Here is a 56,235-nt window from a genome sequence, read left to right as displayed (position 1 = left end):
CAGCGCCATCTCGGCCGTCAGGTCCACGTTGGCGACACCGCGCACGCCGTCCGTGCCGAAGAGTCGTCCCACTTGTCCTCCTGAGAAGCGTCAGTATCGATGCGGGCACCGGACACCGTGCATGGCCCCGGGCCACGGCCCATGGGTACGCGGGTGCGTGTGAGGTGCTCGACGGTCGCGATGCATGGGCGGCTCCCGCATCCCGAGGCAAGCGCTCCCCGGCCATCCGATCAGATTAACCGCCGAGCACCTTGTGCCGTTATACGCCCGCAACAGTGAGAAAACGAACGCCCCGACGGCACTGTGGCGTGCCGCCGGGGCGTTCGGAGTACGTGCAGGGGCAGCTGCAATCAGCGCTTGCTGTACTGCGGGGCCTTGCGGGCCTTCTTCAGACCGGCCTTCTTGCGCTCGACCGCACGGTCGTCGCGGCGGAGGAAGCCGGCCTTCTTGAGGGCGCCGCGGTTGTTGTCGACGTCCGCCTCGTTCAGCGCACGGGCGACACCGAGGCGGAGCGCACCGGCCTGACCGGAGACACCGCCACCCACGATGCGGGCGACGACGTCGTAGCGGCCCTCGAGCTCGAGCACCTTGAAGGGCTCGTTGACTTCCTGCTGGTGCACCTTGTTCGGGAAGTAGTCCTCGAGGGTGCGACCGTTGATCTTCCACTTGCCGGTGCCCGGGACGATCCGGACGCGGGCGATGGCGTTCTTGCGACGGCCCAGGCCGGCGGCCGGCTGCGGGTCGCCGAAGCGGGACGCCATGGACTCCGAGGTGTACTCGCCCTCGACGGGCACCTCGGACTCGGTGGTGTAGCTGTCGATGTCGATGTCGGTCTCTTCGAGCGGCTGCTCGGCAGTGGTCTCGGCCACGATGCTCCTCAGATTCTCTTCAGTCTTAGGGGGTGGCCGGAATTACTGCGCGACCTGGGTGATCTCGAACGGCACCGGCTGCTGCGCAGCGTGCGGGTGCTGGTCGCCCGAGTAGACCTTCAGCTTCGACAGCATCTGACGGCCCAGGGTGTTCTTGGGGAGCATGCCCTTGATGGCCTTCTCGACGGCCTTCTCGGGGTTCTTCGCCAGCAGCTCGTCGTAACGGACGGAGCGCAGACCACCCGGGTAGCCCGAGTGGCGGTACGCCATCTTCTGGGTCCGCTTGTTGCCCGAGAGGTGCACCTTGTCGGCGTTGATGATGATGACGAAGTCACCGGTGTCGACGTGCGGGGCGTAGATCGGCTTGTGCTTGCCGCGCAGGATGGAGGCCGCAGTGGTGGCCAGACGACCCAGGACGACGTCCTGGGCGTCGATGACGTGCCACTGGCGCGTCACATCGCCGGGCTTGGGGCTGTACGTACGCACGGTTCGTAGCCTTCGCTTCTTCAGTGAGTGGTCCTGACATGGCCACCGAAGACGATCACGACAGCCCTGACCGCACTGCGGTGACGCAAACCGCGTGCTGGTCGCTGGTCATCGGCCCGGCGGACCGGTGTAAGGGCCCCTCACGTGAGAATGAGCAAGCCAATACACATAACGAACATGCAGAATACCCACGCTCGGCCGGACAGGTCAAAACGAGTCCGTCGGGCATGGACTACACCAACTCTACAGGGATTCGCCACCGCCCGGCCCCCTCCCGTTCGCGGAGAGCTCCCGCGCACCGCCCGCACCAACCACCCGGAGTTGCCCCTTTTGCCCGCCGGTGCGGTGGCCGCGGCGGCAACGGCGGGGGCGTCGGCCGGGGTTGGGGCGGACCGGCGCGCCCCGCTCCCCGTCTAAGATGCGCCCCATGAGTTATGGGCAGGGGGGACCTCCTTCGCAGTGGGATCCCTGGAAACCACAGTCCCAGCAGCCCTGGAGCAGCGGGGGCGGCAGCGGCCAGGCACCGGACTGGGCCGCGCTCGCCGACGCGTCCGAGACACGTCACAAGCGACGGCGGCTGCTGTTCATCGGCGGTGGCGCGATCGCGACCGTCGCGATAGGAACGGCCGTGGCGGTGGCCGTCGTCTCGGCCAACGGAGGCAACCAGGCCTCCGACCCGTCGTCCTCCCAGCTGCCGGCGACCGCCGGCCTGCCGAGCGCCACCGGCACGGTCCCCTCGTTCGCCCCGACGAGCGCGCCGCCGCCGCTGGACCCGAAGGACTTCGTCTCCAGCGTGCAGAAGGACCGGGCGCCGCTGGGCCCCGACGTCCTCTTCCCGGGCACGCAGCTCACCATGGGCGACACGGTGTACAAGAAGGGCCCGACGGCCGACACCCGCGACTGCGCCTCGGCCGCGAAGGCCACGCTGCCCAAGGTCCTCACCGACAACGAGTGCAGCCGCCTGCTGCGGGTCACCTACACCAAGGACGACATCGCGGTGACGGTGGGCGTGGCCGTCTTCGACACCGAGGCGCAGGCGGCCAAGGCCAAGCAGCAGGCCGACGCCAAGAGCATCGTCAAGTCCCTCGCGGGCGGCGGCGTCAAGGGGTTCTGCGACGGCGCGGTCTGCCGCTCGACCACCAACTCCTACGGCCGTTACGCCTACTTCACACTGTCCGGCTTCACCGACGCCAAGAACGTGACCGAGCAGGACAAGGCCGTCTTCTCCACCGGCAACGATCTCGCCGAGTTCACCTTCCGCCAGATCCGCCGCCGCGGCGAGGCCCAGGCCTCGGCCGCCGCGAACGAGTGACGACGACCGAGCGAGCTCCTTCGGCGACTGCGGCTGCGAGCAGGGTCCGGAACCGCTGCCCCGGGCCCTGCTTGGTTCTTCCGTGCCTCGTTGCCTCAGCGCCTCACAGCCGCTTCGCGCTGCGCAGTGTCTTCGCGTAGTAGCCGTTGCCGTCCAGCCGGGAAACACCGCCGACGTCGCCGATGGTCGGGCCGTTGATCTCCTCGCGGCTGGAGACGAAGATCAGGTGGCCCTCGGTGTCGTAGCCGAGCACCATGCCCACGTGGTCCAGCCGGTCCTCGGTCCGCGCGTCGAGCTTGAAGAAGACGAGGTCGCCGGGCTGCAGCTGGTCGATGTTGGCGGGCCGGTCCTCCGCGGCCACCCCGGTCAGCGGGAGCACGTCGGCGCCCAGCCCGGAGCGGGCCATGCCGTTGGCGGTGCGCGGCAGTCCGTCGCCGGAGGAGGCGTCGGAGGACATCAGCGGGTAGCGGGCACGGTAGCCGAGCACCATGCGGATGAAACCGGAGCAGTCCAGTGCCCTGGCCCGCATGGTCTCCGGTGCCCCGATGACACCGTCCCGGAACGGGTACTGGACACCGAGGAAGTCGTAGAAGTCGGACTGCTCCAGGCGCAGGTCGCCGCCTTCCCCGCCGCTGGTGTTGAGTGGCCCGAAGTCGGCGTCACCGGCGTAGAGCGTGCCCTGCTCGTCCTTCCTGTCCGGGGCGCCGGCCACGTACTGGAAGGCGAACGCGAAGAGGTCGTCCTCCTCGCTGTCCTTGTTCTCGGCGTACCAGTCCTTGAACCACTGCTCCTTCTCCGCGCCCTTCTCCCACTTCTCGGGCATGAGCCGGACCCAGTCCCGGGTGGACACCTTGGAGGTGGTCGCCGCCGGCTCCTGGAAGGTGCGGGCCTTTCCGGTCAGCGTCGCGGTGAGCGACCCGTCGGTGAGGACCGCCGCGATCTGCCCGTCGCCGCCGCGCAGCACCGAGCGTGCCGGGTTCTCCAGCCGGGACCAGGTCGCCTTGCTGTCGTCCGCCCCGCCCCCGGACCCGCCGGTGCCGTCCAGGACACCGACGTTGCGGACCTCGGTGACCCCGGGCGCCTCCTGTTTGCGCAGCTCCACGGTGAGGTAACCGGAGGTCGCGACGAGCGTGAGCACCACCAGTCCGGGGACGATGTGGCGCGTCTTCCTCTTCCCTTTCCCTGCCATCGGAATGCTCCTCTGTTGTTGTCAGACGGTGGGCATGACGCCGAGCAGCAGTCCGGCGGCGATGACGATGTAGGCCATGAGCGACACGGTGCCTGTGGCCAGCAGGGTGGGGCCCTTGGGCTGACGCACCATCTGGTAGGCGATCAGACCGGGCACGATGAACCCGAGGGTCTGGTTGCCGTACAGCAGCGGGAACTCGAGCGAGAGCACGATCATCACGGTGCCCTGGAGCAGCACGCCCAGCAGCACGACCGCGGCGAAAAGCCGCTTGCCGTACAGGATCACCAGTCGCTGCATCACCTTGGTGCCCGCGTAGGTCAGGGCCGTCACCCCCACCACCATCGCCGCGCGCTGCAGGTCCTCGATGAGGGTGAGCGCCAGCCAGCCCGGGGTGATCATGCCGCCGGGCGACAGGTTGGTGGTGAGGTAGCACAGCAGTGAGAAGAACAGACCTATCGCGATGCCCAGAGCGGCCATCTCGGGGGTCAGTGCGGCGGTGATCAACAGGGTCTCCGGGCAGGTGTGCGGAAGGAAGAAGGGCGGTCGGTCCGCGAGGGCTCAGCGACGCGGAGGCGGTCCGCCGCCGTCCTCGCCGGTCGGGTACCAGGGCCCGCCGTCGGGCTCGTCGTAGTACGGCGGGCGCTGCTGTTCGGGCCCGTGCTCCTGGTACTGCCCGTACTGCGGAGCGCGTTGTCCCTGCTGTGGCGTGTGCGGTGCGCGCCGCTGCCCGTACTGCTCGGGCTCCGCGTACCGGTCAGGCTGCTCATACCGCTCGTGCCGCGCGTGCTGCTGGTACTGGCCTCGCTGCTCGTGCCGGTCCTGTTGTGCGTGGGGGGCGTACTGATCCCGTTGCCCCTGCTGCTGACCCTGCTGCTGGAGTGCCGCCTGCTGGGCGAGGAGGTGGCGGCGGATGACGGGGATCTCCTGGGTCTGGGAGGCCTGGTAGCGCTCCTCGTACGCCGTCGGATAGGCGGCGAACGGGTCCAGACGGGGCACCTGCTGCGCCGGAACGGCGGCGGCCGGGCCCTGAACCTCCTGCCCCGGGCCGGCCGGCTGGTCCGCGTCGGGTGTCTCGTCCGCGGGGAGTTCGGCCAGGTACTCCAGCAGTTCCTCGCCCTGACCGTGGATGTTGCCGATGGCTACGAGCGAGGAGCCGTCGGACATGCGGCCGAGCAGTTCCGGCATGAACTCGTGGGCGTCCCGACGGTCGCCGCCCAGGTCCACTGCGCGGTCCCGCCACTCGGCGGGAATGGCGTCGATGGCGCTCTTGGCGGGGTGCCCGATGACGAAGACGTTGTCCGGCTGGAGGTCGGGGATGATCTCACCCATCTGCCCGTTGCGTTCCACCCGGTCCGGGCGGCAGTTGATCACGACGTTCAGCGGGCGGCGGATGGCGCCGAGGTCGAGCAGCTGGTTGATGTTCATCAGCGTCGACTCGGGGTCGTTGGCCGCGAAGACGTTGGCGAAGGCCAGCCGCTTGTTCTCCTCGGTCACGTACTTCTCCACGGAGAGCACACCCGGGTCCGGCGGGGCGTCGTACATTCCCTGCAGGGCGACCTCGCGTTCCACGCCGAGCAGCTCGGCCACGACCAGGGCGATCGCGACGTTCTCCTTGAACGTGAACCAGCTGAAGCCCCGCAGCTCCTCGTCGGTGACCATCTCGGGGTCCGCGTAGACCAGCTTGCAGTTCCGGGCGTCGGCCTCCTCCTGAAGGATGTCGAAACGGTCCTTCTCGGCGGTGACGCAGATGCCGTCCTGGGGCATCGAGCGGCACAGCGAACGGGCCACGTCGTCGAGCGTGGGACCCATCTCGGCGAGGTGGTCCTCACGGACGTTGCACAGCACCCCGATCGTCGAGCGGATCAGCTTGCTCTGGTTGACCTCCTGCAGGGCCGGCATGACCGCCATGCACTCGATGACGAGCGCGTCGGGCCGGTACGCGGCGGCCCGGCGGACGATACCGATCTGCTCCACCACGTTGGCGATGCCGAACTTGCGGTAGACCGGCTCCTCGGTCGCGTCCGGGTGGATGAACCGGGCTGCCGTGCCGGTCGTCTTGGCCACGGTGGTCAGGTCACCGCCGCGCAGGGCACCGGCGCACAGCCGGGTGATGGAGGACTTGCCGCGGATGCCGTTGACGAGCACCCGGGACGGTATCGAGTGCAGGGCGGCGTAGTGCCGGCGCTGCTCGACGACACCCGCCACGAAGAGAAGCAGGCAGCAGATCAGCAGCGCGAAGTAGAGGTAGAGCACGGCGGGTCACCTTCCTCCGGCGCCGAGCCGGGGCTCACCGGGTCGGGGTTCGGCGGGTCGGGAGTCGGCGGGTCGGCGGGGCTGCTGTTGCCGGCGGGTCTGGAGCTGCTGACGGATCAGTTCGAGGCTGCGGACGACCGCTCCCACCTCGTCGTGGTACGTGGGGTAGAGCACCGCCTTGAGGTCGCCGTCGGCCAGCTTCTCGGCGCTGGTGGCGAGGGCGCGCAGGGGCCGGGCGACCACCAGGTGCACCCACCCCAGGCAGACCACGATCGCGGCGAGTCCGAGCAGCCCCGCGAGTACGCTGCGGTCCTCCCGCTCGTACGCGGTGATCTGGAAGCGGTCGGCGTTCTGCCAGCTGACCACGGTCCAGCCGATGTCGGCGGCGACACCACCACCGCTGAAGGGGGCCGCGGCCGCGACGGTGATGTTGCCGCCGTCGCGGATGAGGAGCCCGTTCTCGACGGGTCCGGCGCCGACCTGCACACTGCCCGCCCGGACCAGGTCGGTCAGGGCCTCGCGGGGCAGCTTCTCGAAGGCGAGGAAGCCGTCACTGGCGGCGAGGGTCCGGCCCTTCGCGTCCGCCACGCGGACCTCACCGAGGCCGGGACGCTTCAGCAGGGAGTTGAGGAACTCGATCCGCACCTCGCCGACGAGCGTGCCGCCCTCCTCCGGCAGCGGCGCGCCGGCCTGGAGCACCGGCTTCCTGCCGCCTTCCCCGGACACCCTGACCAGCGGCAGATCCTTCTCGCCGCTCCAGTCGTGCGGGTCGCCCCCGGCGCGGGCGAGGACCTCGCCGCCGGCGTCGACGACGTACAGCGCCGCGTACCGGGTGTGCCGGCGCAGGGCGTCCTCGAGCACGTTCTCGGTGGCGGCCCGGTCGGCCACGTCGACGAGACGGGAGGTGGAGACCAGGTCCGCCTGGGCCTCGTTCAGCGCCCGGCGGACACGGTCGGACACCAGGTCGGTGCGGTCGCGCTGGTCGTTGACCATGGTGGCGGGCACGCTGACCGAGTCGTCGGTGCGGTTCAGGAGCAGACCGACCGGCACGCACCACAGGAGCAGCAGTACCGCGGTCACCGCGAGTTGCGCCCGGATGCCGAACCGGGCCCTGCCGCCGCGCCTGGTGCCCTTTCCGCCGTCGGAGTCACCTGGACCGCCCGAACCGCCGAGCTGTCCCCGCAGCCGCTCCAGGGCGGAGCCGATGCGCGCGGCCTCGCCGCCTCGGAAGGTACCGACGGGACGGGTCAGATCACCGCGGGCGAGCCGGCGGGACTCCAGGAACAGCCGCAGCAGGGGCCGCTGCACCCGGGCCCACAGCACCGCCGCGGCCAGCAGGCCGAGCACCACCAGGGCACCGGCCGCGATCAGTCCGTACAGCTCGCGGCCGGTGGCACCGCTCTGCTCGGCGACCACGGGCAGCATGGCCACGACCGTGAGTCCGAGGCCCGCCGCGACACTGTCCTTCTCCTCGGGATCGGAGGAGGCCAGGGAGGCGTAGCCGCCGGTGGTGACACGGCCGTTGTACTCCCCACCGGTCACGGACCCGCTGATGCCGGGGTAGCCGCGGGAACCGGGCTCCTTGGCGGTGACGGGGTGGTCCTCGGTCCGCTCGACCGCCCGGCCGGCCAGGTCGCTCATCTGCTTCTGGAGGAACTCGAGTTCCTTGCGCTCCTGGTCCGAGTTGAGCGCCTCGGACTGCTCGAAGCCTGCCGTGGCGAGCACTTCGCCGCCCCGCGCGACCACGGCCATGGTGCGGAACGGGCCCAGCGTGATGGGCGGCACGGACAGGCTGTTGGAGGCGATCAGCAGCTGCTGGGGCCGGTCCCTCCAGTCGAGGAGGGCCATCGTCATCAGCCGGACGTCACCGGTCTCCAGCCGCACCATGCGCGGAATGAGTGCGTGTTCCCCGGTGAGAACGTCCTTGTCCAGCCAGCCGAGCGGAATGCGTTCGCCACGTGCGGCGAGTACGTCCCCGCTCTCCAGGTCCACCACGGTGGTGCCGGTCCACTTCTGGTACGTCCTGCCGAGGTCGGAGAGGACGTCCTCCGGCTCGGCCGGCTTCCCGGCGTTCAGCGCGGTGGCGGTGCGCCGCAGGTCCGTGACCCGTTCGTCGATCGAGGCGCGCAGGGCGATCGCCCCGTCCTCCGCGTAGTGCTGCTGGGAGGAAAGCACGGCTTTCGGTACGACCGGGTCGCTGCCGGGGCCGAGCACCTGGGCGGTCAGCCCGGCCAGGGCGAGGATCAGTACGCACAGCACCGCGATCGGCGGGCGGATGCCGCCGAGCAGCGGCATGTCCGCCCGTCTGCGGCTGCGTCGCCGCTTCTGTGCCGAGGGCGGCGCGACATGACTCGATGTCACCGGTGGTCTTCCTTGGTCTTTGCGCGGGTGCCGGGCGTACGCCGGCGCACCACTACCGCGACCGTGCGACGTCGTCACTCAATAGACTGATAAACGCCGACAAGGTTGTATCCCCGGCGCGGACTTCGGATGTGGGGCCGGTCACTTCTCCAGCGAGAGCTGCTCCATGCCGTCGCCGCCGGGGGCACCCCGGTTGTAGAGGAAGCCCCGGGTCCGGTCGAGCGCCAGCCGATAGCGGGCGAGCCGCTCCTCGGACAGGTCGCCGGGCTCGTCGAGCATCTGCTGGGCGTCCACCAGCCGCAGATCCCGTACGGCACCGTCGGGTATCTCCTCGCCGGGCTCCACCTCCGGCGGAATGTCCACCAACGTGGTGCGGTAGCGCGCGGTGACGTCCCAGCCCTCGGTCGTCTCCTGGAACTCGAACCAGCCGATGACCCCCTCCTCGGTCAGTCCCGTCGGGGAGGAGTGCCGGGCCAGCTGGTTGCCGAGGCTGTAGGCGACCCAGGTGCCGTTCACCTTCTGGATCGGCTGGACGACGTGGGCATGATGCCCGATCACGAGGTCGACGCCGGTCTCCTCGGTGAGCCGCTGCGTCAGCTGCAGCTGAGGCACGCTGGGCTCGTTGTAGTGCTCCAGCCCCCAGTGGACGGAGAGGATCACCACCTCCGCACCCTCTTCCCGGGCACGGGCCTCGGCCTTCTTGATCTCCTCGGTGTTGAGTCGGTTCAACGCCCACCTCTGCTTCTCGGACGTCGGGTTCAGGAACGACTCCCAGGAGAAGGAGAGATGCGCGACCTTGACACCCTTGACTTCGCGAAGGGTGACCGACTGCGCCTCCTCGGCCGACCGCGCCGATCCGGCGTGCCCGAGGCCCAGGTCGTCCATGACGTCCAACGTGCGCCGCACGCCGTCCAGCCCGTGGTCGTACGTGTGGTTGGAGGCAGTCGAGCAGGTGTCGTACCCCACGTCCTTCAGCGACGTCAGGACCTGCGGCGGGACCAGGAATTCGGGATATCCCTCGAAGGGGCCCTCGGGCTCACCCACGGGGGTCTCCATGTGGCAGATCGCCAGGTCCGCCTTGCTGATGACGGGCTTCACCCCGGCGAGCGTCGGCCCGAAGTCCAGCCCGGCCTCTCCCTCACCGGTCGTCTTCGCATCCTTGGCGGCCTGCTCGACGATCTCGGGGTGGATGAGCACGTCGCCCGCGGCCGCGACGGTGAAGGAACGTCCTCCCGGCTTGACCTGCGGCTCCACGGAACCGTCGGCCGTACCGCACGAGGCCAGGAGGCCGGTCAGCGCGACCAGGGTGGCCGCCACCCGGACCTTGGGGAGAGACTTACGCAGTGTCACTCAGTCATATTTACATGGTCCGTACATCCCTCACGCCGATTACCATCACGAGACAGTCACGTTTCGCTCCAATTATCGCCCTGCTGCTACTTGTTCTTGCATTGACGGGCTGCCAGGCGGACTCCGGGGAGGAATCGGAGGAAACAGTTCCGGCAGCGCGGGAACTGGTGGACCTCCGCAGCCGTGTCCTCACCTACACGGAGACCTTCGAGCGCGACGGTCCCTACACGCCCCCCGACGCCGATGAGCGCGACCGGCTCGCCCGCGGCATCGGACGGCTCCTCGACCACGACGCGCACAAGGCCGACGAACTCCTCTCCCCCCTCGGCCTGCGTGTCACCCGGCTCACCGACACCTCGACCGGCCGGCGCTACGACGAGGTCGCGGCCTCGGGGAAGGGTGCGAGCGCGCACTGGGGGCGGCTGTATCTGAACGCCGACTCCGCCGTCCGCTGGAACGCGCAGGTGCCGCACCCCGTCGCCGACCGGGAGACCGAGGCGCTCGGCGTACGGCTGCTGGAGGACAACCCGGGCGGTGCGCTCGTCCTGGCCGGCGCCCACCGCCGGGCGGGCGACGGCGAGGACGACGACGGCAACGCCGTCGCCGATGTGGCCCACCGCGAGGACAGCGCGTTCCACACGATCGTCGTGGAGCTGCAGAAGCGCGGAATACCCGGAGTCCAGCTGCACGGCTTCGCCGAGTCCTCGGCGAAGCGCTACGACGCGATCCTCTCCAGCGGTGCCGCGCAGAGCGCGCCCGGCGAGGCGGCCGCCCTGGCCGACCGACTGGAGACGGACGGGCTGCGGGTCTGCCGTGGCTGGTCGGCCCGCTGCCCCCTGGAGGGCACCACCAACGTCCAGGGCAAGGCCGCACAGCAGCACCACGCGACCTTCCTGCACCTGGAACTCACCCCGGACGGCCGCGGCGAGGGGCCCGACTCCCAGGAGGTCGTGGACGCCCTGTCGGGACTGCTCACGACCTGGGCGGAGGAAGGAGCCGGAAACTGAGCGGGAAACGAACGGAGAGCCGGGCCCGACCCGGGTTCAGCAGCACCGGGCCGGCGGTGCCGGCAGCGAGCGCTTGTTGCGGGCCTCCTTGGAGCGGGCGGCCAGGAGGCCGTCGGACGGATAGCCGACCTCCTCCAGGGTCAGCCCGTGCGGGCGCACGACGTGCACCGCGGAGTCCCGTACACCCGCCGCCAGCACCTTGCCCGGCCAGTCGGGCGCGCGGTGGCCGTCGCCGACGAACAGCAGCGCCCCGATCAGCGAGCGCACCATGTTGTGGCAGAAGGCGTCGGCCCGGACCGTCGCCGTGATCACCCCGTCCGCGTCGCGCACCAGGCTCAGCTCCTGGAGCGTACGGATCGTCGTCGCACCCTCCCGCCGCTTGCAGTACGCGGCGAAGTCGTGCTCCCCCAGAAGTCCCTCCGCCGCCTCGTTCATGGCGTCGACGTCGAGGGGCCAGTCGTGCCAGAGCACATGGCCCCGCAGCAACGGGTCCACCCCGCCGGGGTGGTCGGTGACGCGGTACGCGTAGCGCCTCCAGATCGCGGAGAAACGGGCGTTGAACCCCGCGGGGGCCTCGGAGAGGGACCAGATCCGCACATCGCGCGCCAGCCGTCCCGCGAGCCGCTTGAGCAGCTTCTCCTGGTGCTGCTCCCACAGTTCGGCCGGGAGGTCGACATGGGCCACCTGGCCGCGGGCGTGCACCCCGGCGTCGGTCCGCCCCGCCACGGTCAGCTCGTACGTCGTCTCCCCGGACCGCGTGACGGTCCGCAGGGCGTCCTCGATCTCCCCCTGGACGGTCCGCCGGCCCCCGGCCTGCTTGGCCCAGCCGGAGAACCCGGCCCCGTCGTAGGAGAGGTCGAGACGGATACGGACGTGTCCGGGCTGCGCTTCGTCACTCACGTACAGATCCTCTCAGGCGTACGGCATCAGGCAGCAGGCACACGAAAAGCGGGCCCGCCCCCACAAGGGCGGACCCGCTCAGCGTGAAGCAGTGCTGCCTCAGGCGTTCTTGGCGTCCTCGGCCGGGGCCTCGGCTGCCTCGTCCTTGGCCAGGTCGGCCTTGGCGTCCTCGGGCTTGGCGTCCTCGGGCTTGGCCTCGGCGGCCTCGTCCTTCTTGAGGCCGTCTTCCTTGACCGCGCGCTTGGTCGCGGCCTCGGCCTCACCGGTGGCCTCCTGGGCGACCGTCAGGGCCTCGACCAGCTCGATGACGGCCATGGGCGCGTTGTCGCCACGGCGGTTACCGATCTTGGTGATGCGGGTGTAGCCACCCGGCCGGTTCTCGTACCGCGGGCCGATCTCGGTGAAGAGCGTGTGCACGATGCTCTTGTCCGTGATGACCTGGAGCACCTGGCGGCGGTTGTGAAGGTCGCCCTTCTTCGCCTTGGTGACCAGACGCTCGGCGTACGGACGCAGCTTGCGCGCCTTCGCCTCGGTGGTGGTGATCCGGCCGTGCTCGAAGAGCGACTTCGCGAGGTTCGCGAGGAGCAGCTTCTCGTGCGCGGCGCTGCCGCCCATACGGGCACCCTTGGTGGGCTTCGGCATGGTGTCTCTCCTAGGTGTCTGCCCCGGCCGTATCAGGTACCGAGGTCAGTATCCGAGCAGGCGGTCGCCTGTCGGAGATCCGGGCAGCCCCCGGAGGGGGCGCGCCCGGAGGCGGCGCGGGACGGCGCCGATGTGCGACTCCGTCGCGGGGGCGTGATCGGGCACAGCGCACCCGCACCCGCACCCGGACCGTCGGTCCCGAGCTCTCAGTACTGCTCGGTCTCGACGAACCCGGCGTCCGCGTCGTCGTCCGCCCCGAAGGCGTCCGCGGCAGCGGTCGGGTCGAATCCGGGCGGGCTGTCCTTCAGAGCCAGGCTCATGCCGGCCAGCTTCGCCTTGACCTCGTCGATCGACTTCGCACCGAAGTTGCGGATGTCGAGGAGGTCGGCCTCGGAGCGGGCGACGAGCTCACCCACGGAGTGGATGCCCTCACGCTTGAGGCAGTTGTACGAGCGGACGGTGAGCTCGAGCTCCTCGATCGGCAGGGCCAGATCGGCGGCGAGAGCGGCGTCCGTCGGGGACGGGCCCATGTCGATGCCCTCGGCGTCGATGTTGAGCTCGCGGGCCAGACCGAACAGCTCGACCAGGGTCTTGCCGGCCGACGCCATGGCGTCACGCGGACGCATGGCCTGCTTGGTCTCGACGTCGACGATCAGCTTGTCGAAGTCGGTGCGCTGCTCGACACGGGTCGCCTCGACCTTGTACGTGACCTTCAGCACGGGGCTGTAGATGGAGTCGACCGGGATACGGCCGATCTCCTGGCCCACCTGCTTGTTCTGCACGGCGGAGACGTAGCCGCGGCCGCGCTCGACGGTCAGCTCCATCTCCAGCTTGCCCTTGCCGTTGAGCGTGGCGAGCACGAGGTCGGGGTTGTGCACCTCGACACCGGCCGGGGGCGCGATGTCGGCGGCGGTGACCTGACCCGGGCCCTGCTTGCGCAGGTACATCACCACGGGCTCGTCGTGCTCGGAGGAGACGACCAGCTGCTTGATGTTGAGGATCAGGTCGGTGACGTCCTCCTTGACGCCCGGCACGGTGGTGAACTCGTGCAGGACGCCGTCGATGCGGATGCTGGTGACAGCAGCGCCGGGGATCGACGACAGGAGGGTACGGCGGAGGGAGTTGCCGAGGGTGTAGCCGAAGCCCGGCTCCAGCGGCTCGATCACGAACCGGGACCGGAACTCGTCGACGACCTCTTCGGTCAACGAGGGACGCTGAGCGATCAGCATGTGTGGATCCTTCTCTCGTGGACGCCCGCTATTTGACGTCCGACGGAAACCGCACCCGGTGAGGAGTGCGGGCACTGCAAGGATACGGGCGGTACGGCCCGTATACGGAGCGTACCGCCCGAAAAATCACTGCCTGCGTGGCACCGGGTCGAGGACTCGGACGCGACGCCGTCGGCGCCGGATCAGACGCGGCGACGCTTCGGCGGGCGGCAGCCGTTGTGCGGGGTCGGGGTGACGTCCTGGATGGAGCCGACCTCGAGGCCGGTCGCCTGGAGCGAACGGATGGCGGTCTCGCGACCGGAACCCGGACCCTTGACGAACACGTCGACCTTGCGCATGCCGTGCTCCTGGGCGCGGCGGGCAGCCGACTCGGCGGCCATCTGCGCGGCGAACGGCGTGGACTTCCGGGAGCCCTTGAAGCCGACGTGGCCGGCGGAGGCCCAGGAGATCACGTTGCCGGACGGGTCCGTGATGGAGACGATCGTGTTGTTGAACGTGCTCTTGATGTGCGCGTGGCCGTGAGCGACGTTCTTCTTTTCCTTGCGGCGCACCTTCTTGGCAGCGCCCTGACGTCCCTTGGGGGGCATCTACTAACTCCTACGGGAGGTGGTCGGTCCTTCAGCGAAGACCGTGGACAGGTGTCCGCTGCGGACTACTTCTTGCCCGGCTTCTTCTTGCCGGCGATGGCGCGACGCGGGCCCTTGCGGGTACGCGCGTTGGTGCTGGTGCGCTGACCGCGGACGGGCAGACCGCGACGGTGACGCAGACCCTGGTAGGTACCGATCTCGACCTTGCGGCGGATGTCGGCCTGGATCTCGCGACGGAGGTCACCCTCGGTCTTGATGTTGTTGTCGACGAACTCACGGATCGCGACGAGCTGCTCCTCGGAGAGGTCGCGAACGCGGGTGTTCGGGTCGACGCCGACAGCGGCCAGCGTCTGCTGCGAGAGGGTTCGGCCGATGCCGAACACGTAGGTGAGGGCGATCTCCACGCGCTTTTCGCGCGGGATGTCAACACCGGAAACGCGTGCCATTCAATGGCTCCAGTTTGTTGTCGGAGGTCTTCCGCAGAACCGCCTCCCAGCCGCCGGCCTCGCCCGCTTCGGCGATTTGGTACGGACTGGGTCCCCAGCCTCCGAGCCGGGGGTGTCGAGCCGTGAGGCTCGGGTCCTGCGTATGAACGTGTGTTGCTCGCGTCGCGCGAAGTTCTGCGGAAAGTCGCAGAGGGTGGATCGTGCGGGTCAGCCCTGGCGCTGCTTGTGGCGCGGGTTGTCGCAGATAACCATGACCCGGCCGTGACGGCGGATCACCCTGCACTTGTCGCAGATCTTCTTGACGCTCGGCTTGACCTTCATGGGATGTGAAGTTCTCCGGGCTCAGTGCCCCCGCACCCGCATCGCGGGAAAAGGGGCAAGATCTACTTGCTCACTTGTACCGGTAGACGATCCGGCCACGCGTCAGGTCGTACGGAGAGAGCTCCACCACGACCCGGTCGTCAGGGAGGATACGGATGTAGTGCATACGCATCTTGCCGCTGATGTGCGCCAGGACCTGGTGGCCGTTCTGGAGCTCGACCTTGAACATGGCGTTCGGAAGAGACTCGACGACAGTGCCCTCGATCTCGATGGCACCTTGCTTCTTGGCCACGCTTCGCCCTTCGAATCGACTACCTTGATCGGCTCAGCCGCGCACCCCACACACGGAACCGCGTCCATGGACGCGGATGCAGGCATGCGGGTGCACGAGAGCCGACGAGTCAGTCTACGTCAGGGCTCCTGGAAAAACGAATCGGGAAAGTCTGCCCCACCCGCGAGATCCTTAACCCGTGATCTTGTGCAGGCGCCGTCCGTCGTGGACACGGTCCGGTCGACCCACGCCCCCACTCCGCCACGCCCCTCTCGCGGGCTCGGCGCCCGGCGCGCCTCACAGGCTTCGAGCGGCTGCGCCGGCCCCCGACCGGCGGACGCGGTGAAAACCCTCGTCAGACGAGCGGGTCCGGAGCCACCGCGACCCCGTACTCCGCGAGCTTCGCCTTCCCACCGTCCGGAGCCGTCAGCACCAGCGGACCCGCCTCCGTCAGCGCCACCGAGTGCTCCCAGTGCGAGGACCAGGTCCCGTCCGTCGTGATCACGGTCCAGTCGTCCTCCAGCACCCGCGTCTTCGCGGTGCCCAGCGCGACCATCGGCTCGATGGCGAGGCAGAAGCCCGGGACCAGCTTGGGCCCCTTGCCCCGGCGGCGGTCGACGTAGTTCAGCAGGTGCGGGTCCATGTGCATCTCGGTGCCGATGCCGTGGCCGCCGTAGTCCTCGATGATCCCGTAACGTCCGCCGCCCGGCTTCGGCTGCCGGCGGATGTAGGTCTCGATGGCGCGGGAGACGTCGACCAGCCGGTTGCCGAGCTTCATGGCCGCGATGCCGGCCCACATCGACTCCTCGGTCACCCGGGACAGCTCGACCAGCTCCGGCGCGTGCCCCGACCCGACGAAGGCCGTGTAGGCCGCGTCGCCGTGCCAGCCGTCGATGACGGCGCCGCAGTCGATGGAGATGATGTCGCCGTCCTTGAGGACGACGTCGTCGGAGGGGATGCCGTGGACGACGACCTCGTTGGCGGAGGTGCAGATCGTCGCGGGGAAGCCGCCGTAGCCCAGGAAGTTCGACTTCGCGTCGTGCTCCGCGAGCACCTTGCGGGCGACCTGGTCCAGGTCCTTCGTCGTGGCTCCGGGCACGGCCGCTTCGCGGGTGGCCGCGTGAATGGCAGCGACCACCAGCCCCGCCTCACGCATCTTGGCGATCTGCTCGGGGGTCTTGATCTGCACCATGAGGACGACGGCCTTTCTGGACCGGAAGGAGTACGGACACCGTCAACGATACGGGGGACGGCGTCCGCGCCCGCCCCCCGTGTTCACTCCCAGCCGCGCACACGTCGGCCGCGGCCCCCGCAGGGAACCGCGGCCGGACGGGCACGGCTACTTGTCGTGCTTGAGCGCCTCCAGCGCGCGCCCGGTGACCTCGTCGACCGGACCCGTCGCCTGGATCGTCACCACGAGGCCCTGGGCCTTGTAGTAGTCGATGATCGGCTCGGTCTGCGTGTGGTAGACCTCGAGCCGGGTGCGCACCGTCTCCTCGGAGTCGTCGTCGCGCTGGTAGAGCTCGCCGCCGCAGACGTCGCAGACGCCTTCCTGCTTCGGCTTGCTGTACGTCACGTGGAAGACGTGACTGGAGTCCTTGCGGCAGATCCGCCGCCCGGCGATCCGCTTGACCACCTCGGCCTCGGGGGCCTCCAGGTCCAGCACCGCGTCGAGTGTGATGCCCTCGGTCTCCAGCAGCTCGTCCAGGGACTCGGCCTGGGAGACGTTCCTCGGGAAGCCGTCCAGCAGGAAGCCGCCTTCGGCGTCCGGCTGCTCCATGCGGTCCTTCGCCATGGCGATGGTGACCTCGTCCGGCACCAGGTTGCCCGCGTCCATGTAGGACTTCGCGAGCTTGCCCAGCTCGGTCTGCTTGCTGATGTTGGCGCGGAACAGGTCGCCGGTGGAGATGTGGGGGATGCTCAGCTTCTCGGCTAGGCGGGTGGCCTGCGTGCCTTTCCCAGCACCGGGCGGCCCGACGAGGACGATTCGCATCAGCGGAGGAACCCTTCGTAATTGCGCTGCTGGAGCTGGCTCTCGATCTGCCTCACCGTCTCGAGACCGACACCCACGATGATGAGGATGCTGGTCCCGCCGAACGGGAAGTTCTGGTTTGCCCCGAAACCGGCCAACGCCATCGTCGGCACGAGAGAGATCAGCCCCAAGTACAGCGAACCCGGCCAGGTGATCCGGTTGAGTACGTAGCTCAGGTACTCAGCGGTCGGTCGGCCAGCCCGGATGCCCGGGATGAAACCACCATACTTCTTCATGTTGTCGGCGACTTCTTCGGGGTTGAAGGTAATCGCCACATAGAAGAACGCGAAGAACACGATCAAGAAGAAGTACAGAATGATGTGCATCGTGGCGCCGGTGTCGGCGAGGTTGTTCGTCACCCACGTCGCCCAGCCCGAGGTGGAGCTGGAGAACTGGACGATCAGCGCCGGGATGTAGAGCAGCGACGAGGCGAAGATGACGGGGATGACACCCGCCTGGTTCACCTTGAGCGGAATGTAGGTCGACGTACCGCCGTAGGAACGGCGGCCGATCATGCGCTTCGCGTACTGCACGGGAATCCGGCGCTGGGCCTGCTCGACGAAGACGACCAGGCCGACCATGACCAGACCGACGATCATGACCGTGCCGAACTCGATCCAGCCGTCCGCGAGGCTGCCCTGCTCCTTGATGGCCCACAGGGCGGAGGGGAAGGTGGCGGCGATCGAGATGAACATCAGCATCGACATGCCGTTGCCGATGCCGCGGTCGGTGATCAGCTCACCGAGCCACATGACGGCGGCCGTGCCGGCGGTCATGGTGATGACCATGGTGATGGTCACGAACATCGACTGGTCGGGGACGATCTCGCTCGCCACCGGGCAGCCCTGGAAGAGCGCGCCGCTGCGGGCGGTGGCCACCAGACCGGTGCCCTGCAGGATGGCCAGCGCCACCGTCAGGTAACGGGTGTACTGCGTGATCTTGGCGGTACCGGCCTGGCCCTCCTTCTTCAGGGCCTCCAGGCGCGGGATCACCACGGTCAGCAACTGCAGAATGATGCTCGCCGTGATGTACGGCATGATTCCCAGCGCGAAGACCGTGATCTGCAGCAGCGCACCGCCGCTGAACATGTTGACCAGCCCGAACAGGCCCTGGTTCGCCTGGGCCGCATCGATACAGGTCTGCACGTTCCGGTAATCGACACCGGGAACCGGCACGTTGGTACCGATCCGGTACACCACGATGATGCCGAGAGTGAACAGCAGCTTCTTGCGCAGGTCGGGCGTCTTGAACGCCCGGGCGAACGCGGTGAGCACGGTGCCTCCTGCGACCCCCGCGCAACCGCGTCAAGGGTGGTGGTCTTGAGGTTCGACGAATAGGTAACGGACAGCTTTCACCCGAAGTGCCCGCGTGGGGCGCCCGGGGAAAGTGGGCAGTGCAGGCCACCTTACCGGCGGACCACCGCCCTAGGAACGACCAACCGGGGATACCCCATATGTGGGGTATCCCCGGTCGGGATCGCTCAAGTCATCGGCACGCCTGAGTGGTTCAGACGAGCTCGGTGACGGTACCGCCGGCGGCGGTGATCTTCTCCTTGGCGGAGCCGGAGACGGCGTCGACCGTCACCTGCAGCGCCACGGAGATCTCGCCCTGGCCGAGGACCTTGACGAGGCTGTTCTTGCGAACGGCCCCCTTGGCCACCAGACCCTCGACGGTGACCTCGCCACCCTCGGGGTAGAGCGCGGCCAGCTTGTCGAGGTTCACGACCTGGAACTCGGTCTTGAACGGGTTCTTGAAGCCCTTCAGCTTCGGGAGACGCATGTGGAGGGGCATCTGGCCACCCTCGAAGCGCTCCGGAACCTGGTAACGGGCCTTGGTGCCCTTCGTACCACGACCGGCCGTCTTACCCTTGGACGCCTCGCCACGACCCACACGGGTCTTGGCGGTCTTGGCGCCCGGGGCGGGACGGAGGTTGTGGATCTTGAGCGGGTTGTTCTCCGCCATGATCAGTCGACCTCCTCGACCGTCACGAGGTGGCGGACGGTGTGCACCATGCCGCGGAACTCGGGACGATCCTCCTTGACGACCACGTCGTTGAGCCTCTTCAGGCCCAGCGAACGCAGGGTGTCACGGTGGTTCTGCTTGCTACCGATGTAGGACTTGACCTGCGTAATCCTGAGCTGCGCCATGATTACGCACCCGCCCCGGCACGTGCACGGAGAAGAGCCGCGGGGGCGACGTCCTCGAGCGGCAGACCGCGGCGGGCCGCGACCTCCTCGGGACGCTGCAGGCCCTTGAGGGCCGCCACGGTCGCGTGCACGATGTTGATCGCGTTGTCGGAGCCGAGCGACTTCGACAGGATGTCGTGGATACCGGCGCACTCGAGCACGGCGCGCACCGGACCACCGGCGATAACACCGGTACCGGGGGACGCGGGCTTGAGCAGGACGACGCCGGCAGCCTTCTCACCCTGGATCGGGTGCGGGATGGTGCCCTGGATGCGGGGGACCTTGAAGAAGTGCTTCTTGGCCTCCTCAACGCCCTTGGCGATGGCGGCCGGCACCTCCTTGGCCTTGCCGTATCCGACACCCACGGTGCCGTCACCGTCGCCCACCACGACCAGCGCGGTGAAGCTGAAGCGACGACCACCCTTCACAACCTTGGCGACACGGTTGATCGCGACGACGCGCTCAACGTATGCGGTCTTCTCGGCGGCAGCTGCGCCGCCGTCACGGCCCTTCCGGTCCCGCCGCTCGCCGCCACCGGCACCGCCACCGCGGCGCTGGGGTCCAGCCATTGGAATTACCTCTCTCTGTTTCCGCTAGCTACGCGGCAGCGACAAGTCGCTGCCGCGACGGGCGGCTCTAGAACTTGAGCCCGGCTTCGCGAGCGGCGTCCGCCAGGGCGGCGATGCGCCCCGCGTACCGGTTACCACCGCGGTCGAATACGACAGCCTCGATACCGGCGGCCTTGGCGCGCTCCGCGACCAGGGCGCCGACCTGCTTGGCCTGCGAGGACTTGTCGCCCTCGCCACCGCGGATCGATGCGTCCAGCGTGGACGCCGAGGCCAGGGTGTGACCCAACAGGTCGTCGATCACCTGCGCCACGATGTGGCGGTTGGAACGGGTCACGACCAGGCGAGGACGCTCGGCGGTACCAGAGACATTCTTGCGGATCCGGATGTGACGACGCTTGATAGCAGCACGCTTGTAGGCGTCGCCCTTGAGGATCTTCTGCCCGTATGCCATGGCTTACTTACCCGCCTTTCCGACCTTGCGCCGGATGACTTCGCCCTCGTACTTGACGCCCTTGGCCTTGTACGGGTCGGGCTTGCGCAGCTTGCGGATGTTCGCCGCAACCTCGCCGACCTTCTGCTTGTCAATGCCCTCGACCGAGAAACGGGTCGGGGACTCCACCTTGAAGGTGATGCCCTCGGGGGCCTCGACCAGAATCGAGTGGCTGTAACCGAGAGAGAACTCCAGGTTCGAACCCTTGGCGAGCACGCGGTAACCGACACCGCTGATCTCGAGCTTCTTCACGTAACCCTGGGTCACGCCGGTGATCATGTTCGCCACCAGCGTGCGGGACAGGCCGTGGAGGGCCTTGTTCTGACGCTCGTCGTTGGGGCGGGTGACGCTCAGCACGCCGTCCTCGCCCTTGGCGATCTCGATCGGCGCCACGACGGTGTGGGTCAGCGTGCCCTTGGGGCCCTTGACCGCGACCGTGCGGCCGTCGATGGTGACGTCCACGCCGGCGGGAACCGCGATGGGGAGCTTGCCGATGCGCGACATAGCTGTTTCCTCCGTTCCCTTCTGCTACCAGACGTAGGCGAGGACTTCCCCACCCACGCCCTTCTTGCCGGCCTGCTTGTCGGTGAGGAGCCCGTGCGACGTGGAGATGATCGCCACGCCGAGGCCGCCCAGCACCTTCGGCAGGGAGGTGGACTTCGCGTACACCCGGAGACCGGGCTTGGAGATCCGCTTGATGCCCGCGATGGAGCGCTCACGGTTGGGGCCGAACTTCAGCTCCAGGACGAGGTTCTTGCCGACCTCGGCGTCCTCGACCTTCCAGCCCGTGATGAAGCCCTCCTGCTGGAGGATCTCCGCGATGTGGGACTTGATCTTGGATGCCGGCATCGTCACGGAGTCGTGGTACGCCGAGTTCGCGTTCCGCAGACGAGTCAGCATGTCTGCGATCGGATCAGTCATGGTCATGAATTGGCCTTCGGCCTCTCTCGCCGTGGTTTCCTGGTGCGCCATCCCTCTCCCCGATCCGAGACGGGACGGGTGCGGCGCGGTGGACCTACGGCGTAGTAAGCAAACATTAGCGGGCGAACCCGCGTGCGTCCGGGCACGGCAGGTGCCCAACCCCACAAGCCTAAGCCATGCGGAGCGGGCCTCCTGCCGTTCCCCTTGCTTACCGAGAGCCCTGGGAGTCCGGAACTACCGGATTACCAGGAACTCTTGGTCACGCCCGGCAGCTCGCCACGGTGAGCCATCTCACGAAGGCACACGCGGCACAGGCCGAACTTGCGGTACACGGAGTGCGGGCGACCGCAGCGCTGGCAACGGGTGTAGCCGCGCACTCCGAACTTGGGCTTGCGAGCAGCCTTCGCGATAAGAGCCTTCTTCGCCATCTCGCTCACGCCTCCTTGAACGGGAAGCCGAGGTGACGGAGAAGGGCACGGCCCTCTTCGTCGTTGGTCGCCGTGGTGACCACGGTGATGTCCATACCCCGGACACGGTCGATCTTGTCCTGATCGATCTCGTGGAACATGACCTGCTCCGTGAGACCGAAGGTGTAGTTGCCACGGCCGTCGAACTGCTTGGGGGACAGACCACGGAAGTCGCGGATGCGCGGCAGCGCGAGCGACAGGGTGCGGTCCAGGAACTCCCACATGCGGTCGCCACGGAGGGTGACGTGGGCACCGATCGGCTGGCCCTCACGCAGCTTGAACTGCGCGATGGACTTGCGGGCCTTGGTGACGGCCGGCTTCTGACCGGTGATCGTGGTGAGGTCGCGCACGGCGCCGTCCATCAACTTGGAGTCGCGGGCGGCGTCGCCCACACCCATGTTGACCACGATCTTGACGAGGCCGGGAACCTGCATGACGTTCTCGTAGGAGAACTGCTCACGCAGCTTGCCCGCGATCTCCTCGCGGTACTTCGTCTTCAGACGCGGAGTGGTGGTGGTCGTCATCAGATGTCCTCACCCGTCCGCTTGGCAACGCGGATCTTGTTGCCTTCGTCGTCGAAGCGGTAGCCGACGCGGGTGACGACCTTCTGGCCGTCCTTCTCCACGACGAGCTGAACATTGCTCACGTGGACCGGGGCTTCGGTGGTCACGATCCCGCCGGCCTGCGAACCGCGGGCGGTCGGAGCGGCCTTGGTGTGCTTCTTGACCCGGTTGACGCCCTCGACCAGGACGCGGTCCTCGCGCGGGTAAGCGGCAATGACCTTGCCCTGCTTGCCCTTGTCCTTGCCGGTGACGACCTGGACCAGGTCACCCTTCTTGATCTTCATGCTCACAGCACCTCCGGCGCGAGGGAGATGATCTTCATGAACTTCTTCTCGCGCAGCTCTCGGCCGACCGGGCCGAAGATACGGGTGCCACGAGGGTCGCCGTCGTTCTTCAGAATGACGGCGGCGTTCTCGTCGAAGCGGATGTACGAGCCGTCCGGACGGCGGCGCTCCTTGACGGTGCGAACGATGACCGCCTTGATGACGTCACCCTTCTTCACGTTGCCACCGGGGATCGCGTCCTTGACGGTGGCGACGATGACGTCACCGATGCCCGCGTAGCGGCGACCGGAGCCACCGAGCACACGGATGCAAAGGATTTCCTTCGCCCCCGTGTTGTCGGCGACGCGCAGTCGCGACTCCTGCTGGATCACGTCTATCTCCTGATTGTCTGCCGGTTCCCCGGGGGCCGGTCACCTGGACCGGGCCCCGGAGCCTGGCGGAACTGTCCTGCGAGGGGTGCCTCGCAGGAACGTACTTTTGGAATTCCCTTGCGGGAATTACCTACTTGGCCTTCTCGAGGACCTCGACGATGCGCCAGTGCTTGGTCGCGGACATCGGCCGGGTCTCCATCAGGAGGACGCGGTCGCCGACGCCGGCCGAGTTCTGCTCGTCGTGGGCCTTGAGCTTGCTCGTGCTGCGGATGACCTTGCCGTACAGCGCGTGCTTCTTGCGGTCCTCGACGGCGACGACGACGGTCTTGTCCATCTTGTCGCTGACGACGATGCCCTCGCGGGTCTTGCGGAAGCCCCGCTGGTCGTTCTCAGTCACGTTGTTCTCGCTCATCAGGCGCTCTCCACCGTTTCGATGCCCAGCTCACGCTCGCGCATCAGGGTGTAGATCCGCGCGATGTCCTTACGGACCGCCTTGAGACGGCCGTGGTTCTCGAGCTGTCCGGTCGCCGCCTGGAAGCGGAGGTTGAACAGCTCTTCCTTGGACTCGCGGAGCTTCGCCAGAAGCTCCTCGTTGTCCAGTTCGCGCAGCTCGGACGCCTTGGTACCGGCCGACATCACGCTTCACCTGCCTCGCGCTTGACGATCCGGCACTTCATCGGCAGCTTGTGGGCCGCACGGGTCAGCGCCTCACGGGCGATCTTCTCGTTGGGGTAGGACAGCTCGAACATGACCCGGCCCGGGTGCACGTTCGCGATCCACCACTCCGGAGAACCCTTACCGGAACCCATGCGGGTCTCGGCAGGCTTCTTCGTCAGCGGGCGGTCCGGGTAGATGTTGATCCAGACCTTGCCGCCACGCTTGATGTGGCGGGTCATCGCGATACGGGCCGCCTCGATCTGGCGGTTGGTCACGTACGCCGGCGTGAGGGCCTGGATGCCGTACTCGCCGAACGCGACCGTCGTACCGCCCTTGGCCTGACCACGGCGCTTCGGGTGGTGCTGCTTGCGGTGCTTGACCCTACGGGGGATCAGCATGTCGGTCAGGCCTCCGTTCCGGTGCTCTCAGCCGGAGCGGCGGCGGGAGCCTCGGCCTTGGGGGCCTCGGCAGCCGGAGCCTGCTGCGGCTTGCGACCGCGCCCGCCACGCTCGCCACCGCGGCCACCACGGCCGGCCGGGCGGTCGGCACCGCCACGGGCCGGACGGTTGCCGGCGCGGGCGGCGGCGTTCTCGGCGCGGACCTCGGCGATGTTCTTGACGTCGCCCTTGTAGATCCAGACCTTCACACCGATGCGGCCGAAGGTCGTCTTGGCCTCGAAGAAGCCGTAGTCCACGTTCGCGCGGAGCGTGTGCAGGGGCACACGGCCCTCGCGGTAGAACTCCGAGCGGGACATCTCGGCGCCGCCGAGACGGCCACCGCACTGGATCTTGATGCCCTTGGCGCCCGCCTTCATCGCCGACTGCATGCTCTTGCGCATGGCACGGCGGAAGGAGACACGGGAGGAGAGCTGCTCGGCGACGGCCTGGGCCACGAGCTGAGCGTCCGTCTCGGGGTTCTTGACCTCGAGGATGTTCAGCTGGACCTGCTTGCCCGTGAGCTTCTCGAGGTCGCCGCGGATGCGGTCGGCCTCGGCGCCGCGGCGGCCGATGACGATGCCCGGACGCGCGGTGTGGATGTCCACACGCACACGGTCACGGGTGCGCTCGATCTCCACCTTCGAGATGCCGGCGCGCTCCATGCCGGACGTCATCATCCGACGGATGGCGACGTCTTCCTTGACGTAGTCCTTGTACAGCTTGTCGGCGTACCAACGCGACTTGAAGTCGGTGGTGATGCCGAGCCGGAACCCATGCGGGTTTACCTTCTGGCCCATTACCGGGTTCCTTCCTTGCTGCTGACGACCACGGTGATGTGGCTGGTCCGCTTGCGGATCCGGTAGGCGCGGCCCTGGGCGCGCGGCCGGAACCGCTTCAGGGTCGGACCCTCGTCGACGTACGCCTCGGAGATGAAGAGGCTGTCGGCGTCGGTGTGGTCGTAGTTGTGCGCGGCGTTGGCAATGGCGCTGTCCAGCACCTTGCCGACCGGCACGCTCGCGGCCTGCGGGGCGAAACGCAGGACCGCCTGAGCCTCCGTGGCGTCCATGCCACGGATGAGGTCCACCACGCGGCGGGCCTTCATGGGCGTGACGCGGATGTACCGCGCCTGGGCCCTGGCTTCCATGGTTGTCCTTCCAGTGTCTGTCATGGTCATTCCACCCCGCCTTTAGCGGCGCTTCGACTTCCGGTCGTCCTTGACGTGACCCCGGAAGGTGCGCGTCGGCGAGAACTCGCCGAGCTTGTGGCCGACCATCGACTCGGTGACGAACACCGGAATGTGGGTCTTGCCGTTGTGCACCGCGATCGTGTGGCCGAGCATGGCCGGGACGATCATCGAGCGACGGGACCAGGTCTTGATGACGTTCTTGGTGCCAGCTTCGTTCTGGACGTCCACCTTCTTGATCAGGTGGTCGTCGACGAAGGGCCCCTTCTTGAGACTCCGCGGCATCTAAACCCGCTCCTAGCGCTTCTTGTTCGTCTTGCGGCGGCGGACGATGTACTTGTTCGACGCCTTCTTGGGCGAACGAGTACGGCCTTCCTTCTGACCCCACGGGGACACCGGGTGGCGACCACCGGAGGTACGGCCCTCACCACCACCGTGCGGGTGGTCCACCGGGTTCATGACCACACCACGCACGGTCGGGCGGACGCCCAGCCAGCGCTTGCGCCCGGCCTTGCCCCAGTTGATGTTGCTCTGCTCGGCGTTGCCGACCTCGCCGACGGTGGCGCGGCAGCGGACGTCGACCAGGCGGATCTCACCGGAGGGCATGCGGAGGTGGGCCATGGAGCCCTCCTTCGCGAGCAGCTGCACCGAGGCGCCGGCGGAGCGGGCGAACTTGGCGCCGCCGCCGGGACGCAGCTCGATGGCGTGCAGCGTGGTACCGACCGGGATGTTGCGCAGGGCGAGGTTGTTGCCCGGCTTGATGTCGGCCCCGGGACCGTTCTCCACGCGGTCGCCCTGCTGCAGGTTGCGCGGGGCGAGGATGTAGCGCTTCTCGCCGTCCGCGTAGTGCAGCAGCGCGATGCGCGCGGTGCGGTTGGGGTCGTACTCGATGTGCGCGACCTTCGCCGGCACGCCGTCCTTGTCGTGACGACGGAAGTCGATCACGCGGTAGGCGCGCTTGTGTCCGCCACCCTGGTGGCGAACGGTCACACGACCTGAGTTGTTACGGCCGCCCTTGCTGTGCAGGGGACGGACCAGCGACTTCTCCGGCGTGGACCGCGTGACCTCGACGAAGTCGGCGACGCTGGAGCCACGACGGCCCGGCGTAGTCGGCTTGTACTTGCGGATTCCCATTTCTCAGTCCTCGTCCGATTCCGGACGATCCGGACCTCCGTCAGGAGGTCGGACCGCCGAAGATGTCGATACGGTCGCCCTCGGCAAGGGTCACGATCGCGCGCTTGGTGCCCGCGCGCTGGCCGAAGCCGGTGCGGGTGCGCTTGCGCTTGCCCTGGCGGTTGATCGTGTTGACCCCGGTGACCTTGACCGAGAAGACCGCCTGCACGGCCTCCTTGATCTCCGTCTTGTTGGAGCCCGGAGCGACGATGAACGTGTACTTGTTCTCGTCGATGAGCGCGTAGCTCTTCTCCGACACGACCGGCTTGATCAGGACGTCACGGGGGTCCGTGTACGCCTTGCTCGCCGGGGTGACGACGGTGTTCTTGCCCTCGGTGGCGTGGCGGCGTGCCTTGGCGACGCGCGCGGCCTTGGCCTTCTTCGCCGCCTTGGAGGCGATGGAGGGGTGACGGACTGCCATCAGACCTCGCTCCCTTCGTTGTCGTTGGCCTTGTTCGGGCCGGCGACGAAGGACTCGAAAGCGGCCTTGGTGAAGACCACGTCGTCCGAGACGAGAACGTCGTACGTGTTCAGCTGGCCCGGCTCCAGGATGTGGACCTGGGGCAGGTTGCGGGCGGAGAGCCACGCGGCCTCGTCGGCGCGGTCGATGACCAGGAGCAGGTTCTTGCGCTCCGAGATCTTGCCGAACAGCGTCCGAGCGGCCTTCGTGGAGGGGTTCTCGCCCTCGATCACGCCGGTGATGACGTGAATGCGGTCGTGGCGGGCCCGGTCGGTGAGGGCGTGGCGCAGGGCCGCGGCCTTCATCTTCTTCGGGGTCCGCTGCGAGTAGTCGCGCGGCTGCGGGCCGTGGACGACGCCACCGCCGGCGAACTGCGGCGCACGGGTCGAGCCCTGACGGGCGCGGCCGGTGCCCTTCTGGCGGTACGGCTTCCTGCCGCCACCACGGACTTCACCGCGGCGCTTGGTCTTGTGCGTGCCCTGGCGGGCAGCGGCGTTCTGCGCGACGACGACCTGGTGGATCAGCGGGATGCTGATCTTCTCCACGCCGAAGATCTCCGCGGGGAGCTCGACGCTTCCGGTCTTCTCGCCTGCAGGCGAAAGGATGTCAACAGTGCTCATCGGTTACCTCAGGCCCCCTTGGCCGCGGTGCGGACCAGGACGAGGCCGCCGTTCGGACCGGGAACCGCGCCCTTGATGAGCAGCAGACCCTTCTCCGCGTCAACGGCGTGGACGGTCAGGTTCTGGGTGGTGACCCGCTCGTTGCCCATGCGGCCGGCCATGCGGAGGCCCTTGAACACGCGGCCCGGGGTGGCGCAGCCACCGATGGAACCGGGAGAGCGGTGCTTGCGCTGGGTGCCGTGTCCGGCGCCGAGGCCCTTGAAGTTGTGACGCTTCATGACACCGGCGAAGCCCTTGCCCTTGCTCTTGCCGGTCACGTCGACCTTGATGCCGGCCTCGAAGACCTCGGCGGTGACTTCCTGACCGAGCGTGTACTCGGCGGCGTCGGCCGTGCGGATCTCGACGAGGTGGCGGCGGGGGGTGACGTCGGCCTTGGCGAAGTGACCCTTGAGGGGCTTGTTCACCTTGCGCGGGTCGATCTCGCCGAAGGCGATCTGGACGGACTCGTAACCGTCGACATCGTTCGTGCGGACCTGGGTGACGACATTGGGCCCGGCCTTGACGACGGTGACGGGGACGACGCGGTTGTTCGCGTCCCACACCTGCGTCATGCCGAGCTTCTCGCCCAGGATGCCCTTGATCTGCTTCGTCATCTCTTCAGATCACCGGCCTCAGAGCTTGATCTCGATGTCGACACCGGCCGGGAGGTCGAGTCGCATCAGAGAGTCAACGGTCTTGGGGGTCGGGTCGAGGATGTCGATCAGACGCTTGTGCGTGCGCATCTCGAAGTGCTCGCGCGAGTCCTTGTACTTGTGCGGCGACTTGATGACGCAGTACACGTTCTTCTCAGTGGGCAGCGGCACCGGGCCCGCGACCGACGCACCAGTGCGAGTCACCGTCTCGACGATCTTCTTCGCCGAAGAGTCGATGACCTCGTGGTCGTAGGCCTTGAGCCGGATGCGGATCTTCTGTCCCGCCATGGCTGCTTCGTAGTCCTGTCTCTAGTAACGCTCCGGAACCCGGTGGTGTCCTGCTCTGTCACTCCACCCCTCCTCCGACCCACGCGGTCGGGCGTGTCGCGCTCCCGCTGACATGAATGTCCCTTGTCGGAACTTCCCTGCGTGGGAGTGCGGACCCTTCCGGAACCGCGGGCGGGGGCGAGAGGCCCACCGGGTGCCTGGCCGGCACCCCGCTGACGCTTCCCGGAAGATTCCCGTACGTCCGCCCCTACATCTCTCGATGTATCGCGTGGGGCGACGAGTACTGTGGGACTCGCTTCCGGTCCCCCCGGCGGGAGGCGCGCAGCATCGGCACTCGACCGAGCAACCCCGCTAGTCTGCCATACGGGACGCGGGACTGGCCAATCGAGCGGGAGAGAATACCCCGGGGGTGACGGGGATCAAACCCGGCGGTGCCCCCCGGCGGCGTGCGCGCTTCCGCTCGGCCCTGGCGTCACTGGTTCGCCGAGGTGCCGCACCTGCCAGGAGGTTTCCTCAGTCCGAGGCGCTCACTCGGTGAGCGTCCAAACATGCGAACTCTTCGGAGGGGCCGGCCGCGTTTCCCACTGCGAGAGGTCCTCGGTGGATCCACTGTGCGGGACTCTTCCGTCCTTGGGCAGGAAGCAAATCCCGTAGGCCCAGTAGTCCGGCTCTTCATGGCACATGAGATCCGGATAGGGGAAGATATCGACCCTTTCGTGCGTCGCATTGATGCGCGCCACGGCCTCGGCCCGGAACATACCGAAACGACCGACCAACTCGTCGGCGATTTCTCGAGAATACTGAAGCATTCCCTCGTTGAGCGCCGTAAGAAACTCTTCCGTCCTCGTCATGGACCCAGTCTCCGCAGAAGGCCGGTCCCTCACCGGTCTCCCATCTCCGTGGTGATCGACGAACCGGTCCCGCCATGCGCCGGCACGGCACTCCGTCAGCGAGTTCCGAGCAGTCGCTCCAACGCCTGACCGTACGCACGGAAGTCGGCCCTCCCCTGTTCCGGCGCATCCGAGTCGACGCGGAGGACACCCGGGCGGTGAGAGACCCGCCACATGCGGAAGACCAGGCCGGGAGCGCTCCTGCCGACCCGGTCCGCCGGGCTGGAAGCGAGACCCAGCGCCTCGACGATCCGCGCCGCGGCCGGCCTCCGTGCCTGCCGCGAGGGCCACGGTGACGAGGGCTTGGAGAAAGAAGGTGAGTTGCAGGTCCGCCGCCATACGGCACATGCGCCGCAGGGACCTCGTGGACGAAGGAGGCCGCTCCATTCTACGTGGAAGCCCTTCTGGTACGCCCCGGTGGAAACCCTGCGCGGCCAGCCCATCAGAGCGGGTCAGGAAGCCGCCGGCTGGATCCTCCTGGTGAGTCTTTGCATGGCTTCGTCAGGTGTGGGAGCCAGCAGCCAGACGCTGTCCATACCGGCGTAGACCGCGCCGTCCTCGGCCATGGCCAGGTGCTGGTTACCGCGGTCGCGCATACCAATGGGGTAGAGGTCGACGCCCGCTTGCTCGGCGAGATCGTCGATTATCTCCGCATCCCAGAATGCCAGCAGCGGGTCCAGCGAGAACTCCATCCACGGCATCGAGTCCCACGGGCCACGGTAAGGCACTCCCACAGCGCCGAACTCCGTCAGGAAGCGCCGTGCCGCATCGTGGATCTCGAACTCACCGGTCTGCAGAAGGATGCTCTCCCAGGTTTCCGTGGGAACTGACCGGCCCGGGTACCAGCCTCCCGCCCGCAGCACCTGGTCCGTCTCCGCGGACCAGCGGTCCCCGGTGTCCGTGCCGGTCTCCACTGCGTCGAGCCGCCGCCAGAAAGCGTGCTCCGTTGCCGGTGCGTCGGGTGTCCAGAGGGCGGACCGGGTTTCCTGCATCTCCACCAAGCGGTCCAATGCCTGGCCGGTGGTCGTGGCCAGTAGTTCCGCACGGTCCCTCAAGAGGTGGAGCGCTCCGTCCTCACTGATACCCAGCAAGCTGGTGCCCTCGTCCGCCGTGCCCACGGGGTACAGGGGCGCCCCCGCTTCCCGGCTCGCCCTCGCGAACCGCTCGTCCTGCCATTCGGCCCTGAGGGGGTCGAAGCGAACGGCCGACGAGGTGGTGATCGAATCGGCGGGCCAGCCGTACGTCACCAGACCACCGAATTCGGAGAGGAAGCGACGCGCGGCCTCATGGGCCACGAAAGACCCGCGCTCACGCAGAATCGACTCCCACGTGTCCGTCGGCACCGAACGGCCGGGCTGCCAACCCGCGCGCCTCAACACTTCTTCGGTCCTCAGAGACCAACCACGTGCCTGGTCATCACTCACTCACAACACCGCCCGAACACCTAGTTGTTCAAGAACATGGCTACAGGACGGGCAAGCCGGCTTGGGCTTGCCGTGGGCTGGGTTGCCCACCGCGCGTACTTCCACAGCCGCCATTACCCCACCTCGAGGTTCGACCCCCGCCTTTATCGCTTCCGACAGCGCCTCGGCCTCGCCGCACTTTGAGTGTGCCCCGCCGACCTCTGCCTTGATGTGGTCCGGAACCCGATCATAGGCAGCCTGCACATCAGGGTGGAGCTGGTGGCTGCCCCCACCCTTGATGCTGGCGCCCTCGAAGGGCATGTTGTGCCCCGGAACCGACAGCCCGGCCGCACTCGTCGGCCTGGTCTTCTTGCTCGCTCCTGGGCGCTGCTGTTCTACGTCGGCTCGCCGCCCCGCGGCATTGCGGGCCGCCTCTTCGCAGGAAGGTGCCAGCCCGAAGGGATCAACGGCCGTGAAGGGATTGCCCACGTACGTGCGCGGGTTCGGTCCCGGGGAGAGGCCCAGCGGGTCCAGGGACGCGTACCGGCCTGTCTCCGGGTCGTAGTGGCGCTGGTAGTTGTAGTGGAGCGCGGTCTCGGGATCGTGGTACTGCCCCGGGAAGCGCAGCGGACAGTACGCGTCGTCCGGACCGAGGGCGTGGAGCGGCGCCCCCCACACCGTGGAGCGTGCCTGCCATACCACTTCCCCCGGCTCCGCGACCATCTCGGAGGGCGTGCCGACCAGGTCCGTGACGATGGAATAGAACCTGTCATCGATCCACTCCTGGGACAGGTCCAGCGACGGCACCCGCTCGATCTGCGTGACAGGACTGAAGCGATCCCGCTCCCAGTCCCACACGATGCACTTGGGCGCTCCACCGACCTCCCTGGTGACCTGCTCCGCCAGGACGAAGTCGTCCCAGACGAACGTGGTCTCCTCCACCACGGTCACTCCGTCAGGACCGAGTCTTCGTTTGGCGATGCGACGACCGTACGGGTCGTACGTGTAGGTCCAGGCGGTGCCGTCCGGGGTGGTCACCCCGACCAGGCGATCCTGACTGTCCCATGCGTAGCGCCACACGTCGGGTTTGCGGGACAACCGCTTCTTTCGCCTGACCACGACACGGCCCTGGTCGTCGTATTCGTAGCGGATGTCCCCGGCCCGGCGGACCGGCCCGTGCTCGGGATCCGGTGTGGGCCGGGCGGGCATCGAGAGCTGCCACTCGCCCTCGGCGAGGTTGCCCGCCGTGTCGTAGGCGTACTGCTCCGACCAGCTCGCCGCACGCACGCCGGCGACCCGCCCCTGACCGTCGACGTCGACAACGCGTTCGCCCTGGAGGAGATCACTGATCGCGGCTACCGTGCCATCGGGCCTGTAATGGTAGGCACGGTGCTGGAGGCGTCGCGGTTCGTCCGCCGGGGCAGGGCCGAGATTCGGACCGGTCGCGGTCAGGGTCTGAGAACTCAGCCTGCCGACCGCATCCCAAGTCTGACTCAAGGAGACGCCACCCACGCGTCGTTCGGTCTCGCGTCCTGCCTGATCGTAGGTGAACGTGACGGTTCTGCCGGCTGTCCGCAGCAGTACCGGGAGGTCCCGCCCGTCGTACTCCCACACGCTTTTCGCGTTCGACGGGGTCACGCGGCTCACGCGCCTGCCCAGTACGTCGTAGGCCGAGCGCACTGTGGCTCCGTTGCAGGTCTCCGCGAGGATCCGACCGCGGGCGTCGCGCTCGTACGACAGCTCCGCCCCCGGGCCGACCGCGCGGCGGACCCGGCCGACGGGGTCGTACTCGTAGCGCGTAACGCCTTCCCGTGCCCGCTGCTCCGTGACCTTGCCGAAGTCGTCGCGGACGTAAGCGATGGACTCGCCCGCGCCGTTGGTCTGCCCGACAAGACGACCGACCGCGTCGAAGCGGTAGTGCTGGACGCGTCCGCCGAAGTCCCGTTCCCGGATCAGGCGCCCGGTCTCGTCATAGAAGTACTCCCACACCAAGCCCTGCTGGTTGGTCACCGAGGTGACGCGCAACTCGCCGTCGTAGGCGAACCTCACTTGCGAGCCATCGGGGTCCGTACGTGCCAGGAGCAGATCGAAGCCGCCGTACTCGAAGCGAGTCGTCCGGCCCTGCCCGTCCGTGTACTCGGTGAGATTGCCCTCGCCGTCGTACAGGCGTCGTTCCGTGGTGCCGTCCGGCAGGTCGAGCCCGAGCTGCCGGCCTTCCGGACTCCATCGCAGCCGGGTGACGGAGCCGTCGGGGCCCATCTGCGCGACGACCCTGCCGAACGCGTCGCGGGCGTACCGGGTGACCCCGCCCTCGGCATCGGTGGCTGAGAGGGGCAGGCCCGCTGCGTCGGTCTCCAGTACGGCGGTACGGCCCAGCGCGTCGGTGACGGTGGTGAGCGCGCCTTCGTCCCGGTACCGGTAGTCGACACGGGCCCCCGTGGGATCCGTCTCAGCGATCAGATTGCCGCGGCTGTCGTACTCCATGCGCCAGACGTGGCCATCGGCCTGTACGACCTCAACGGGCTGTCCCCACGCGTTGTTCTCGGCTGTCTCCCGGCTGCCGTCGGGCCGTATGACGGCAGCCGGGGCGCCCAACGCGTCGTATGCGTAGCAAGTTGTCCGGCCGCGTGCGTCCGTCCGGGCAAGCAGCCGATCGTAACGGTCCCACTCGGAACGGGTGGTGTGGCCGAGCGGGTCGGTCACAGCGACGAGTTGGTACAGGTCGTTCCAGCGGTACGTCGTGGTGTTGCCGAGTGCGTCGGTGTAGCGGGTCTCCCTGCCGTCGGTGTCATAGGCGATGGCGCACCGCAGGAGGCCGTCGGTGCCCTCGCCGCCGACGCAACGGTCCTGGTCGTCGTAGGTGAAGCGATACCAGTAGCCGTTGCGGTCGGTCCAGGAGGTGATGCGCGCGCGGCCGTCATACGTGAGCTTCAGCGGCAGACCACTGGAGTCGCGAATCTCGATGAGGTCGCCGGCAGAGCTGTAGTCGAAGCGTCTGAGCAGCGTGCTCTGAGGACCGGCCTGTGGGTCGCGCAGCCTCAGAGCGGTGACACGCCCGTTCTCGGTGTCCACGTGGATGTGCCGGCCGCCGGAGTCGCGCACGGCGACCGGTGTGCCGTCGGCGCAGCGGTCGATGTCGATCCGGTAGCCATTGCGGTCGGTCAGTGACACGAGCAGAAGGGTGAATGCCTCATCGACTGAGGCATTCTGCTGCGAAGCCTCGAAGTGGCGGGTGACGCCGGTGAGCGGATCGGTGATGCTCAGCGGCGCGCTGGGGCCGCCGTCCCAGCGCAGCGGCCGACGCGGTCCCTCCAGCGGCATCACCGAGGCACCGGGCTCGGGCACCGGGTAGAGGAGGACCATGCCGTCCTCGGTGGCGTAGGCGGCGCCCAGGTCGTCCAGCTCAAGACGTTCATCGAGTGTGGAGGCCCAGGACACGCCGAAGGACCGGCCAACCCGATAGGTTGACAGGTGAGTACGCTGCAGAACGAGGGGAAGCAACCCGGGCAGTTCGACATCGGTCTCGGTCATGTACATCTCGCCAGAGACCATGTCGATCGGATCGCCGTTCAGGCAGCGTCCCTTTCCGGGCTTGGCGCTGGCCACTGCGTCGTCGGCCCCTTTGCGCAGACCGTTCTGCCCAAGGCCCTTCGCCATGGCCTTGAGGCCACCCTTGCCTGCGGCCTTGAGGCCTTTGGCGAGTCCGCCGAGGCTGGTCAGGCCCTTCATGCCGGGTATGCAGTCCAGCGCGGCCAGCCCGACGTCCCACAGCGACGCCTGCCCCTTGCTGTATTTGTAGAGGGTGTCGGCGAGGACGACGAGGGCGGCGATCAGGACGATCGCGCCCAGGACGGGGCCGCCGATGATCAGGGCGACGATGCCGACGACCGCGACGACGACCTTGCAGACGGTGACGATGGTGTCCCAGTTGTCGGTGAACCAGTCACCGACCTCCTCCCACGCCGACCGGTTCTGGATGCCGGCGTCGGAGGCCTCGTCGATCTTCGACTTCGCGTCGCGGGCGGCCTCCTCGCGCATCCTCCGCGCGTCCTCGGCCATCTTCTTCGCCGCGGCCAGCGCGTCCTGTGCGTCCGAGACGTCAGAGCGGGCGGAGGTCTCGGCGGACCTGGCGTTGCGCACGTCACGGGTCGCCGCCCGCACCCTGGCCTCGTCCGGCCCGTCCGCGTCCGACTTCGAACCGGTCGGATCGTCCTTGTACTTGTCGGCCTCCTTGGAGGCCCGGCCCACCCACGACTCCGCCGACGAGAGGCGGGACTGGGCCGAGGACAGATCGGCGCGCGCCTCGCGGGCCCTGGCCAGCGCCTTGTCCGCGAGCGCCTGGGCCCGCTCCAGCTTCGGCCAGTAGGCGGCGAGGGCGTCGCCGCACATCCCGTAGGACTTCTCCAGCTTTTTGAGGTTCTTCGGGACGCCGGAGAACTCCTCCTTGAACACGACCGCCGACTTGCCCGCCCACTGCTCCAGCGTGCCCTCGCCCGCCATGCCCTTCACCAGGCGCAGCGCCTCGGACACGTCGTCGGCGAAGTCGTGCAGGAACCCCGCCAGCCTGCGCACCCGCTCCGGATCACCCGGGGTGGGATCCCCCTCCAGGTCCAGGACATGCCAGTCACCCGGCCTGTGACCCACCATCCCGCAACCCCCGTCACCCGCACATCACCAACAACCGTATGCACACGCGAACTTACAAGGAACGACAGTTCGAGGGAAAGGTCAGGCCGGAGCGCGTGGCTCAGTCGGTGAAGCGGAACGTCGACGTGATCGCGTCGAAGATGTCGAAGAAGGAGTCCGCGAGGTCGAGGACCTGGCTGCTGCCGGCCACCAGGGCCACCTTGCCCTCCTGGCCCGGGACCGGGATGAAGGTCTGGGTGAGCACCGCGCGGATGGTGCGGTGGAGCTCGTCGCCGGGGACGGGGATGTCCTCGATGCCGTACGTCCGGGCCGCCGGGCCCACGCCCGGTATGTCGACCGTCGCCACCTTGCGCCAGGAGTCGCCCGGCTTCTTGGCCTCCTTGACGGCGAGTTGGGCGGCGATGGCGGCCGGGTCGGTGGGGAGCGGGTCGCCCCCGCCCGTACGGCCGCCGACCAGGGACACCGTCACCGAGCCGGTGATCGGGGTGTCCCCGCCGAAGTTCTCCGCCATGCAACCGCAGTACAGCGCACCCGACTTCCAGGCGTCCGCGGCGGCCTTCCGCAGGAACGTGGTGTACGTGTCCCGGTGCGGTTCCAACTCCGGGTGCCGGCGCAGGCGTTCGGTCACCATCCGGTGGATCGAGTCGTCCCGGGACTCGGGCCGGACGTCGAACTCCCACCAGGACTCCGGCACCTTGATCCGGAAACCGCCGCGCTCGACGGTCAGCGCCTCCATGTAGCGGGCCATGACGCCGCACTCCCCCGTTCACGGTTCGATTGTCTGCGCCGACATCGTCCCATTGTTCGATGCGGCTCCGTGGCGGGGAGGGTTCGGTCCTCGGTCCCGTCCCTCAGCCCTGCTTGGCGACGGTGAGGAGTACGGCCGCGTCCTCCAGGGCCTCCAGGGCGTGCCGGGCAGGCGGGATGACGATCAGGTCTCCGGTCCGGCCCTCCCACGACGTCTCCCCGCTGGTGAGGCGGACCCGGCCGCGCAGCACCAGCAGGGTCGCCTCACCGGGGTTCTCGTGCTCGGCGAGGGAGGTTCCGGAGGTCAGGGCGAGGAGGGTCTGGCGCAGGGTGTGTTCGTGGCCGCCGTGGACCGTACTCGCGCTGCGGCCGGTGGAGGCGGCGGCCGCGCGTTCCAGGTGCTCGCGGGCGAGTGCGTCGAGGGAGAGCTTCTGCATGGGTCCGAGTCTCCCCGGCCGGGTCGTGCGGGCGCCAGGGCCATGTGGGGTAGTGGTGGTCCCCGGTCCGAGCGGGGGAAGGGCTTCTGCCCTCCCCCACCAGGACCGGCACCGTCAGATGACGCCCTGCGCCAGAACCGCGTCCGCGACCCGCTCGAAACCGGCGATGTTCGCACCCGTGACGTAGTCGCCGGGGGCGCCGTAGCGCTCGGCGGTCTCGGCGCAGGTGCGGTGGATGTCGGTCATGATGCGGGCCAGTTCGTTCTCGACCTGGTCGGCCTTCCACGTCGTACGCGACGCGTTCTGCGTCATCTCCAGGGCGCTGACCGCGACCCCGCCCGCGTTCGCCGCCTTGCCGGGGCCGAAGGCGACTCCGGCCTGCTGGAGGAGCTGCACCGCTTCCGGTGTCGTGGGCATGTTCGCGCCCTCCGAGACGGCCTTCACGCCGTTGCGGACGAGCGTGGCGGCCGAGTCCTCGTTCAGCTCGTTCTGCGTCGCCGACGGCAGGGCGATGTCGGCCGGGACCTCCCAGACCCGCCCGCCGGGCACGAACCGCGCGGAGGAGCCGCGCCGCTCGGCGTACGTGCTCACCCGGCCGCGCTCGACCTCCTTGATCTGGCAGAGCAGCTCCAGGTCGATGCCCTTCTCGTCGACGACGTAGCCGCTGGAGTCGGAGCAGGTCACCGGGTTGGCGCCGAGGGCGATCAGCTTCTGGATGGTGTAGATCGCGACGTTTCCGGAGCCGGAGACGACCGCGGTCTGGCCCTCGAGGTCCTCGCCGCGCTCGCGCAGCATCGCCTCGGCGAACAGCACGTTGCCGTACCCGGTCGCCTCCGGCCGGATCAGCGAGCCGCCCCAGCCGGCGCGCTTGCCGGTCAGGACGCCGCCCTCCCAGCGGTTGGTGATCCGCCGGTACTGGCCGAACAGGTAGCCGATCTCGCGCGCGCCGACGCCGATGTCGCCCGCCGGTACGTCGGTGTACTCGCCGATGTGCCGGTACAGCTCCGTCATGAAGGACTGGCAGAAGCGCATGACCTCCGTGTCGCTGCGGCCCTGCGGGTCGAAGTCGCTGCCGCCCTTGCCGCCGCCGATACCGAGCCCGGTCAGCGCGTTCTTGAAGACCTGCTCGAAGCCGAGGAACTTGATGATTCCCAGGTTCACGGAGGGGTGGAAGCGCAGGCCGCCCTTGTACGGGCCGAGGGCGCTGTTGTATTCGATCCGGAAGCCGCGGTTGACATGCACCCGACCCTGGTCGTCCTGCCACGGCACCCGGAAGATGATCTGCCGCTCCGGCTCGATCAACCGCTCGACGAGCCCCGGGTCCCGGTACTCGGAACGCGCCGCGAGCGCCGGCCCGAGGCTGTCCAGCACCTCGCGTGCGGCCTGGTGGAACTCGGGTTCGGCCGGATTCCTGCGTACGAGTTCGGCGCGGAGGTGGTCGAGTGAGGTGTTGGCGGGTCGCGTCGTCACGGGAGCCCTTTCTGGCACGGCTGCAACCGGAAGTCCAAAAGCCGGTACATCCGGTCTGTCCGGTTCGGTGAGGGGTGGCGCTCGGCGCCGTTGCCGCGCGCGGGACACTTCAGTGTGACGCTTACGTAAACACGGTGACCAGCGGCCCACGGCCCTTGCGCCACTATGTGAGACCGGGACGCCACAAATGATCCTAACGCCCTGATTTGCGCCGGCGCTCCGTTCGGGCTCCCGCGGGAGTGGCGTCGGTTCGCGGGATTGCCGCGGGCGCCTTCAACGCCGAGGGCCGGGACAGTGCCGCAACGCGACCACCGGCACGCACCAGGATCCCGCGCGCCGTTCTCGCGTCTCGTGCGGACCGCCTGCCCGCGGAGCCCTTCCCCCGTCCCCGGCCGCGGACGGCCCTCCCACCCAGAAGCGTGACCCGCGTCACACCTTCTGGAGAACCCGTGTGACGGCCGCGGCGTCTGGCAGGTGTGAGATCACGCAGGAGAGCACTGCACGAGCTGGACGAGGAACAACTCCTCCGGCTGGTGGGCCGACGTGGCCGTGATCGCCCGGGTGAACCACACGTCCAGTGTGTCCAGGTCGCGGCAGCCGATGACGTGTTCCCGGTCCATTTCCGACACCTCGACGCCCCGGCCCTGAAGCAGCCGCAGGATGTCCTCCGCCCGGCCCTCGATCCGGCCCTCGTCACGGCCCTCCGCCCGGCCTTCGTCACGGCCCTCCGCCCGGAGTTTCTGAGCAGTCTCCGACTGGAAGAAAGAGAGGTCGACAGCCATCAGGTGCCTCCAGAGATCCGCGGCCGGCGTCTTGCCGAGGCCTTGTTCGGTGAGTTCGATGAAGGTGCCCGCGGTGCCCTCGTCGTCGGCCGACAAGCCCTTCAGTGCCTTCGCCAGCGCGTTCAGTATGGCATCGGCGTCCGGATCCCAGCGGTGCAGAGCCGCCGACAGGACCGTGAGCGGAATGTCGCGGGCGGCCTCGTCGGGGCTGGCGATCACCGGCAGGCTGTCCGGCCCCAGGACCAGGGGGCGCAGGGTGAGCGAGGGCCACTGGGGCGGGCCGATGTCGACCTGCCGGGCCGCCCAGGCCGCGGTGGACCGGTCCGCGCAGACGACAAGGAGAACCGGAGGAATGCCGTACTTGGCGTACAGATGGGAGAGGTAGTACGCCCAGCTCGCGGGCTTGCCGAGGTCCTGTTTGCCCTGGGACTCGACTGCCAGGACGAACTCGCCGTCCTCGGTGTCCATCCTCAGCAGTGTGTCCACCCGTCGCTCCACCGGGCGGTTCTCCGTGAGGTCGGTGGGCAGGAGGGAGGCGGAAACAGGCGGCGGGAAGGAAACGCCGAGCCCTCTGACGGCACGGGCGAAGAGGCCCGGGTCTTCCTGGAGATCCGGTGCAGGGCCTCATGGGATGAGCTGACCATGCTCCGAAACTAGGGCCGCATCCCGCTCTACGGCGCGCATATGCCAACCCTTCCCGCGATCGAGTGACAAGCAGGACGCGGAGGTTGACACCACCGGCCACCGACGACACGAAAGGGCCCGCACGACCGAAGTCGTGCGGGCCCTCTCAGGTGCTCGCGGTGGAGCTACCAGGTCGGATCAGCAAGCAGCCGGAGCTTACTTGTTGATCTTGGTGACCTGGCCGGCGCCCACGGTCCGGCCACCCTCACGGATGGCGAACTTCAGGCCCTCTTCCATGGCGATGGGCTGGATGAGCTCCACCTTCATCTCGGTGTTGTCACCCGGCATGACCATCTCGGTGCCCTCGGGGAGGGTCACGACGCCGGTCACGTCCGTCGTACGGAAGTAGAACTGCGGACGGTAGTTGTTGAAGAAGGGGGTGTGACGGCCACCCTCGTCCTTCGACAGGATGTAGGCCTGGGCCTCGAACTCGGTGTGCGGGGTGACCGAACCGGGCTTGATGATGACCTGGCCGCGCTCGACGTCCTCGCGCTTGATGCCGCGGAGCAGCAGACCGACGTTCTCACCGGCCTGACCCTCGTCGAGCAGCTTGCGGAACATCTCGATGCCGGTGACCGTGGTGGTGGTCTTCTCCTGCTTGATGCCCACGATGTCAACGGTCTCGTTGACCTTGAGGATGCCGCGCTCGATACGACCGGTGACGACGGTGCCACGACCGGTGATCGTGAAGACGTCCTCGATCGGCATCAGGAACGGCTTGTCGACGTCACGCTCGGGCTGCGGGATGTTCTCGTCGACGGCCTTCATCAGGTCGAGGACGGTCTGACCCCACTCCTTGTCGCCCTCAAGGGCCTTGAGCGCCGAGACCTTGACGACCGGCAGGTCGTCGCCCGGGAACTCGTACTCGGAGAGCAGCTCGCGGACCTCGAGCTCGACGAGCTCCAGGATCTCCTCGTCGTCCACCATGTCGGCCTTGTTCAGCGCGACGACGATGTACGGCACGCCGACCTGGCGGGCCAGGAGCACGTGCTCCTTGGTCTGCGGCATCGGGCCGTCGGTGGCGGCGACCACGAGGATGGCGCCGTCCATCTGCGCCGCACCCGTGATCATGTTCTTGATGTAGTCCGCGTGACCGGGGCAGTCGACGTGGGCGTAGTGCCTCGTCTCGGTCTGGTACTCGACGTGCGCGATGGAGATGGTGATACCGCGCTGGCGCTCCTCGGGAGCCTTGTCGATCTGGTCGAAGGCCGAGGCCTCGTTCAGGTCCGGGTACGCGTCATGCAGCACCTTGGTAATGGCGGCCGTGAGGGTCGTCTTACCGTGGTCGATGTGACCGATGGTGCCGATGTTGACGTGCGGCTTAGTCCGCTCGAACTTCGCCTTCGCCACTGGGGTCCTCCTGTGGAGTGGTTCTGTACGCCTTACTCATCGGCGCCAGGTGATCTTTGCTGGAAAGCCCGGGGCCGGGGGCATTCCGCCGGGTTCCGGCGGAATGCCCCAAGCAGGCTCCGGGGTCAAGCCTAAAGCGTGCGAACGGTGTCCGTTACTCGCCCTTGGCCTTCGCGATGATCTCCTCGGCGACGTTCCGCGGAACCTCGGCGTAGGAGTCGAACTGCATCGAGTAGCTTGCGCGACCCGACGTCTTGCTGCGGAGGTCCCCGACGTAGCCGAACATCTCCGAAAGGGGCACGAGGCCCTTCACGACGCGAGCACCGGCCCGCTCCTCCATGGCCTGGATCTGGCCACGGCGGGAGTTGATGTCGCCGATGACCTCACCCATGTAGTCCTCGGGCGTGGTGACCTCGACGGCCATCATCGGCTCGAGAAGCACGGGCGAAGCCTTGCGCGCGGCCTCCTTGAAGGCCTGCGAACCGGCGATCTTGAACGCGAGCTCGGAGGAGTCCACCTCGTGGTAGCCACCGTCGATGAGCGTGACGCGGACGCCCGTCATCTCGTAGCCGGCGAGGATACCGAACTGCATGGCCTCCTGCGCGCCGGCGTCCACCGAAGGGATGTACTCCTTCGGGATGCGGCCACCGGTCACCTTGTTCACGAACTCGTACGAGGCGTCGCCGCCTTCGATGGGCTCGATCGCGATCTGCACCTTGGCGAACTGACCGGTACCACCGGTCTGCTTCTTGTGGGTGTAGTCCACGCGCTCGACGGTCTTGCGAATCGTCTCACGGTAGGCGACCTGCGGCTTGCCGACGTTGGCCTCGACCTTGAACTCACGGCGCATACGGTCGACCAGCACCTCGAGGTGCAGCTCGCCCATACCACCGATGATGGTCTGGCCCGTCTCCTCGTCCGAGTGGACCTGGAAGGACGGGTCCTCCTCGGCCAGGCGCTGGATCGCGACGCCCAGCTTCTCCTGGTCGCCCTTCGACTTGGGCTCGATGGCGACCTGGATGACCGGCGCCGGGAAGTCCATGGACTCCAGGATCACCGGGCTCTTGTCGTCGGACAGCGTCTCACCGGTGGTGGTCTGCTTCAGGCCCATGACGGCGACGATGTCACCGGCGCCCACCGACGCGATCTCCTCACGCTTGTTCGCGTGCATACGGTAGATCTTGCCGATGCGCTCCTTCTTGCCCTTGACGGAGTTCAGCACGGCGGTGCCGGACTCCAGGCGGCCCGAGTACACCCGGACGAAGGTGAGCTTGCCGAGGTGCGGGTCGCTCATGATCTTGAACGCGAGGGCCGCGAGCGGCTCCTCCTCCGACGGCTTGCGCTTGACGACGACCTCGGGGTCCTTGACGTCGTGGCCCTCGATGGCCTCGACGTCGAGCGGGGTCGGGAGGTAGCGCACGACCGCGTCGAGCAGGGGCTGGACGCCCTTGTTCTTGAACGCGGTACCGCAGAAGACCGGGGTGACCGTGGTGTCCTCGGACTTGCCGGAGGCGATGGTGATGCGACGGATCGCGGCGTACAGCTGCTCCTCGGTGGGCTCCTGGCCCTCCAGGTACAGCTCCATGATCTCTTCGTCGTTCTCCGCGACGGCCTCGACCAGCTTGCCGCGCCACTCCTCGGCGGCCTCGGTGTGCGTGGCCGGGATGTCGACGGTGTCGTACATCTCGCCCTTGGCCGCGTCGGCGGACCACACGAGCGCCTTCATGCGGACCAGGTCCACGACGCCCTTGAAGTCGGCCTCGGCACCGATCGGCAGCTGCATGACCAGCGGCTGCGCGCCCAGACGGTCCTTGATCATGTCGACGCAGCGGTGGAACTCCGCGCCGGTGCGGTCGAGCTTGTTGACGAAGCAGATACGCGGCACGCCGTAACGGTCGGCCTGACGCCACACCGTCTCGGACTGCGGCTCGACACCGGCGACGCCGTCGAACACGGTCACGGCACCGTCGAGCACACGCAGGGAACGCTCCACCTCGACGGTGAAGTCGACGTGCCCCGGGGTGTCGATGATGTTGATCGTGTAGTCGTCGTCCTCGAGCGGCCAGTGACAGGTGGTCGCAGCAGACGTGATCGTGATGCCACGCTCCTGCTCCTGCTCCATCCAGTCCATCGTGGCGGCGCCGTCGTGGACCTCACCGATCTTGTACGAGACGCCGGTGTAGAACAGGATCCGCTCGGTGGTGGTCGTCTTGCCCGCGTCGATGTGGGCCATGATCCCGATGTTGCGGACCTTGGCCAGGTCAAGTGAAGTGGTAGCCATAAGGCTTCAGTCTTCTCTCGGTCTCGATGTGGGTAGCGACTACCAGCGGTAGTGCGCGAAGGCCTTGTTGGACTCGGCCATCTTGTGCGTGTCCTCGCGCTTCTTCACCGCGGCACCGAGGCCGTTGCTGGCGTCGAGGAGCTCGTTGAGCAGACGCTCGGTCATGGTCTTCTCGCGACGGGCGCGGGAGTAACCCACCAGCCAGCGCAGCGCCAGGGTGTTGGCACGGCCGGGCTTGACCTCGATCGGCACCTGGTAGGTGGCACCACCGACACGGCGGGACTTGACCTCGAGGGTCGGCTTGATGTTCTCGAGAGCGCGCTTCAGCGTGATGACCGGGTCGTTGCCCGTCTTCTCGCGAAGGCCCTCCATGGCGCCGTAGACGATGCGCTCGGCGGTGGAGCGCTTGCCGTTCAGCAGCACCTTGTTGATGAGCGACGTGACAAGAGGAGAACCGTAGACCGGGTCGATGATGACCGGGCGCTTCGGGGCGGGGCCCTTACGAGGCATTCTTACTTCTCCTTCTTGGCGCCGTAGCGGCTGCGGGCCTGCTTGCGGTTCTTGACACCCTGGGTGTCGAGCGAACCACGGATGATCTTGTAGCGAACACCCGGCAGGTCCTTCACACGGCCGCCGCGCACGAGCACGATGGAGTGCTCCTGCAGGTTGTGTCCCTCACCCGGAATGTAAGCGGTGACCTCGATCCCGCTGGTCAGACGCACACGCGCGACCTTACGCAGGGCCGAGTTCGGCTTCTTCGGGGTGGTCGTGAACACACGCGTGCAGACGCCACGGCGCTGGGGCGAACCCTCGAGCGCGGGCGTCTTGTTCTTCTCGACCTTGTCCTGCCGGCCCTTCCGGACCAGCTGCTGGATCGTAGGCACTACTTCTCCGGTTTCTGTGTGCCGAATGGTGAAGCTAACCTGGAACATCCCGACCCACGCGGTCGGGTGTGTCGAATCCCGCGGACTCCCACCGCCAGGCAGAAAGAGACGCATGATCACGGTGGCCGTTCGCAGCCCCCGATGCGGGTGATGGCACGCACGGAGACCAGGGCACACCCCAGGCACAAGGTCTGAGCGTACCTATAGCATCGGCTGCGGTCAAAACAAATGGGCCTTCACCCCACCGCCGCGCGAAGCAAGCGAAGCCGGGACACGGGTGATGATCTTCGAATGGGCGCTCTCCGGCCCTTCCGGACACCGCCCCGCGGCCGGCCCGACGTCAGCCGGACACGCCGGTCAGGACCATCAGCATGATCAGCAGGGCCCAGCCGGCCGTGGACAGCCAGCCGAGCACCAGCCCGGTCATCGCGTACGCGTCACCGTTCTCCCCCGTCCGCCGGATCTCCCCGCGGGCCACGTGCCCGAGGATCACGGCCGGGATACCGGTCAGGCCACCCGTCGCCAGGCACAGCACCCCGCACACCATGGCCCCGACGGCCTTCTCGTTGGTCTTCGGCGGCCGGGCCAGGAACGTCGCCGGCGGCATGACCGGCACGGCGTGCTGCATCGCGGCGGTCTGCGGTACGGGACCCTGCGGCAGGTCGGCCACCAGCAGCGTCAGATCCGCCACCGTACGCGCCTGATAGGCCCGCGCCACCCGGCGCTCGAGCTCCTGCTGGTCCAGCCGGCCCTCGGCGTACCCGGCACGCAGCACGTCCACGGTGCGCTCCCGGTCGGCGTGCGAGGCCAGCATCGGGGGCCCGCCCTGCGGCGGGCCGACCGGTCCACCCGGTCCGCTCCACGGCTGCGGAACGCCTCGCCCCTGCCAGGGCTGCCACGACGGATACGGCGACTGCGACACCAGGTACCTCCCCCAACTGCACGTGTCATCCATGATGCGCCCCCGCAAAGCCATCCGGCACCACCGCGCGTCACGAAACCGGTACAGGTCACGAGAACGCCGCAGGGCGGCCACCCCCGTACGAAACGGAAGTGACCGCCCTGCGGTACGTCGAGCGACCCGCTTACTGGTTGTACGGACCGTAGTCGTAGTCCTCCAGCGGAACGGCCTGGCCGGAGCCCGTGCCGAACGGCGAGTAGTCGATGTCGTCGTAGCCGACGGCCGAGTACATCGCGGCCTTGGCCTCCTCGGTCGGCTCGACCCGGATGTTGCGGTAGCGGGACAGGCCCGTACCGGCCGGGATGAGCTTACCGATGATGACGTTCTCCTTGAGGCCGATCAGGGAGTCGGACTTGGCGTTGATCGCCGCGTCCGTGAGGACCCTGGTCGTCTCCTGGAAGGACGCCGCCGACAGCCACGACTCGGTCGCCAGCGAGGCCTTGGTGATACCCATCAGCTGCGGACGGCCGGAAGCGGGGTGACCGCCCTCCTGCACCACACGACGGTTCTCGGTCTCGAACTTCGACCGCTCGACCAGCTCGCCGGGCAGCAGCTCGGCGTCGCCGGACTCGATGATCGTCACACGGCGGAGCATCTGCCGGATGATGATCTCGATGTGCTTGTCGTGGATCGACACGCCCTGCGAGTTGTAGACCTTCTGGACCTCGCCGACCAGGTGGACCTGGACGGCCCGCTGACCCAGGATGCGCAGCACGTCGTGCGGGTTGGTGGCACCCACGGTGAGCTTCTGGCCCACCTCGACGTGATCGCCCTCGCCGACCAGCAGACGGGAACGCTTCGAGATCGGGAACGCCGTCTCGTCGCTGCCGTCGTCCGGGGTGACGACGATCTTCTTCGTCTTCTCGGTCTCCTCGATCCGGATGCGGCCGGCGGCCTCGGAGATCGGGGCGACACCCTTCGGGGTACGGGCCTCGAAGAGCTCGACGACACGCGGCAGACCCTGCGTGATGTCGTCACCGGCCACACCACCGGTGTGGAAGGTACGCATCGTCAGCTGGGTGCCGGGCTCACCGATGGACTGGGCGGCGATGATGCCGACCGCCTCACCGATGTCGACCAGCTTGCCGGTGGCCAGCGAACGGCCGTAGCACATGGCGCAGGTGCCGACGGCGGACTCGCAGGTCAGGATCGAACGGGTCTTGACCTCCTCGACGCCGTGGTGCACCAGCTGGTCGATGAGCACGTCACCGAGGTCCACGTTGGCCGGCGCGATCACCTTGCCGTCGATGACGACGTCCTCGGCGAGCATGCGGGCGTAGACGCTGGTCTCGACGTCTTCCGTCTTCTGCAGGGTGCCGTCGGCGTCGCGCTTGGCGATCCGCAGCTTCAGACCGCGCTCGGTGCCGCAGTCCTCCTCGCGGATGATGACGTCCTGGGAGACGTCGACCAGACGACGGGTGAGGTAACCCGAGTCGGCGGTACGCAGAGCGGTGTCCGCCAGACCCTTACGGGCACCGTGCGTGGAGATGAAGTACTCCAGCACGGACAGACCCTCACGGAACGAGGCCTTGATGGGCCGCGGGATCGTCTCGTTCTTCGCGTTCGACACCAGACCACGCATACCGGCGATCTGACGCATCTGCATCATGTTGCCTCGTGCACCCGAGTTCACCATCATGAAGATCGGGTTGGTCTTCGGGAAGTTGTCGTTCATCGCCTCGGCGACCTCGTTGGTCGCCTTGGTCCAGATCGCGATGAGCTCCTGCGTGCGCTCGTCCTTGGTGATCAGACCGCGCTCGTACTGCTTCTGGACCTTCTCGTCCTGCGCCTCGTACCCGCGGACGATCTCCTTCTTCGCCTCGGGAACGACGACGTCGGAGATGGCCACGGTGACGCCGGAACGGGTCGCCCAGTGGAAGCCGGCCGCCTTCAGGTTGTCGAGCGTCGCCGCCACGATGACCTTCGGGTAGCGCTCGGCGAGGTCGTTGACGATCTCGGAGAGCTGCTTCTTGCCGACCTCGTAGTCGACGAACGGGTAGTCCTCGGGCAGCAGCTCGTTGAAGAGCGCGCGGCCCAGCGTGGTGTTCAGCCGGAAGCTGTCACCCTGCTGCCACGCCCTCTCCCCGGAGCCGTCGTCGCCTTCCTCCCGCGCCGGCGGCATCCAGCCACGCGGCGGGATGGTGCCGACCGGGAAGCGGACGTCGATCCGCGACTGGAGCGACAGCTCGCCCGCGTCGAAGGCCATGATCGCCTCGGCGACCGAGGCGAAGGAACGCTCCTCGCCCTTGAGCTCGCGCATCTCGCCGTCGGTGGTGAGGAAGAACAGACCGAGGACCATGTCCTGGGTCGGCATCGTCACCGGACGGCCGTCGGCGGGCTTGAGGATGTTGTTCGAGGACAGCATCAGGATGCGGGCCTCGGCCTGCGCCTCCGCGGACAGCGGCAGGTGCACGGCCATCTGGTCACCGTCGAAGTCCGCGTTGAACGCGGTGCAGACGAGCGGGTGGATCTGGATGGCCTTGCCCTCGACCAGCTGCGGCTCGAAGGCCTGGATGCCGAGGCGGTGCAGCGTGGGCGCACGGTTCAGCAGGACCGGGTGCTCCGCGATGACCTCTTCGAGCACGTCGTACACGACCGTGCGGCCGCGCTCGACCATGCGCTTGGCGCTCTTGATGTTCTGCGCGTGGTTCAGGTCGACCAGGCGCTTCATCACGAACGGCTTGAAGAGCTCCAGCGCCATCGCCTTCGGCAGACCGCACTGGTGCAGCTTCAGCTGCGGGCCGACGACGATCACGGAACGCGCCGAGTAGTCCACGCGCTTGCCGAGCAGGTTCTGACGGAAGCGGCCCTGCTTGCCCTTGAGCATGTCGGACAGCGACTTCAGCGGACGGTTGCCGGGGCCCGTCACCGGGCGGCCACGGCGGCCGTTGTCGAAGAGCGCGTCCACGGCCTCCTGGAGCATGCGCTTCTCGTTGTTCACGATGATCTCGGGCGCGCCGAGGTCGAGAAGCCGCTTCAGGCGGTTGTTGCGGTTGATGACCCGGCGGTACAGGTCGTTCAGGTCGGAGGTCGCGAAGCGGCCACCGTCCAGCTGCACCATCGGACGCAGGTCCGGCGGGATGACCGGCACGCAGTCCAGCACCATGCCCTTGGGGCTGTTGCTGGTCTGCAGGAACGCGGAGACGACCTTGAGGCGCTTGAGCGCACGGGTCTTCTTCTGGCCCTTGCCGGTACGGATGATCTCGCGGAGACGCTCGGCCTCCTCCTCGAGGTCGAAGGACTCCAGGCGCTTCTGCAGCGCCGCGGCACCCATCGAACCGTCGAAGTACGTGCCGAAGCGGTCACGCAGCTCGCGGTAGAGCAGCTCGTCGCCCTCCAGGTCCTGGACCTTGAGGCTCTTGAACCGGTTCCACACCTCGTCGAGACGGTCGATCTCGCGCTGCGCACGGTCGCGCAGCTGCTTCATCTCACGCTCGGCGCCCTCGCGCACCTTGCGGCGCACGTCGGCCTTGGCACCCTCGGCCTCGAGCTCGGCCAGGTCGGTCTCGAGCTTCTTGGCCCGGGCCTCCAGGTCGGCGTCGCGACGGTTCTCCACCTGCTGACGCTCGACGGAGACGTGCGCCTCCAGCGAGGGCAGGTCGCGGGTGCGGCGCTCCTCGTCGACGAACGTGATCATGTACGCCGCGAAGTAGATGACCTTCTCCAGGTCCTTCGGGGCGAGGTCGAGCAGGTAGCCGAGGCGCGACGGAACGCCCTTGAAGTACCAGATGTGCGTGACGGGGGCGGCGAGCTCGATGTGGCCCATCCGCTCACGGCGCACCTTGGCGCGTGTGACCTCGACGCCACAGCGCTCGCAGATGATGCCCTTGAAGCGGACACGCTTGTACTTGCCGCAGTAGCACTCCCAGTCCCGGGTCGGACCGAAGATCTTCTCGCAGAAGAGTCCGTCCTTCTCGGGCTTGAGGGTGCGGTAGTTGATGGTCTCGGGCTTCTTGACCTCGCCGTGGCTCCACTGACGGATGTCGTCAGCGGTGGCCAGGCCGATCCGGAGCTCATCGAAGAAGTTGACGTCGAGCACTATGCGTCAATCCCTCTCAGGGTTGTAAGTCATGGGGTCTGATACGGGGGTCCTGGGGCCGGCCGGAGGTTCAGGGATCTTCATCGCCGAACCTCCTGGCCAAAACTCCCGTCAGACCTCTTCGACGCTGCTCGGCTCGCGCCGGGACAGGTCGATGCCAAGCTCCTCCGCAGCGCGGAAGACGTCCTCGTCGGTGTCGCGCATCTCGATGGACATGCCGTCCGAGGACAGCACCTCCACGTTGAGGCACAGGGACTGCATCTCCTTGATGAGCACCTTGAAGGACTCGGGGATGCCGGGCTCGGGGATGTTCTCGCCCTTGACGATGGCCTCGTAGACCTTCACGCGGCCGGTGACGTCGTCGGACTTGATGGTCAGCAGCTCCTGGAGTGCGTAAGCGGCGCCGTACGCCTCCAGCGCCCACACCTCCATCTCACCGAAGCGCTGGCCACCGAACTGGGCCTTACCACCCAGCGGCTGCTGGGTGATCATCGAGTACGGACCGGTCGAGCGGGCGTGCAGCTTGTCGTCGACCAGGTGGTGCAGCTTGAGGATGTACATGAAACCGACCGAGATCGGCTCCGGGAACGGCTCGCCGGAGCGGCCGTCGAACAGCCTCGCCTTGCCGGAGGGGAGCACCATGCGCTCGCCGTCCCGGTTCGGGATCGTGTGCTGCAGCAGGCCGGCCAGCTCGTCCTCGCGCGCACCGTCGAAGACGGGGGTGGCGACGTTGGTACCGGGCTCGACCTTGTCGGCGCCGATCACCTGCAGGCGCTGCGCCCACTCGTCGGCGAGGCCGGAGACGTCCCAGCCGCGGCTGGCGAGCCAGCCGAGGTGGATCTCCAGGACCTGTCCCGGGTTCATCCGGGACGGCACACCGAGGGGGTTGAGGATGATGTCGACCGGGGTGCCGTCCTCCAGGAACGGCATGTCCTCGATCGGCAGGATCTTCGAGATGACGCCCTTGTTGCCGTGCCGGCCGGCGAGCTTGTCACCGTCGGTGATCTTGCGCTTCTGCGCGACGTAGACGCGCACCAGCTGGTTCACACCGGGGGGAAGCTCGTCGCCCTCCTCGCGGTCGAAGACGCGCACGCCGATGATCTTGCCGATCTCGCCGTGCGGCACCTTCAGGGAGGTGTCACGGACCTCGCGGGCCTTCTCACCGAAGATCGCGCGCAGCAGGCGCTCCTCCGGGGTCAGCTCGGTCTCGCCCTTGGGCGTGACCTTGCCGACGAGGATGTCACCGGCGACGACCTCGGCACCGATGCGGATGATGCCGCGCTCGTCGAGGTCGGCGAGGACCTCCTCGGAGACGTTCGGGATGTCCCGGGTGATCTCCTCGGGGCCGAGCTTGGTGTCACGGGCGTCGACCTCGTGCTCCTCGATGTGGATCGAGGAGAGGACGTCGTCCTGGACGAGGCGCTGCGACAGGATGATCGCGTCCTCGTAGTTGTGACCCTCCCACGGCATGAACGCGACCAGCAGGTTCTTGCCGAGCGCCATCTCGCCGTTCTCGGTGGCCGGACCGTCGGCGAGGACCTGGCCCTCGATGACGCGGTCGCCCTCGTTGACGATGACCTTCTGGTTGACCGAGGTGCCCTGGTTGGAGCGGGCGAACTTGGCCAGGCGGTACGTGATGTACGTGCCGTCGTCGTTGGTCGTGGTGATGTAGTCCGCGGAGACCTCCTGGACCACACCCGCCTTCTCGGCCTTGACCACGTCACCGGCGTCGGCGGCGGAGCGGTACTCCATGCCGGTGCCGACGAGCGGGGACTCGGAACGGATCAGCGGCACGGCCTGACGCATCATGTTCGCGCCCATGAGGGCACGGTTGGCGTCGTCGTGCTCGAGGAAGGGGATCATGGCCGTCGCGACCGACACCATCTGGCGCGGCGAGACGTCCATGTAGTCGACCTCGTCGGGGCTGACGTAGTCGACCTCGCCGCCCTTGCGGCGGACCAGCACGCGGGCCTCGGCGAACCGCAGGTCGTCGTTCAGCGGCGCGTTGGCCTGCGCGATGACGAAGCGGTCCTCCTCGTCGGCGGTCAGGTAGTCGACGTCGTCGGTGACCTGGCCGTCGACCACCTTGCGGTACGGGGTCTCGACGAAGCCGAACGCGTTGACCCGGCCGTAGGAGGCGAGCGAGCCGATCAGACCGATGTTCGGGCCTTCAGGGGTCTCGATCGGGCACATGCGGCCGTAGTGCGAGGGGTGCACGTCACGGACCTCGAAGCCGGCCCGCTCACGGGAGAGACCACCCGGGCCGAGCGCGGACAGACGACGCTTGTGCGTCAGCCCGGACAGCGGGTTGTTCTGGTCCATGAACTGGGACAGCTGGCTGGTGCCGAAGAACTCCTTGATGGAGGCGACGACCGGCCGGATGTTGATCAGGGTCTGCGGCGTGATCGCCTCGACGTCCTGCGTCGTCATGCGCTCACGCACGACGCGCTCCATCCGGGCCAGACCCGTACGGACCTGGTTCTGGATGAGCTCGCCGACGCTGCGCAGGCGGCGGTTGCCGAAGTGGTCGATGTCGTCCGTCTCGACGACGATGTTCTGACCGCTGTCACCGACGGTCTCGACCTCGCCGGCGTGCAGCTTCACCAGGTACTTGATCGTCGAGATGACGTCCTCGACGGTCAGCACGCCCGCGTCGAGCGGCGCGTCGGCACCCAGCTTCTTGTTGACCTTGTAACGGCCGACCTTGGCGAGGTCGTAGCGCTTCGGGTTGAAGTAGAGGTTCTCGAGCAGCGTCTGCGCGGCCTCACGGGTGGGGGGCTCGCCCGGACGCAGCTTGCGGTAGATGTCGAGCAGCGCGTCGTCCTGGCCCTGGGTGTGGTCCTTCTCCAGGGTGGCGCGCATGGACTCGTACTCGCCGAACTCCTCGAGGATCTGCTCGGTGGTCCAGCCGAGCGCCTTGAGCAGGACGGTGACGGACTGCTTGCGCTTGCGGTCGACGCGGACGCCGACCATGTCGCGCTTGTCGATCTCCATCTCCAGCCAGGCACCCCGGGACGGGATGATCTTGGCGGAGAAGATGTCCTTGTCGGACGTCTTGTCGATGCTGGAGTCGAAGTAGACACCCGGCGAACGGACCAGCTGCGACACCACGACACGCTCGGTGCCGTTGATGACGAAGGTGCCCTTGTTCGTCATGAGCGGGAAGTCGCCCATGAAGACCGTCTGGGACTTGATCTCGCCGGTCTCGTTGTTGGTGAACTCGGCGGTGACGAAGAGCGGCGCCGCGTACGTGAAGTCGCGGTCCTTGCACTCGTCGATGCTGTTCTTCGGGGGTTCGAAGCGGTGGTCGCGGAAGGTCAGCGACATCGACCCGGAGAAGTCCTCGATCGGGGAGATCTCCTCGAAGATCTCCTCCAGGCCGGACTTGGTGGGGACGTCCTGACCGTTCTCCAGAGCGGCCTCGACGCGAGCCTTCCAGGCGGCGTTTCCGAGCAGCCAGTCGAAGCTCTCGGTTTGCAGCGCGAGAAGGTTCGGAACCTCGAGGGGCTCCCTGATCTTTGCAAAGGAGATGCGCAGCGGGGCGGTGCTGGCAGCGTTGTTCGTATTCGAGGTCGAGGCATTGCGCGAGGCGGCCAAGAGGGGGTCCTTCCGAGGGCTCGGACTCACTACGCGCGTACCGGCTCCCCACGGGACACAACGGCAGACACTTCGCTTCCCGGCGAAAAGGGCCGGGTCGGAAAGGTCTGATCGTCAATGCTCAAGTGAGGGCACGCCCCTGGTGACGGGCAGGGGACAGCTAACAGGCAGCGCAAAGGGACAGTGTAGCCACTTGGCACACTGATGTCCAGTGCGGGTTTTCGAGACCCTCGAAGGCCCTCGTTGCTCTCAACTCCTGCGACCGACTGTTGCGACTGCTGCGGCACGGTTCTGCCCTCAACGCACCGTGATACTGCCCTCTTCGCCACCGATCCATGCCTCGGATCCGGATCCTTGTGACGACGCGTCCTGAGAATTGCGCGCCACGTGCGGTTCGTCAAGGCCCCCCTTGCCCGAACCGCCTTCCGACGGGCGACCCCTCGCGGCCCGCGCGGGGCCACAACGAAGATCACCATACCCCCCGCCGTCCCGGGTTCGAGGAAGCCGCCGCCGGGCCCGGAGACACCGAAGAGCGACCACCCGGATGGATGATCGCTCCTCGGCGCTTACGCGTTACACGCCCTGCTGGACGCGGTGCGGAACCGGCGCTGCCGGACCGCGGAGGTCCTGTCGGACCGGAAGGTCCTACTTGACCTCGACGGAGGCACCGGCGCCCTCGAGCGCCTCCTTGGCCTTGTCCGCGGCTTCCTTGTTGACCTTCTCGACGACGGGCTTCGGCGCACCGTCGACCAGGTCCTTGGCCTCCTTCAGGCCGAGGGAGGTCAGCTCGCGCACGACCTTGATGACCTGGATCTTCTTGTCGCCGGCGCCGGTGAGGACGACGTCGAACTCGTCCTTCTCGGCCTCGGCCTCGACCGGGGCGCCCGGGGCGGCGGGGCCGGCCACGGCGACCGCGGCGGCGGCGGTGACGTCGAACTTCTCCTCGAAGGCCTTCACGAACTCGGAGAGCTCGATGAGAGTCATGCCCTCGAACTGGGCCAGCAGCTCGTCCTGGGTGAGCTTCGCCATGATGGCGGTCCTTCCACTAAATCGGCAGGTGCCGGGTGTACTGGGTGAGGCGGGCGTACGTCGGGCCCGCTATGACCCTTGCCTCATGTCGGCGAGGGCCGGAAAGCGAGCCGAATTACTCGGCACCGCCCTGCTCGTCCTGCTTGGCGCGAAGCGCGTCCACGGTGCGGACGAGCTTCGACGGAAGCGCCTGGAAGAGCTGAGCAGTCTGGGACTGCTTGCCCTTGAAGGCACCTGCCAGCTTGGAGAGCAGAACCTCGCGGGACTCGAGGTCCGCGAGCTTCTTGATCTCGTCGGCGGACAGCGCCTTGCCGTCAAGGACACCGCCCTTGATGACGAGATTCGGGTTGTCCTTGGAGAAGTCACGAAGACCCTTCGCCGACTCCACCGGGTCACCGGTGACGAAGGCGACTGCCGTCGGACCGTTGAACAGGTCGTCCAGCGTCGTGATCCCGGCCTCGTTGGCCGCAATCTTGGTCAGCGTGTTCTTCACCACGGCGTACTGGGCGTTCTCACCGAGCGAACGGCGCAGCTGCTTGAGCTGCGCCACGGTGAGACCGCGGTACTCGGTCAGCACGGCGGCGTTCGAGTTGCGGAACTGGTCCGTCAGCTCGGCAACCGCGGCAGCCTTGTCGGGCCTCGCCATAGAGCCTCGGCCTCCTTCCGGGTGATTCGGACCGCGCGGACCCGAAGGAGGACTGGGGAAAACGAAACGCCCCGGGCGCAGGCGCACGGGGCTGGGCTCAACCGGTTGTTTCGCATCCTCGCGGCCGCGAATTCCGGGAACTCTTCCACTGTCACCTGCGCGGGTCGTCCGCAGTTCAGCGGATCCTTCGGCCACCGCACCCTCTTGCAAGCGCACGGCAACGACCAGCGGTCTTTGGCTTCTTCTGGAGAGTACGGGAACGGATCGCCGCGAGGCAAATCCGGTCCCGGTGGAACGTCCGGGACGGACCGTCAGGACGGTCGGGTCGTCGGGACGGTCCTGACGCTCAGACGTCGGCCCCGGCGTCCGCGAGCCCTTCCTCGAGGCCCTGCAGCATCTCGAAGAGATCGACCGTCTCCTTGGCCGGCGGCGCCTCGACCTCGGCCTGGGCCCCGTAGTCGGAGTAGTGCGTCGTGATCTCGACCGTGCCCTCGTCCGACTCCACGCCGAAGACCATCTTGACCGGGTAGTCGTCCTCGTTGACCCAGACCTCGGTGTCGTAGCCCTTCACCCCCGCCTTCTCGGCGTTGGCGACGAGCTCCTCGCGCTCCTCCTCGGAGAGGAGGTCGAGGGACTCGTCGCCCTTGATCATCTCCTCGAAGGTCAGGGTGCCCTTGTAGTGCTGCGCCTGGACACCGTCCGCCTTCTGCGGGCCGACGTGCTTCAGGTTCGGCGACTCGAGCAGCAGGGCCAGCTGCCGGGCCGGGTCCTGGTTCATGCTCTCCAGGCTGCCGGTCATCTGCTTCTGCAGTTCCGCGCTTCCGGCCTCCTCGGCGATGGCCTGGAAGTCCAGCTTCATCCAGCGCTTGCCGTCCATCTCGGCGGCCTGCTCCGCGCCCATGTCCGCGTACATGACGTTGTCCAGCATGATCATGCGGGTCCCGGAGGGCGCGCCGGGATCGGTCTCCCCGGGGCCGGACCCCTTGATGGTCAGATCCATGACCGCCGGGTCCCAGCCCTGGACTCCGGTCATCTCCATGGTGCCGTCGCCCGCGATGCCCATCATGTCCCCCATGCCCTGCGCTCCGGCGGGCACCGACATGGTCATCCGGACCTTGGCCGACTTCGCCTCGGCCGTCTTCTTGAAGGCGGTCTGAAGGACCTCGGCCGCCTCCCCCCGGGACAGGACCTTGGGCTCCGCCGCCTTCCCCTCCGCTCCCCCGTCGCCGGCCCGACAGCCCGAGACACCCGCGACCACCGTCACGGCCGCCACGCAGACACCCGCGCGCTTCCATGCGGACACACCCATGAATCCCACCCCTGTTGCACTTTGCCTGATCTGTGAAGTCCGTTGAACCGTAACCCACCCAACCGACACAGACGTACGAAAAAAGCCCGTCCCCGGGCCTTGTAAGGCGCGGGGACGGACTCACGGTGTTGCTCGGTGAGCGCGGGGCCGGTCGGGCCGGCCCGGGGGGCTCAGACCGCCGCCGGGTCCTCTTCGACGAGGAGGTTGCGGGTGCGGTTCGGGTCGAGCGGAACGCCGGGGCCGATCGTGGTGCTGAGCGCGGCCTTCTTGATGTACCGGCCCTTCGCGGCGGACGGCTTCAGACGGAGGATCTCCTCCAGCGCGGCGCCGTAGTTCTCCACCAGCTTGGTGTCGTCGAAGGACGTCTTGCCGATGATGAAGTGCAGGTTCGAGTGCTTGTCGACGCGGAACTCGATCTTGCCACCCTTGATGTCGTTGACAGCCTTGGTGACGTCCGGGGTGA

At 67.8% G+C, this 56,235-nt stretch carries 59 protein-coding genes (2 of these 59 only partly in view); 2 read left to right on the top strand and 57 right to left on the bottom strand.

The annotated features are described in order from the left end of the window. From glmM to rplM, 3 genes are all read right to left on the bottom strand, one after another. Window positions 1–72, bottom strand: partial view of a phosphoglucosamine mutase gene (gene glmM, locus ACWZEH_RS20935; RefSeq protein ID WP_456192645.1) — the start only. Its footprint begins 1,287 nt before the window's first position; the window shows 72 of its 1,359 coding nt (coding positions 1–72); its start codon is at window positions 70–72; its stop codon lies off the left edge, out of view. A gap of 278 nt (window positions 73–350) precedes the next feature. Continuing rightward, window positions 351–869 carry a 30S ribosomal protein S9 gene (rpsI, locus tag ACWZEH_RS20930; RefSeq protein WP_456192644.1) on the bottom strand — a complete coding sequence of 173 codons (519 nt, stop codon included), beginning with the start codon at window positions 867–869 and terminating at the stop codon, window positions 351–353. A 42-nt stretch (window positions 870–911) separates the two neighbouring features. After that, window positions 912–1,355, bottom strand: a complete 444-nt coding sequence (gene rplM / locus ACWZEH_RS20925) for a 50S ribosomal protein L13 (protein WP_456192643.1) — start codon at window positions 1,353–1,355, stop codon at window positions 912–914. Between the two features lie 427 nt (window positions 1,356–1,782). On the opposite strand from rplM, the gene ACWZEH_RS20920 reads away from it, so the two are divergent. Continuing rightward, entirely contained in the window at window positions 1,783–2,667 is an 885-nt protein-coding gene (locus tag ACWZEH_RS20920; protein WP_456192642.1) for a hypothetical protein, read from the top strand. Between the two features lie 103 nt (window positions 2,668–2,770). On the opposite strand, the gene ACWZEH_RS20915 is transcribed toward ACWZEH_RS20920, so the two are convergent. The 5 genes from ACWZEH_RS20915 to ACWZEH_RS20895 form a co-directional block, all read right to left on the bottom strand. Then, window positions 2,771–3,856: a C40 family peptidase gene (locus ACWZEH_RS20915; protein WP_456192641.1), complete on the bottom strand. Its 1,086-nt coding sequence runs from the start codon at window positions 3,854–3,856 to the stop codon at window positions 2,771–2,773. A gap of 21 nt (window positions 3,857–3,877) precedes the next feature. Then, a complete protein-coding gene (locus tag ACWZEH_RS20910; RefSeq protein ID WP_055592185.1) occupies window positions 3,878–4,360 on the bottom strand; it encodes a poly-gamma-glutamate biosynthesis protein PgsC/CapC in 483 nt (160 codons plus the stop codon). Between the two features lie 54 nt (window positions 4,361–4,414). Next, a complete protein-coding gene (gene pgsB, locus ACWZEH_RS20905) occupies window positions 4,415–6,109 on the bottom strand; it encodes a poly-gamma-glutamate synthase PgsB (protein ID WP_456192640.1) in 1,695 nt (564 codons plus the stop codon). A gap of 6 nt (window positions 6,110–6,115) precedes the next feature. After that, window positions 6,116–8,404, bottom strand: a complete 2,289-nt coding sequence (locus tag ACWZEH_RS20900; protein ID WP_456199739.1) for a HAMP domain-containing protein — start codon at window positions 8,402–8,404, stop codon at window positions 6,116–6,118. A 207-nt stretch (window positions 8,405–8,611) separates the two neighbouring features. After that, window positions 8,612–9,820, bottom strand: coding sequence for a CapA family protein (locus ACWZEH_RS20895; protein WP_456192639.1), 1,209 nt, complete (start codon window positions 9,818–9,820; stop codon window positions 8,612–8,614). 167 nt (window positions 9,821–9,987) lie between these two features. On the opposite strand from ACWZEH_RS20895, the gene ACWZEH_RS20890 reads away from it, so the two are divergent. Further along, a complete protein-coding gene (locus ACWZEH_RS20890; RefSeq protein ID WP_456192638.1) occupies window positions 9,988–10,827 on the top strand; it encodes a hypothetical protein in 840 nt (279 codons plus the stop codon). Window positions 10,828–10,863: 36 nt separating this feature from the next. Here ACWZEH_RS20890 and truA read toward each other — a convergent pair whose 3' ends face one another. The 49 genes from truA to rplA form a co-directional block, all read right to left on the bottom strand. Next, entirely contained in the window at window positions 10,864–11,727 is an 864-nt protein-coding gene (gene truA, locus ACWZEH_RS20885) for a tRNA pseudouridine(38-40) synthase TruA (protein WP_456192637.1), read from the bottom strand. Between the two features lie 99 nt (window positions 11,728–11,826). Then, window positions 11,827–12,369: a 50S ribosomal protein L17 gene (gene rplQ, locus ACWZEH_RS20880; RefSeq protein ID WP_456192636.1), complete on the bottom strand. Its 543-nt coding sequence runs from the start codon at window positions 12,367–12,369 to the stop codon at window positions 11,827–11,829. A gap of 206 nt (window positions 12,370–12,575) precedes the next feature. After that, window positions 12,576–13,598, bottom strand: a complete 1,023-nt coding sequence (locus ACWZEH_RS20875) for a DNA-directed RNA polymerase subunit alpha (RefSeq protein ID WP_042165128.1) — start codon at window positions 13,596–13,598, stop codon at window positions 12,576–12,578. Window positions 13,599–13,780: 182 nt separating this feature from the next. Next, window positions 13,781–14,185: a 30S ribosomal protein S11 gene (gene rpsK / locus ACWZEH_RS20870; protein ID WP_003956432.1), complete on the bottom strand. Its 405-nt coding sequence runs from the start codon at window positions 14,183–14,185 to the stop codon at window positions 13,781–13,783. Between the two features lie 65 nt (window positions 14,186–14,250). Next, on the bottom strand, window positions 14,251–14,631 hold the full coding sequence (gene rpsM, locus ACWZEH_RS20865) for a 30S ribosomal protein S13 (RefSeq protein WP_031041520.1): 381 nt from the start codon (window positions 14,629–14,631) through the stop codon (window positions 14,251–14,253). Between the two features lie 207 nt (window positions 14,632–14,838). Next, on the bottom strand, window positions 14,839–14,952 hold the full coding sequence (gene rpmJ, locus ACWZEH_RS20860) for a 50S ribosomal protein L36 (protein WP_003974245.1): 114 nt from the start codon (window positions 14,950–14,952) through the stop codon (window positions 14,839–14,841). 70 nt (window positions 14,953–15,022) lie between these two features. Beyond that, window positions 15,023–15,244 (bottom strand): translation initiation factor IF-1, encoded by a 222-nt coding sequence (infA, locus tag ACWZEH_RS20855; protein ID WP_003948620.1) that lies wholly within the window; start codon window positions 15,242–15,244, stop codon window positions 15,023–15,025. Window positions 15,245–15,578: 334 nt separating this feature from the next. Next, the gene (gene map / locus ACWZEH_RS20850) at window positions 15,579–16,415 is read right to left on the bottom strand and encodes a type I methionyl aminopeptidase (protein ID WP_456192635.1); all 837 of its coding nucleotides are present in this window, start codon (window positions 16,413–16,415) and stop codon (window positions 15,579–15,581) included. Between the two features lie 147 nt (window positions 16,416–16,562). After that, a complete protein-coding gene (locus tag ACWZEH_RS20845) occupies window positions 16,563–17,216 on the bottom strand; it encodes an adenylate kinase (protein ID WP_456192634.1) in 654 nt (217 codons plus the stop codon). Continuing rightward, window positions 17,216–18,529 (bottom strand): preprotein translocase subunit SecY, encoded by a 1,314-nt coding sequence (secY, locus tag ACWZEH_RS20840; protein ID WP_042165119.1) that lies wholly within the window; start codon window positions 18,527–18,529, stop codon window positions 17,216–17,218. Before secY ends, ACWZEH_RS20845 begins: the two co-directional genes overlap by 1 nt. 232 nt (window positions 18,530–18,761) lie before the next feature. After that, the gene (gene rplO / locus ACWZEH_RS20835) at window positions 18,762–19,217 is read right to left on the bottom strand and encodes a 50S ribosomal protein L15 (protein WP_003974249.1); all 456 of its coding nucleotides are present in this window, start codon (window positions 19,215–19,217) and stop codon (window positions 18,762–18,764) included. 2 nt (window positions 19,218–19,219) lie between these two features. Beyond that, window positions 19,220–19,402 (bottom strand): 50S ribosomal protein L30, encoded by a 183-nt coding sequence (gene rpmD, locus ACWZEH_RS20830; RefSeq protein WP_042165115.1) that lies wholly within the window; start codon window positions 19,400–19,402, stop codon window positions 19,220–19,222. 2 nt (window positions 19,403–19,404) lie between these two features. After that, entirely contained in the window at window positions 19,405–20,010 is a 606-nt protein-coding gene (gene rpsE, locus ACWZEH_RS20825; protein ID WP_007494753.1) for a 30S ribosomal protein S5, read from the bottom strand. 67 nt (window positions 20,011–20,077) lie between these two features. Beyond that, the gene (gene rplR, locus ACWZEH_RS20820) at window positions 20,078–20,461 is read right to left on the bottom strand and encodes a 50S ribosomal protein L18 (RefSeq protein WP_456192633.1); all 384 of its coding nucleotides are present in this window, start codon (window positions 20,459–20,461) and stop codon (window positions 20,078–20,080) included. Between the two features lie 3 nt (window positions 20,462–20,464). Beyond that, window positions 20,465–21,004, bottom strand: coding sequence for a 50S ribosomal protein L6 (gene rplF, locus ACWZEH_RS20815; RefSeq protein WP_042165107.1), 540 nt, complete (start codon window positions 21,002–21,004; stop codon window positions 20,465–20,467). A gap of 24 nt (window positions 21,005–21,028) precedes the next feature. After that, the gene (rpsH, locus tag ACWZEH_RS20810) at window positions 21,029–21,427 is read right to left on the bottom strand and encodes a 30S ribosomal protein S8 (RefSeq protein ID WP_013001411.1); all 399 of its coding nucleotides are present in this window, start codon (window positions 21,425–21,427) and stop codon (window positions 21,029–21,031) included. Between the two features lie 236 nt (window positions 21,428–21,663). Next, on the bottom strand, window positions 21,664–21,849 hold the full coding sequence (locus ACWZEH_RS20805) for a type Z 30S ribosomal protein S14 (protein WP_003948630.1): 186 nt from the start codon (window positions 21,847–21,849) through the stop codon (window positions 21,664–21,666). Window positions 21,850–21,854: 5 nt separating this feature from the next. Further along, window positions 21,855–22,412, bottom strand: a complete 558-nt coding sequence (gene rplE / locus ACWZEH_RS20800; RefSeq protein ID WP_042165103.1) for a 50S ribosomal protein L5 — start codon at window positions 22,410–22,412, stop codon at window positions 21,855–21,857. Next, window positions 22,412–22,735 carry a 50S ribosomal protein L24 gene (rplX, locus tag ACWZEH_RS20795; RefSeq protein ID WP_042165101.1) on the bottom strand — a complete coding sequence of 108 codons (324 nt, stop codon included), beginning with the start codon at window positions 22,733–22,735 and terminating at the stop codon, window positions 22,412–22,414. The genes rplE and rplX overlap by 1 nt, the downstream gene beginning before the upstream one ends. Before the next feature lie 2 nt (window positions 22,736–22,737). Beyond that, complete coding sequence (gene rplN, locus ACWZEH_RS20790) at window positions 22,738–23,106, bottom strand: 50S ribosomal protein L14 (RefSeq protein ID WP_003992364.1); 369 nt, start codon at window positions 23,104–23,106, stop codon at window positions 22,738–22,740. A 130-nt stretch (window positions 23,107–23,236) separates the two neighbouring features. Then, a complete protein-coding gene (gene rpsQ / locus ACWZEH_RS20785; RefSeq protein ID WP_042165099.1) occupies window positions 23,237–23,518 on the bottom strand; it encodes a 30S ribosomal protein S17 in 282 nt (93 codons plus the stop codon). Further along, window positions 23,518–23,742, bottom strand: coding sequence for a 50S ribosomal protein L29 (gene rpmC / locus ACWZEH_RS20780; protein ID WP_042165097.1), 225 nt, complete (start codon window positions 23,740–23,742; stop codon window positions 23,518–23,520). Before rpmC ends, rpsQ begins: the two co-directional genes overlap by 1 nt. Beyond that, entirely contained in the window at window positions 23,742–24,161 is a 420-nt protein-coding gene (gene rplP, locus ACWZEH_RS20775) for a 50S ribosomal protein L16 (RefSeq protein WP_004927269.1), read from the bottom strand. The genes rpmC and rplP overlap by 1 nt, the downstream gene beginning before the upstream one ends. A gap of 5 nt (window positions 24,162–24,166) precedes the next feature. Beyond that, complete coding sequence (gene rpsC, locus ACWZEH_RS20770; RefSeq protein ID WP_037747976.1) at window positions 24,167–24,997, bottom strand: 30S ribosomal protein S3; 831 nt, start codon at window positions 24,995–24,997, stop codon at window positions 24,167–24,169. Beyond that, a complete protein-coding gene (gene rplV / locus ACWZEH_RS20765) occupies window positions 24,997–25,344 on the bottom strand; it encodes a 50S ribosomal protein L22 (protein WP_003974262.1) in 348 nt (115 codons plus the stop codon). Before rplV ends, rpsC begins: the two co-directional genes overlap by 1 nt. Before the next feature lie 42 nt (window positions 25,345–25,386). Next, entirely contained in the window at window positions 25,387–25,668 is a 282-nt protein-coding gene (rpsS, locus tag ACWZEH_RS20760) for a 30S ribosomal protein S19 (protein WP_003948639.1), read from the bottom strand. A 12-nt stretch (window positions 25,669–25,680) separates the two neighbouring features. After that, the gene (rplB, locus tag ACWZEH_RS20755; RefSeq protein WP_257851099.1) at window positions 25,681–26,517 is read right to left on the bottom strand and encodes a 50S ribosomal protein L2; all 837 of its coding nucleotides are present in this window, start codon (window positions 26,515–26,517) and stop codon (window positions 25,681–25,683) included. Between the two features lie 40 nt (window positions 26,518–26,557). Further along, window positions 26,558–26,977 (bottom strand): 50S ribosomal protein L23, encoded by a 420-nt coding sequence (rplW, locus tag ACWZEH_RS20750; RefSeq protein ID WP_055570323.1) that lies wholly within the window; start codon window positions 26,975–26,977, stop codon window positions 26,558–26,560. Next, entirely contained in the window at window positions 26,977–27,636 is a 660-nt protein-coding gene (gene rplD, locus ACWZEH_RS20745) for a 50S ribosomal protein L4 (RefSeq protein WP_456192632.1), read from the bottom strand. The genes rplW and rplD overlap by 1 nt, the downstream gene beginning before the upstream one ends. Window positions 27,637–27,644: 8 nt before the next feature. Then, on the bottom strand, window positions 27,645–28,289 hold the full coding sequence (rplC, locus tag ACWZEH_RS20740) for a 50S ribosomal protein L3 (RefSeq protein WP_042165083.1): 645 nt from the start codon (window positions 28,287–28,289) through the stop codon (window positions 27,645–27,647). A gap of 18 nt (window positions 28,290–28,307) precedes the next feature. Beyond that, window positions 28,308–28,616 carry a 30S ribosomal protein S10 gene (rpsJ, locus tag ACWZEH_RS20735; protein WP_003948644.1) on the bottom strand — a complete coding sequence of 103 codons (309 nt, stop codon included), beginning with the start codon at window positions 28,614–28,616 and terminating at the stop codon, window positions 28,308–28,310. Window positions 28,617–29,143: 527 nt separating this feature from the next. Beyond that, the gene (locus tag ACWZEH_RS20730; RefSeq protein ID WP_456192631.1) at window positions 29,144–29,467 is read right to left on the bottom strand and encodes a hypothetical protein; all 324 of its coding nucleotides are present in this window, start codon (window positions 29,465–29,467) and stop codon (window positions 29,144–29,146) included. Between the two features lie 491 nt (window positions 29,468–29,958). Then, the gene (locus tag ACWZEH_RS20725; RefSeq protein WP_456192630.1) at window positions 29,959–30,930 is read right to left on the bottom strand and encodes an SUKH-3 domain-containing protein; all 972 of its coding nucleotides are present in this window, start codon (window positions 30,928–30,930) and stop codon (window positions 29,959–29,961) included. Beyond that, window positions 30,931–35,556, bottom strand: coding sequence for a DUF6531 domain-containing protein (locus ACWZEH_RS20720; RefSeq protein WP_456192629.1), 4,626 nt, complete (start codon window positions 35,554–35,556; stop codon window positions 30,931–30,933). It lies immediately after the preceding gene. Between the two features lie 100 nt (window positions 35,557–35,656). Further along, window positions 35,657–36,304, bottom strand: a complete 648-nt coding sequence (locus tag ACWZEH_RS20715) for a hypothetical protein (RefSeq protein WP_456192628.1) — start codon at window positions 36,302–36,304, stop codon at window positions 35,657–35,659. 103 nt (window positions 36,305–36,407) lie between these two features. Then, the gene (locus ACWZEH_RS20710) at window positions 36,408–36,740 is read right to left on the bottom strand and encodes a cupin domain-containing protein (protein WP_456192627.1); all 333 of its coding nucleotides are present in this window, start codon (window positions 36,738–36,740) and stop codon (window positions 36,408–36,410) included. Window positions 36,741–36,854: 114 nt separating this feature from the next. Further along, window positions 36,855–38,210 (bottom strand): NADP-specific glutamate dehydrogenase, encoded by a 1,356-nt coding sequence (gdhA, locus tag ACWZEH_RS20705; protein ID WP_266078952.1) that lies wholly within the window; start codon window positions 38,208–38,210, stop codon window positions 36,855–36,857. A gap of 482 nt (window positions 38,211–38,692) precedes the next feature. Continuing rightward, window positions 38,693–39,478 carry a hypothetical protein gene (locus ACWZEH_RS20700; protein WP_456192626.1) on the bottom strand — a complete coding sequence of 262 codons (786 nt, stop codon included), beginning with the start codon at window positions 39,476–39,478 and terminating at the stop codon, window positions 38,693–38,695. A gap of 354 nt (window positions 39,479–39,832) precedes the next feature. Continuing rightward, on the bottom strand, window positions 39,833–41,026 hold the full coding sequence (gene tuf / locus ACWZEH_RS20695) for an elongation factor Tu (protein ID WP_042165064.1): 1,194 nt from the start codon (window positions 41,024–41,026) through the stop codon (window positions 39,833–39,835). Window positions 41,027–41,180: 154 nt separating this feature from the next. Then, on the bottom strand, window positions 41,181–43,307 hold the full coding sequence (fusA, locus tag ACWZEH_RS20690; protein ID WP_456192625.1) for an elongation factor G: 2,127 nt from the start codon (window positions 43,305–43,307) through the stop codon (window positions 41,181–41,183). A gap of 39 nt (window positions 43,308–43,346) precedes the next feature. Further along, the gene (rpsG, locus tag ACWZEH_RS20685) at window positions 43,347–43,817 is read right to left on the bottom strand and encodes a 30S ribosomal protein S7 (protein WP_003974303.1); all 471 of its coding nucleotides are present in this window, start codon (window positions 43,815–43,817) and stop codon (window positions 43,347–43,349) included. Between the two features lie 2 nt (window positions 43,818–43,819). Continuing rightward, window positions 43,820–44,191 (bottom strand): 30S ribosomal protein S12, encoded by a 372-nt coding sequence (gene rpsL / locus ACWZEH_RS20680; RefSeq protein WP_003948652.1) that lies wholly within the window; start codon window positions 44,189–44,191, stop codon window positions 43,820–43,822. Between the two features lie 340 nt (window positions 44,192–44,531). Next, the gene (locus tag ACWZEH_RS20675) at window positions 44,532–45,113 is read right to left on the bottom strand and encodes a DUF1707 and DUF4190 domain-containing protein (RefSeq protein ID WP_456192624.1); all 582 of its coding nucleotides are present in this window, start codon (window positions 45,111–45,113) and stop codon (window positions 44,532–44,534) included. Between the two features lie 163 nt (window positions 45,114–45,276). Beyond that, window positions 45,277–49,191 carry a DNA-directed RNA polymerase subunit beta' gene (locus ACWZEH_RS20670; RefSeq protein WP_456192623.1) on the bottom strand — a complete coding sequence of 1,305 codons (3,915 nt, stop codon included), beginning with the start codon at window positions 49,189–49,191 and terminating at the stop codon, window positions 45,277–45,279. Window positions 49,192–49,302: 111 nt separating this feature from the next. Continuing rightward, a complete protein-coding gene (gene rpoB / locus ACWZEH_RS20665; RefSeq protein ID WP_456192622.1) occupies window positions 49,303–52,788 on the bottom strand; it encodes a DNA-directed RNA polymerase subunit beta in 3,486 nt (1,161 codons plus the stop codon). Window positions 52,789–53,433: 645 nt separating this feature from the next. Further along, a complete protein-coding gene (gene rplL, locus ACWZEH_RS20660) occupies window positions 53,434–53,817 on the bottom strand; it encodes a 50S ribosomal protein L7/L12 (RefSeq protein ID WP_456192621.1) in 384 nt (127 codons plus the stop codon). 115 nt (window positions 53,818–53,932) lie between these two features. Next, window positions 53,933–54,463: a 50S ribosomal protein L10 gene (rplJ, locus tag ACWZEH_RS20655; protein WP_456192620.1), complete on the bottom strand. Its 531-nt coding sequence runs from the start codon at window positions 54,461–54,463 to the stop codon at window positions 53,933–53,935. A 346-nt stretch (window positions 54,464–54,809) separates the two neighbouring features. Beyond that, window positions 54,810–55,772 carry an SCO4651 family lipoprotein gene (locus ACWZEH_RS20650; protein ID WP_456192619.1) on the bottom strand — a complete coding sequence of 321 codons (963 nt, stop codon included), beginning with the start codon at window positions 55,770–55,772 and terminating at the stop codon, window positions 54,810–54,812. 170 nt (window positions 55,773–55,942) lie between these two features. Beyond that, window positions 55,943–56,235 carry the end of a 50S ribosomal protein L1 gene (gene rplA / locus ACWZEH_RS20645; protein ID WP_456192618.1) on the bottom strand. It continues 433 nt past the right edge of the window, so 293 of the gene's 726 nt are visible here — the last part of the coding sequence; its start codon lies beyond the right edge, outside the window; its stop codon occupies window positions 55,943–55,945.

The sequence above is a fragment of the Streptomyces yamdrokensis genome, from assembly GCF_053890455.1.
Note: the sequence above shows the minus strand (reverse complement) of the source record. Positions and strands in the feature narration are given on the sequence as shown.

What these genes read in the sequence shown, in the direction of transcription:
- ACWZEH_RS20920 (WP_456192642.1), top strand. Translation starts at nt 1,783, where the DNA reads ATGAGTTATGGGCAGGGGGGACCTCCTTCGCAGTGGGATCCCTGGAAA.
- ACWZEH_RS20915 (WP_456192641.1), bottom strand. Translation starts at nt 3,856, where the DNA reads ATGGCAGGGAAAGGGAAGAGGAAGACGCGCCACATCGTCCCCGGACTG.
- ACWZEH_RS20900 (WP_456199739.1), bottom strand. Translation starts at nt 8,404, where the DNA reads ATGCCGCTGCTCGGCGGCATCCGCCCGCCGATCGCGGTGCTGTGCGTA.
- rplQ (WP_456192636.1), bottom strand. Translation starts at nt 12,369, where the DNA reads ATGCCGAAGCCCACCAAGGGTGCCCGTATGGGCGGCAGCGCCGCGCAC.
- ACWZEH_RS20875 (WP_042165128.1), bottom strand. Translation starts at nt 13,598, where the DNA reads ATGCTGATCGCTCAGCGTCCCTCGTTGACCGAAGAGGTCGTCGACGAG.
- rpsK (WP_003956432.1), bottom strand. Translation starts at nt 14,185, where the DNA reads ATGCCCCCCAAGGGACGTCAGGGCGCTGCCAAGAAGGTGCGCCGCAAG.
- rpsM (WP_031041520.1), bottom strand. Translation starts at nt 14,631, where the DNA reads ATGGCACGCGTTTCCGGTGTTGACATCCCGCGCGAAAAGCGCGTGGAG.
- rpmJ (WP_003974245.1), bottom strand. Translation starts at nt 14,952, where the DNA reads ATGAAGGTCAAGCCGAGCGTCAAGAAGATCTGCGACAAGTGCAGGGTG.
- map (WP_456192635.1), bottom strand. Translation starts at nt 16,415, where the DNA reads ATGGTGCAGATCAAGACCCCCGAGCAGATCGCCAAGATGCGTGAGGCG.
- ACWZEH_RS20845 (WP_456192634.1), bottom strand. Translation starts at nt 17,216, where the DNA reads ATGCGAATCGTCCTCGTCGGGCCGCCCGGTGCTGGGAAAGGCACGCAG.
- rplO (WP_003974249.1), bottom strand. Translation starts at nt 19,217, where the DNA reads ATGGCGGAGAACAACCCGCTCAAGATCCACAACCTCCGTCCCGCCCCG.
- rpmD (WP_042165115.1), bottom strand. Translation starts at nt 19,402, where the DNA reads ATGGCGCAGCTCAGGATTACGCAGGTCAAGTCCTACATCGGTAGCAAG.
- rpsE (WP_007494753.1), bottom strand. Translation starts at nt 20,010, where the DNA reads ATGGCTGGACCCCAGCGCCGCGGTGGCGGTGCCGGTGGCGGCGAGCGG.
- rplR (WP_456192633.1), bottom strand. Translation starts at nt 20,461, where the DNA reads ATGGCATACGGGCAGAAGATCCTCAAGGGCGACGCCTACAAGCGTGCT.
- rplF (WP_042165107.1), bottom strand. Translation starts at nt 21,004, where the DNA reads ATGTCGCGCATCGGCAAGCTCCCCATCGCGGTTCCCGCCGGCGTGGAC.
- rpsH (WP_013001411.1), bottom strand. Translation starts at nt 21,427, where the DNA reads ATGACCATGACTGATCCGATCGCAGACATGCTGACTCGTCTGCGGAAC.
- ACWZEH_RS20805 (WP_003948630.1), bottom strand. Translation starts at nt 21,849, where the DNA reads ATGGCGAAGAAGGCTCTTATCGCGAAGGCTGCTCGCAAGCCCAAGTTC.
- rplE (WP_042165103.1), bottom strand. Translation starts at nt 22,412, where the DNA reads ATGACGACCACCACCACTCCGCGTCTGAAGACGAAGTACCGCGAGGAG.
- rplX (WP_042165101.1), bottom strand. Translation starts at nt 22,735, where the DNA reads ATGAAGATCAAGAAGGGTGACCTGGTCCAGGTCGTCACCGGCAAGGAC.
- rpsQ (WP_042165099.1), bottom strand. Translation starts at nt 23,518, where the DNA reads ATGAGCGAGAACAACGTGACTGAGAACGACCAGCGGGGCTTCCGCAAG.
- rpmC (WP_042165097.1), bottom strand. Translation starts at nt 23,742, where the DNA reads ATGTCGGCCGGTACCAAGGCGTCCGAGCTGCGCGAACTGGACAACGAG.
- rplP (WP_004927269.1), bottom strand. Translation starts at nt 24,161, where the DNA reads ATGCTGATCCCCCGTAGGGTCAAGCACCGCAAGCAGCACCACCCGAAG.
- rpsC (WP_037747976.1), bottom strand. Translation starts at nt 24,997, where the DNA reads ATGGGCCAGAAGGTAAACCCGCATGGGTTCCGGCTCGGCATCACCACC.
- rplV (WP_003974262.1), bottom strand. Translation starts at nt 25,344, where the DNA reads ATGGAAGCCAGGGCCCAGGCGCGGTACATCCGCGTCACGCCCATGAAG.
- rpsS (WP_003948639.1), bottom strand. Translation starts at nt 25,668, where the DNA reads ATGCCGCGGAGTCTCAAGAAGGGGCCCTTCGTCGACGACCACCTGATC.
- rplB (WP_257851099.1), bottom strand. Translation starts at nt 26,517, where the DNA reads ATGGGAATCCGCAAGTACAAGCCGACTACGCCGGGCCGTCGTGGCTCC.
- rplW (WP_055570323.1), bottom strand. Translation starts at nt 26,977, where the DNA reads ATGGCAGTCCGTCACCCCTCCATCGCCTCCAAGGCGGCGAAGAAGGCC.
- rplD (WP_456192632.1), bottom strand. Translation starts at nt 27,636, where the DNA reads ATGAGCACTGTTGACATCCTTTCGCCTGCAGGCGAGAAGACCGGAAGC.
- rplC (WP_042165083.1), bottom strand. Translation starts at nt 28,289, where the DNA reads ATGACGAAGCAGATCAAGGGCATCCTGGGCGAGAAGCTCGGCATGACG.
- rpsJ (WP_003948644.1), bottom strand. Translation starts at nt 28,616, where the DNA reads ATGGCGGGACAGAAGATCCGCATCCGGCTCAAGGCCTACGACCACGAG.
- ACWZEH_RS20730 (WP_456192631.1), bottom strand. Translation starts at nt 29,467, where the DNA reads ATGACGAGGACGGAAGAGTTTCTTACGGCGCTCAACGAGGGAATGCTT.
- ACWZEH_RS20720 (WP_456192629.1), bottom strand. Translation starts at nt 35,556, where the DNA reads ATGGTGGGTCACAGGCCGGGTGACTGGCATGTCCTGGACCTGGAGGGG.
- ACWZEH_RS20715 (WP_456192628.1), bottom strand. Translation starts at nt 36,304, where the DNA reads ATGGCCCGCTACATGGAGGCGCTGACCGTCGAGCGCGGCGGTTTCCGG.
- ACWZEH_RS20710 (WP_456192627.1), bottom strand. Translation starts at nt 36,740, where the DNA reads ATGCAGAAGCTCTCCCTCGACGCACTCGCCCGCGAGCACCTGGAACGC.
- fusA (WP_456192625.1), bottom strand. Translation starts at nt 43,307, where the DNA reads ATGGCTACCACTTCACTTGACCTGGCCAAGGTCCGCAACATCGGGATC.
- rpsG (WP_003974303.1), bottom strand. Translation starts at nt 43,817, where the DNA reads ATGCCTCGTAAGGGCCCCGCCCCGAAGCGCCCGGTCATCATCGACCCG.
- rplL (WP_456192621.1), bottom strand. Translation starts at nt 53,817, where the DNA reads ATGGCGAAGCTCACCCAGGACGAGCTGCTGGCCCAGTTCGAGGGCATG.
- rplJ (WP_456192620.1), bottom strand. Translation starts at nt 54,463, where the DNA reads ATGGCGAGGCCCGACAAGGCTGCCGCGGTTGCCGAGCTGACGGACCAG.
- ACWZEH_RS20650 (WP_456192619.1), bottom strand. Translation starts at nt 55,772, where the DNA reads ATGGGTGTGTCCGCATGGAAGCGCGCGGGTGTCTGCGTGGCGGCCGTG.